This window comes from Chelatococcus sp. XZ-Ab1 (genome assembly GCF_029309855.1).
Lineage (GTDB): Bacteria > Pseudomonadota > Alphaproteobacteria > Rhizobiales > Beijerinckiaceae > Chelatococcus_A > Chelatococcus_A sambhunathii.
Genome location: NZ_JARKII010000003.1, coordinates 1 through 56,148 on the forward strand (window position 1 = coordinate 1; position 56,148 = coordinate 56,148).

Sequence of the window (56,148 nt, forward strand, 5' to 3'; positions counted from 1 at the left end):
TCTTCAACAAGATCAAACACTTCCGCCGTATCGCCACCCGCTTCGACAAGACGGCGGAAAACTTCCTCGCCGCCGTGAAGCTCGCGTCCATCCGCATCTGGCTACGCGGTTATGAGTCTACGGCCTAAGAGACCAATTGTTCTTGTTATGCAGAAGTCAGTACGACCCTTGCAACAGAGGCGTCCTTTTCTCCGTTAGCAGCCGCGGCCATATTCTATACTTTGCGCCCAAAGTACGGAGAGACATAAATGAACACGAAATATGCAATCATTAGCGCTATTCTTGCATTCGTCCCAAATGGAAGCGCCTACAGCAACAATGACGTCCCCATGTCGCAGATATCGGCAATTGTTGTCGATGGCCCCTATGAAATAACTAATGAAAAAGGAGTAATTGGATACGTCATAGCAAGAGAAGAAAAGTTAGTAATGTTTGCTCCATGCGACGGCAGGAGCTTCAAGCTAGATCCACAGAAACTGACTAAGACAGATGGAGATTGCCGTTCCAGCCCATCTCCCAAAGAAATCCCTCTAATAGTCGATTGCTCTTCGACGAATTATATACATAGTGCCCTTCTCGCAAAATTTAATGCAACCGGATATCCTGTCGGCACACTCATTTCGATTGATGAAAAACAGCATTCTATTCATGCAATAGAAAATAAAACCGAAGAAGCTACCATTAAGATTGCAGCTGTTCACAAAATTTCGACCTGCGGAACCTCCCTTGCAGGCTTCAACGCTAGGGGTCAGCCTGTCATTCAATTCATAAAAGCTTACATGCCCTTCACCGATCTAGAGAAGTAAATAGAAGCCGCTGACCCGTCCAATAGAAAAAGCCGCCGGCGGTGCCGGCGGCCTTCGACCATCTGGCACGAGAGTGGCCGGCGCGTCAGCGCGGCGCCATCACCATGATCATCTGGCGGCCTTCAAGTTGCGGCTCGCTCTCCACCTTGGCGATCTCGCTCATCTCTTCCTTGACGCGCACCAGCAGCTTATAGCCGAGATCCTGGTGCGCCATCTCGCGGCCGCGAAAACGCAGCGTCACCTTGACCTTGTCGCCCTCCTCGAAGAAGCGGCGCATGGCCTTCATCTTCACCTCGTAGTCGTGGGTGTCGATGCCCGGCCGGAGCTTGATTTCCTTGACCTCGACGGTCTTCTGGCGCTTGCGCGCCTCCGCGGCCTTCTTCTGCTCGAGAAACTTGTAGCGCCCGTAGTCGAGCAGCTTGCAGACCGGCGGTGTCGCGTTCGGAGCAATCTCGACGAGATCGAGCCCCACCTCCTCGGCGATCCTCAGCGCATCGAAGAACGACACGATGCCGCGATTCTGCCCGTTCTCGTCAATGAGCTGGACCTCACGGACACCACGGATGTCCCGGTTGGCGCGCGGCCCCTCCTTCTGGGGCATCGCCATTGCTCTCATAGGCCTGCGAATGGTTCGTAACTCCTCGTTCGGCGCCGTTGCGGATACATCCTGCGGCCTCGGGCAGCGCGATATGGCCCGACCTCTTCGGACCGATCCGCCGATGCCAAGCCGCGACGCTGCCGCGCCGGTACGCTCGTTCTGGCTGAAACGCGGACATTCTGCACAAAGGCAGGAAAAGTCAACAGATCAAGCGCGCCGCCGTGGGGCACGCGCCTCGATCAGGGCGGCATAGACGTCGAGCGTGTCGGAGACCATGCGCTCGAGCGAGAACATGTCCTCCACATGCGCCCGGGCCCTGAGGCGCAGTGCCTCGGCCTGGGTAGCGCCGAGCGACAGCACCTCGCCGAGAGCCGCCGCCAGCGCCGGCGCATCGCCCGCCGGCACGTGCCAGCCCGTACGCGCCCCGGCGTCGACCTGCGGCGGGGCGAGAACCGTCTCCGGCACCGCACCAAGGTCGCTCGTTACCACGGGCGTGCCCATGGCCTGCGCCTCCACGGCCACCCGGCCGAAGGCCTCCGGCTCGGTCGAGGGCACGGCAACGACGGAGGCCGCCAGCATGGCCGCCGGCATGTCGGCGCAATGGCCGACGCGACGCACAATGCCCTGCAGCCCGCGCTCGGCGATAAGGCCGTCAATCTCCCGCACATAGCCGTCGCGCCCCTGGGCGTCGCCCGCAAAGACGAACACGACATCGCGCAGGCCGCCGTCGGCGAGACGGCGCGCCGCCTCCACGAGTACCCGGTGTCCCTTCCAGCCCGTCAGCCGCGCGGCGAGCAACACGATGCGCTCGTGCGGCGCGACGTTCCACTGCCGGCGCAGCGCATCGACCCGGGCCGGTGACACGGCCGAAGGAGAGAAGACCGAGAGGTCGGTGCCGCGGTGGATCACGCGCAGCCGCTCACGGGCGAAGGGATGCATGGCGGAGATAAGCTCGGCCGTATAGCGCGAATTGGCGATGACGACGTCGCCGCGCGCCATCACCGAGTTGTAGGTGACCTTCACCTTGGAACGGCCGGAATAGCTGCCGTGATAGGTTGTGACGAAGGGAAGGCCGAGCGCTCGCGCCGCCGTCAGTGCCACCCAGGCCGGCGCGCGTGAGCGCGCATGCACCACCTCCACCCCCTCATCGAGGCAGATGCGCATCAGCTTGCGGGCGTTGACCAGCATGGCGAGCGGATTCTTGCTCGCGGCGGGAAAGGGTATCCAAACGCCGCCCTTGGCCTGTAGCTCGCCGACGAGCCGCCCGCCGGCGGTCGCCACCAGCGCCCGCGCGCCGACGGCGGCGAGGCCGGCCGCGACATCGACCGCCGTGCGCTCCGCCCCCCCGATCTCGAGCTCGGGAACGATCTGCAGCACCGTGCGCCCCGTCAGGGGGTGCTCGGTCGAAGTGGGAAAAGGTGCCGGCATGCCGGGTCGCGTCAAAACTGCCACCGGTGTATGAGGCCTCCGAAACGCTGAACTTGAGAACAGCCCCTGCGGAGTGTTTAGGATGAGCGCGCCCGAACCGCAATTTCTGAAGCGACAGGAAAATGGGGACGAGTACCGCCTTGCGCTGCGCAAGCGTGAAGGCGCGGCCCCCGCCGTCGTCTGGCTCGGCGGCTTCCGCTCCGACATGTTGGCGACCAAGGCCTCGGCCCTCGACGACTGGGCGGTGCGCACCGGCCATGCCTTCGTGCGCTTCGACTATGCCGGCCATGGCGAATCGGAGGGCGATTTCGAGAGAAGCTGCATCTCCACCTGGCTCGCCGACAGCCTCGCCGTGATCGAGGCCGAGGCCGGTGAAGCGCCGATCCTCGTCGGCTCCTCCATGGGCGGTTGGCTGGCGCTGCTCGCCACGCGCGCCTTGCGCGCGAAGAACTCGCCCGCCGCACCCGGCGGCCTCGTGCTGATCGCCCCCGCGGTCGATTTCACCGAGCGGCTGATGTGGGGCGAGATGCCGGAGGCGGTGCGGGACGAGATCATGCGCGAGGGCCGCTACCTGCAGCCCTCGCAATATTCACCCGAGCCCTATGCCATCACGCGCCGCCTGATCGAGGACGGGCGCAACCACCTGATGCTCGGCAGCGCCATCGCCACCGGCTGCCCGATCCACATCCTGCAGGGCATGCAGGACCCGGACGTGCCGTGGCAGCACGCGATGGAGCTCGTCGAGCATCTGCCGGGGGACGAGGCCGTCGTCACGCTGGTGAAGGACGGCGACCACCGCCTGTCGCGGCCGCAGGACCTCGACCTGCTCGTCGGCGCGGTGGAAAACCTCGCTGTCCAGAAGGTCAGTGGACGCTGACCGTCTCGAGGTCGTTTGCCCAGGCATTGGCGATGGCGGCGTCCTTCGAATCGGTCAGAAGGATGGGGGTGCCGTCGGCCGCCAGCAAGGCAAAGAGATCGAGACCGGGCTGAATGTCCGGCGCCTGCGGGAAGATCTCGCGCACCCGCTCGGAGCGGATGGCTCGCACATAGGCAACCTTGCCGCCACCAGCCTGCGCCAGCGCCGCGACATCGTGGACATCGCCGCGGAATTCGAAAGTATCGTTGTCGTTCATCGCACCCTCCTCATGAAGCGGTGTCGGTGTTCGGCCGCGGCTCACCCGCGCGCCTGGATGTCGATCTTGCGGATGATCCGCTCCGGTTCCGGCCTTGCGAGATCGACGGACAGAAGGCCGTTCGAGAGGTCTGCACTGAGCACCTCCATTCCATCAGCCAGCAGAAAGGTTCGCTGGAACTGCCGCGCGGCAATGCCGCGATGCAGGAAGTGGCGTGTCTTGTCGTCGCTCTGCCGCCCGCGGATGACGAGTTGGTTCTCCTCGACGGTGATCTCCAGCTGGTCCCGGGTAAAGCCGGCGACCGCGAGCGTGATTCGCAGCCGGTCCGGCTCGCTGTCGGTGCGCGGCAGCCGCTCGATGTTATACGGCGGATAGCCGTCCGACGTCGCCTTGGCGACGCGATCGAGCGCTCGTTCGATCTCGTCGAAGCCGAGCAGAAACGGGGAGGACAAGGACGGTACACGCGACATTGCGAAGCCCTCTCAGGCACTTCGGATCCTTGGACCCGCCTTGGGCGGCATCCTCGTTGCCAAGCATATGGCGTCCCTCCGCCGACGGGTCAAGAGCACGGCGCACGCGCCGCGGTCGTTGCCGCGCGGCTGAAGGCGAAGGAGGAGAGGACGTCCGCCGGCGGGACCGTCAGATGGCGCCCCGGCCCGGAAGCGGGCCACGGCGGCCGGATGCACCCATGCTGCTGCGCAACATACGCTATTTTTTGGAGGCTACACAGTGGAGAATGAGTTTGGTGGAGCCAGGCGGAATCGAACCGCCGACCTCTTGAATGCCATTCAAGCGCTCTCCCAACTGAGCTATGGCCCCATCCGAACCGGTGCGGCTTGGGTTCCGCACGGGGCCGCCGCGAGGGCGACGGCCGGGTCTATATCCTCAATGCGCCGTTGTATCAAGCCTCTTCATCGTCGTCGATGTCGCCGTCGATGAGATCGCTCACGTCGTCGTCCGAGGTTTCGTCTTCTTCCAGGAAAGTGTCGTCGTCGTCAATATCATCTTCGATATCGACATCGTCATCCACAGCCCCTTCCTTGGCCTTCTCGCCGGCAGCAACCTCGTCGAGGGAGACGATGTCCGCACCCGTCTCGAGCTCGGTTTCCTCGCCCTCCTCGGCCCGCGCTGTCTCCGCGCGGCCGCGCAGGGCCTGGACGACGAAGACCGTCCCGCACTTCGGGCAGACGATCGGATCCTTGTTGAGGTCGTAGAACTTGGCGCCGCAGCTCAGGCATTGGCGCTTCGTGCCGAGTTCCGGTTTCGCCACGGTGGTGCTCTCTTCCGGGGTTGAGGTTGAGCGCTCCCGTTAGTCATGTGTCCGCCGCCTGTCAAACCCTAATCGCAGTTTTTTCGGCGGGCGGCCCGGCGATTTCATCCGGCGAGGAAATGCGCTAGGGAGCGCATGCCGCCCTTTCAACTGGAACCGAGCGACCGTGTCTTCCCATTCCGCAACACCGCAACCGCTCATCGCCCGCCGCGGGGCCAGCCTCGCCGGCCGCCTGCGCGTGCCCGGCGACAAGTCCATCTCCCACCGCTCGCTGATCTTCGGCCTCCTGAGCGCCGGCGAGACGGCGATCAGCGGTCTTCTCGAGGGCGAGGACGTCCTGCGCACGGCGGATGCCGCCCGCGCGCTCGGCGCGGATGTCGAGCGTCTCGGCGAGGGGCGCTGGCGGGTTCGAGGCGTCGGCATCGGCGGGCTCTCGCGCCCGGCCGGCGTGCTCGACTTCGGCAATGCCGGCACCGGCTCTCGCCTGATGATGGGCGTCGTCGGCGGCCATCCGATCACCGCGACCTTCGACGGCGACGCCTCCCTGCGCAAGCGCCCCATGCGCCGCATCCTCGACCCGCTCGTGAAAATGGGCGCGCGAGTCGTGTCCGAGGCGGAGGGTGGGCGCTGTCCCATCACTTTGGAAGGTGCGCGCGAGACCGTGCCGATCGTCTATGAGACGCCTGTCGCCTCGGCACAGATCAAGTCGGCCGTGCTGCTCGCCGGCCTCAATGCGCCAGGCCGCACCACCGTCGTCGAGAACGAGGCCTCGCGCGACCACACCGAGCGCATGCTGCGCCACTTCGGCGCCGAGGTGAGCGTCGAGCCCCACGGCATCCACGGCCGGCGCATCACCGTCGTCGGCCACCCGGAGCTGACGGCGCGACCCGTCGTCGTGCCGGCCGATCCTTCCTCTGCCGCCTTCCCGCTGGTCGCCGCGCTGATCGTGCCGGGCTCGGACATCGTCCTCGAAGGCGTCATGATGAACCCGCTGCGCACTGGCCTCGTCACCACGCTCATGGAGATGGGCGCGGACATCGCCGTGCTCGACCGACGCGAGGAGGGCGGCGAGGATGTCGCGGACCTGCGCGTGCGCGCTGGCACCCTGAAGGGCATTGACGTCCCGGCCGAGCGCGCCCCGTCGATGATCGACGAGTATCCGATCCTCGCCGTCGCCGCCGCCTTCGCCGAGGGCGAGACGGTGATGCGCGGCCTGCACGAGCTGCGCGTCAAGGAATCGGACCGGCTCGAGGCCGTGCTGGCCGGCCTCCGCGCGGCCGGGGTCGATGCCGAGATCGCCGGTGACGACCTCATCGTGCGCGGCGGGCGTGTTCCGGGCGGCGGCACGGCTGCGACGCATCTCGACCACCGCATCGCCATGTCCTTCCTGGTGCTGGGCCTCGCCAGCGAGAAGCCGATGCAGGTCGATGACGGCACGATGATCGCGACGAGCTTCCCGACCTTCGTGCCGCTGATGCACGGCCTCGGCGCCGATATCGGCTGACGGGCGGGGGATGCCATGATCATCGCCATCGACGGCCCCGCCGCCTCCGGCAAGGGCACGCTCGGGCGCCGGCTCGCCGCTCACTTCGGCCTGCCGCATCTCGACACCGGTCTGCTCTATCGGGCCGTGGCGCAACGCCTTCTCGCAGCCGGGGAAACTCTGGACGATGTTGCGGCGGCAACGGCGGCGGCCCGGGAGCTCGACCTCGAACGTCTCGACGAGGGCGCCCTGCGCGGTCGCGCGATGGGCGAGGCCGCCTCCATCGTCGCCGCCATGCCGAGTGTGCGCGAGGCGCTCATTGCCCTGCAGCGCGCCTTCGCCGGCCAGCCCGGCGGGGCAGTGCTCGACGGCCGCGATATCGGCACCGTGATCTGCCCCGAGGCCGATGTGAAGCTCTTCGTCACGGCGAGCGCCGAGGAGCGGGCCCGTCGCCGCTGGCGCGAACTCGTCGCGCGCGGCGAGCCGGCCGACGAGGCCGCGATCCTCGAGGACATCCGCCGCCGCGACCGGCGTGACGCCGAGCGCCCCACGGCCCCCCTCGCGGTGGCGCCTGATGCGCACCAGCTCGACACCACCCGGCTCGATGCCGACGGCGCCTTCGCGGCGGCGCTTGGCATCGTCTCGGCCGTGGTGGCCTCGCGCACGAAATCGTGAGCCGGCCAGGGCGGGACGTTCCATCGTTTCGCCGGGAGTGGCACACTTGATGGTCCCCCTCGCCTACTGGGAGAGAGGAGACGCGAGATGGGCCATCCGGCAATTGGGACGCTGCCGTGGGGATCGTTGGCCGGGGCAGCACTCGCCGGCCTCATGATGCTGCCGGCAGGAGCGCTCGCGCAGGCAGGGCCGCAGGAGGTCGATGTCGCGCTCGTCATCGCCGTCGACATCTCCTATTCCATGGACGAGGACGAGCAGCGCCTGCAGCGCAAGGGCTATGTCGAGGCGTTGCGCTCGACGCCCGTGCTTGACGCCATCGCGCGCGGCCCCGTCGGCCGCATCGCCGCCACCTATGTCGAATGGGCGGGCTCGAACTCTCAGGACATCATCGTTCCTTGGCAGGTCATCGAGGGGCCCGAGAGCGCCGATGCCTTCGTGGAGCGCATCGCCGCCGCGCCCATCCGGCGCGCCTATCGCACCTCGATCTCCGGTGCCATCGACTTCGCCGCCAACCTCTTCGGCAGCAGCGGCGTCGCGGCCATGCGGCAGGTGATCGACATCTCCGGCGACGGGCCGAACAACCAGGGCCGGCCAGTGACCGACGCCCGCGACGAGGCGGTCGCCCGCAACATCACGATCAACGGCCTGCCGCTGCTCTACAAACGCTCGAGCTACATGGACATCGCCGATCTGGACGCCTACTACCGCGACTGCGTCATCGGCGGCCTCGGCGCGTTCATGGTGCCCGTGCGCGAGATCGAGCAGTTCCAGGACACCATCCGCAAGAAGCTCGTCATGGAGATCGCCGGCGTCAGCGGGCCTGCGCCGCAGGTCGAGCGCACGGCCGCGGAAAAGAAGGCCTCCTGCCTTGTCGGCGAATGGCGCTGGAACGAGCGCATGGGAAACTGATGCCGATGCCCTGTCGGATCCCGCCCCCGACGCCTGCGAGACGAGCGGGACGCGGGGGACGGCAAAAGCGCGATTGCACAAAGGTGGCCGCTTTCCTAAGACCGGGGAGCCTTCCTCCGGCCTCCAGCGAAAGCCGCCATGACTGAGACCACCGAGACACCCGCCGCCACCCCCACCATCGCCCTCGTCGCCCATGACGCGAAGAAGGCAGAGATGGCCGCCTTCGTCGAGGCGCATCGCAACGAACTCGCAGCCACGAGGCTCTATGCCACCGGCACGACCGGCGCGCGCGTCATGGAGCGCTGCCCGGAGCTCAGCGTGACGCGGCTGAAGAGCGGGCCGCTCGGCGGCGACCAGCAGATCGGCGCCATGATTGCCGAGGGTCGCATCGACATGCTCATCTTCTTCGTCGATCCGCTGTCGCCACATCCGCACGACGTCGACGTGAAGGCGTTGATGCGCCTTGCCCTCGTCTACGATATTCCCATGGCGCTTAACCCTGCCACCGCCGCCCGGCTGCTGCCCGTCGCGGCATCGGCCTGACGGCGCGGGGGCATCGCTAAGTGCCGCGCGGCTTGGCGCGCGTCGTCGGCGTGGCGCTGACCGGGTCCTCCGGCCAGGGATGTTTGGGATAGCGGCCGCGCAGGTCAGCTCGCACGCCGGCCCAGGACCCGCGCCAGAAGCCCGGCAGGTCGCGCGTAATCTGGATGGGCCGGTGCGCCGGCGACAGCAGTTCGAGGATGAGCGGCACGCGCCCGCCGGCGAGCGTCGGATGCCGGTCGAGCCCGAACAGTTCCTGCACCCGAAGGGCAATGGACGGTCCCTCCTCCCCGCCATAGTCGACGAGGATGCGCGAGCCTGTCGGTGCCTCGAAATGGGTCGGTGCCTCGGTATCGAGACGGCGCATCAGCTCCCAGGGCACGAGGCTGCGCAGCGCCGCGTCGAGATGGCCGGCGTCGATCCCGGACAGGCTGGTCAAGCCGACGATATGGCGGGCGAGCCAGCGCTCGGCAGTTTGCGCCAGGGCCTCGTCCGTGAGGTCTGGCCAAGGTTCGCCCTCGGCGCGGCGCAGGAAGGCAACACGCTCGCGCAGTTGCTGCTGGCCCTTCGTCCAGGGCAGGCAATCGATGCCGATGGCTGCGACGCCCCGCGCCAGCACGGCGGCGGAAGCCTCGTCCGCCGGCACGGCAAGCGGGTGCTGGGCGAGGACGAGGGCGCCGAGGCGGCGTAGCTTGCGGGCGCGCAGGGCCCGGGCGGCCCGATCGAACACCACCTCTTCCACATTCTCGATGTGATGGCCTGCGATAGCCTCGATGCCAGCTGGCGTGATCGGCGCCGCCAGCACGATGCGGGCGCTTGCGCCGCCGCCGGCGATCTCGGCCACGGCAAGGAAGGATTCGCGCGCCAGCCGGTCGGCCGAGTCGACGAAGGCGCCGCGGCCGTTGGCAAGCAGGAACTCACCCGCCTTGCCACGCGCGCGTGCGATGCGGTCCGGATAGGCTAGCGCGACGAGGACGCCGGGGTCATCGTTCGCCGCCGCGGCCGGCAGCCCGGCCGCAGCGGATTGCTGGGCCCAGCCGGCCGCCGTGCGGCGCATGTCGGCCGCCCGACGTGAACGGTCGGCCCGGAAGCGCTCCAGCCGCTCGACGAGATCCGTGCCGCTCCCACCGAGCCCGCGCTCGACGAGGATGGCGGCAATCTCCGCTGCAGTGCCGGCCGCGGTGCCGGCGGCGAGGACCATACGCGCGAGGCGCGGCGGTAGTGGCAGGTCGTGCAGGTGCCGGCCCGTCGGCGTGAGCCGCCCGCTACCGTCGAGCGCGTCGATCTCGACGAGGAGGCGCCGCGCCTCGGCAAGCGCGGGGGCGGGCGGCGCGTCGAGGAGGCGCAGCCGCATCGGGTCGCTGAGCCCCCAGGCCGCGCAGTCGAGCAGCAGCGGTGCAAGGTCGGCGGTCAGGATCTCGGGCCGTGCGAAAGGCTCGAGCGCGCCGTTGCCCGCCTCCTCCCACAGCCGGTAGCAGACGCCCGGCTCCGTCCTGCCGGCGCGGCCGCGCCGCTGGTCGGCCGAGGCGCGCGACACGCGCACCGTCTCGAGCCGCGTCAAGCCGATGTCGGGCTCGTAGCGCGGCACGCGCGCGAGACCGGAATCGATGACGACCCGGACACCGGCGATCGTCAGCGAGGTCTCGGCGACGGCGGTGGCCAGGACCACCTTGCGCCGCCCGGGCGGCGCAGACGCGATGGCCCGGTCCTGCGCGACACGATCAAGGGTGCCGTAGAGGGGCGCAATGTCGACGCTTGGGTCACGGATGCGCGCGCCTAGCATCTCCGCCACGCGGCGGATCTCGCCCTGGCCGGGCAGGAAGACGAGGAGCGAGCCGGCCTCGACACCGAGCGCTGCCACCACGGCATCGGCCACGTCTTCCTCGATGCGCCGGCCGGGCGTGCGGCCGAGATAGCGCGTCTCGACCGGAAAGGCGCGACCTTCGCTTTCGATCACCGGCGCATCGCCGAGGAGCGCGGCAACGCGCGCGCCATCGAGCGTCGCCGACATGACGAGGAGCCGCAGATTCGCGCTGAGGGCCTCCTGCGTCTCGATGGCGAGCGCGAGGCCGAGATCGGCATCGAGCGAGCGCTCGTGGAACTCGTCGAACAGGACCGCCGACACGCCCTCGAGCGCCGGATCGTCGAGGATCATGCGCGTGAACACGCCTTCGGTGACGACCTCGATGCGTGTCTTGCGCGAAACGCGCGTCTCCAGCCGGACCCGGAGGCCAACCGTCTCGCCGACCGTTTCGCCCAGAGTGGCCGCCATGCGAGCGGCCGCCGCGCGCGCTGCGAGACGCCGCGGCTCGAGCACGATGACACGCCCCGCACACCAGGCCTCGTTGCGCAGGACGAGCGGCACGCGCGTCGTCTTGCCGGCGCCGGGCGGTGCCACGAGGACCGCGGCATTGCGGGCCGCGAGCGCGGCACGCAGGGCCGGCAGCGCGTCATCCACTGGCAAGGGCTCGCGTAACGGTTGATGCGTCATGCCGTCCTTGATGGCGAAGAAGAAGGCTGCCCGCAAGCGAAGCCGCACGGCCCCATCCGGGATCGCCGCGGAAGAGGGTTTGCGTATCGTGAAGGAATGCAACGGCGGCGCAGGGCTTTGTTTACGCTCCAGGCGTAGTCTCGCTGCCCAGCCGCCATCAAAGCGACGACTGGAATGCCCTCGTTCAGTTACTTCCTTCCGTTCGTCGAGAGCGCATCGTTTCTCGTGCTGTCGGCCGTGCTGCTCGCGATTCTCGCGCCGCCGCTGGCGCGATGGCCCCTGGTCTGGCAGGTGGCCGTCGGCGTTGTCTTCGGTCTCGTCGCCATGGTGAGCATGTATCGGCCGGCTGTTCCGGTTCCGGGTTTGCTGTTCGACGCACGCAACGTCATGGTGACGCTCGCCGCTCCGGTCGGCGGCATCGCGAGCGCCGTGATCACCGCCGCGATGGCGATGGTGGTGCGCTGGGACGCGGGAGGAACCGGACTTGCCGCAGGGCTCATCGGCATCGGCACGAGTGCCGTGGCCGGATCGGCCTATCATCTGTTTCTGCGTCGCAAGCGACGCGCCCTGAATCATCGTGACATCCACGCCCTCGGGGCCATGGCAGGCATCCTGCCGCTGTTCAGCCTAGCTGCCCTTCCGTCCTGGGAAGCGACCCTCGCCGCACTGCAGACGATTGCCGTTCCGCATGTCGTCGTGAACTGGCTCGGCGTCGAGTTCACCGGCCTGCTCATTCTCTGGGATCGGGAACGGCGCTCGGCGGTGCACGCTCTCGGCGAGACCGAGCTGTTGCGGCGCGGCATCGTCGACAATGCGCCGGGGGTGCTCTTCCAGCGCGTGCTGCATCCGGACGGCCGCATCTCCTTCCCGTTCGTTTCCAAGGGAGCCATCGAGATATTCGGCATCGAGGCAGCCGAAATCATGAAAAGCGCCGACAGTCTGCACCGCCTCGTCCACCCGGAGGATCTCCCCGCATATCGCGAGGCGCTCGACCTCTCCGCCCGCGATGGCGTGCCGTGCAACGTGCAGATCCGCGTCATCCGCCCGGAGGACGGCCGCATCGTCTGGCTGCGCACCCAGGCGACACCACGCACGGGCAACAGGGGCGAGATCATCTGGGACGGCTTTGTCATCGACGTGACCGACCGTATCACCGCTGAGGAGCTGAAGGCGGAGAACGAGCGCTCGCGCCAGCGCACGCTGCGCGAACTCGCCGACCGTTTCGAGCACGGGGTCGGGCAGGCGCTGCGCCAGCTCTCGCGGGCTGCCGATGACATGCGGGCGGCCGCCGGCAACCTCGCCACCACGGCGCAGGGCACCAGCCGCAAGGCGACCGAGGTCGCCGCCGATGCCGAGGCGACCTCGGCGCACGTGCGCACCGTGGCCGGCGCGGCGGAGCAGATCCACGCCTCCATCGACGAGTTGACCCGCCAGTCCATGGTCACGGTCGGCAAGGCACGCGAGACCTCCGAACATGTCGCCATGACCCGCGCCGACGTCGACGGCCTTGTCGATGCGGTGCAGAAGATCGGCACCATCGTCGAGTTCATCGAGGACATCGCCAATCAGACGAACCTTCTCGCCCTTAACGCCACCATCGAGGCCGCACGCGCCGGCGCCGCCGGCCGCGGCTTTGCGGTGGTGGCGAGCGAGGTCAAGAGCCTCGCCGTGCAGACGAGCCGGGCAACCGCCGAGATCGCCGCCAATATCGAGACCATCCGCAGCGCCTCCGTGGCGGCCGTGCGGGCCGTGGCCTCCATGGACGGCACGGTGGCCGACATCGGTCAGGCCGTTTCCATCGTCGCCGATGTCGCCAAGGCCCAGTCCCGCGCCGCCGAGGAGATCGCCGTCAGCGCCCGCCAGGCGGCCACGAGCACCCAGGCTGTCTCGGGCAACATCGGCGACGTGCGACTCGACGCCCAGAGCGCCGGCGTCGCCGCCGAGCAGGTGCTGCAGGCAGCGACGGAACTCGACGAGCAGGCGCTCGCCCTCAACGAGGCCGTCGACGCCTTCGTGCGCCAGGTCCGCTCCGCTTAGGCTGTGTTGACAAAGTGCCTGATCCACAGGCGGATGGCGCCGATGATTGCGAAGCCGAGCTAACTGGCCGAGGCTTTGTCGTAACGGGTGGCGATCCGGCGGTCGTTCTTGAGGCGGTTGCGCAGAGCGTAGACGACGCTGTCGACCGGGAGCCGCGCGAGACGATTGCGCTTCATGGGGATGAGCGGCTCTGCCCCGCGTGCCCGCAGATCGTCGCGGATGGCATTGCTGTCGTAGCCGTTGTCGGCGATCAACACCTTCGCTTCCGGTCCAGGCTGATCGATCATCGGGCCGAAACCCTGGGCGTCGGACGCTTCGCCGGGTGCTGGTAGGCACGCACGACGGTGCTGTCTATCATCTGGACGCTGGCCTGACCCACGTCGCTCGTTGAGCGGGAACCCCCTTTGTCAACACAGCCTAGGGAAAGGGCGTCACTCCGTTGTTCAAATAATGGCGGTGAAGCCGCCTTCATCCAAGTGTCGCTGCCGGAAGACTCACCCGCGCTTTGCGGTCGCGAGAGCGGCCGAGAAAGCGTCGGCGAAGTCCGCCTTCTCATCGGCCGACAGGACGTTGCCCACGGAAACACTTTCGCCGCGCGACACGACTGTCAGGCGTTGCAAACCGAAATCCTCGTCACAGACGCGCTCGAGCCGGGTCCAGGCCGGATTGAATCGCCACTCGCGCCGGTCGCCGCGGTGGCCGACCTTGCGCAGGAGAAGCTCAATCCGGCTCAGGACGACTTCCTCGAAACTGCGGGCGCGGCTGAAGTTGACGCGGAAGGCGAGATAGATGGCGAGCAGGTCAAGGCCGAAGAAGCCTGCAACCGGCCAGGCGCCGGCGAGCATGAAGGGGACGCTGGAGACGAAGGTCGCGACGCACATCAGCGTCATGACCAGGCGGAAGGCGCTCTGCCCCAGCGAGCGGTGCGGCGTGATGAGCGCGCGGAACAGCGGTTCCGCCGCGGGATCGTTCACCGCGTCCGGACTCGGCGGGAGGAAGGGCTTGTCGCTCGTCATCACCGTCCATTATAGGACCGGCATGCGCGTGAAGCATCCTTCTTCTCCCGCCGGCGACACGGCGACTTCCCGACCCCGGCAGGCGGAGGCCGCTGGATCGGCCGGGGTGGTGCCGACCGGGAAGCTGCCGGCCCGTGCCGGCAGGGGCCGCAAGGGCCCAGTCGTGCCGGATGCCGCGACGGTCGCCGAGATCTTCAGACGCTTCCACGATGCCAACCCCGAGCCCAGGGGCGAGCTCGAATACGTCAATCCCTACACCTTGCTCGTCGCAGTCGTGCTGTCGGCCCAGGCGACGGACGCGGGCGTCAACAAGGCGACGCGCCCGCTCTTTGCCATCGCCGACACGCCGGCAAAGATGCTTGCTCTTGGCGAGGAGCCGCTGCGTGAGGCCATCAAGACCATCGGCCTCTACCGCAACAAGGCGAAAAACGTCATCGCCCTGTCGCGTCAGCTCATCGAGCGTTTCGGCGGCGAGGTGCCGCGCTCGCGTGAGGCGCTCGAGACCCTGCCGGGCGTCGGCCGCAAGACGGCGAACGTGGTCATGAACATCGCCTTCGGTGCGCCGACCATCGCCGTCGATACACATCTCTTCCGTGTCGCCAACCGCATCCCGCTCGCCCCGGGCAAAACTCCGCTCGCGGTTGAAATGGGTCTCGAGAAAGTCGTGCCCGAGCCCTATCGGCGCCACGCCCATCACTGGCTCATCCTGCACGGACGCTACGTCTGCAAGGCGCGCAAGCCGGATTGCAGCCGCTGCCTCATCAACGACCTGTGTCGCTACGAGGCCAAGACGATATGAGCCGAGACGGCATGACGGTGGCTCAACCGTAGACGAGGATGCCTGCCAGGCCGGCGGCGCCGATGACGATACGCCACCAGCCGAAGAGGGCGAACCCGTGCCGCGAGACGAAGTTGAGCAGTGAGCGCACTACGAAGAGGCCGGCGACAAAGGCCGAGACGAAGCCGATGACGATGAGGGCACCGTCGTTGAAGGAAAGGTTCTTGTAGTTCTTCAGGAGGTCGTAGGCAAAGGCCCCCGCCATGGTCGGCATGGCGAGGAAGAAGGAGAACTCCGCCGCCGAGCGCTTGTCGGCACCCATCAGCATGGCGCTGACGATGGTTGCACCCGAGCGCGACACGCCGGGGATCATGGCGAGGCACTGGCAGATTCCGATCTTGAGATACATCGGCAGCGGGTAGTGCATGGCATCCCGATGCTCGACTTTCAGTGCCAGGCCGTCCACGGCGAGCAGTATGATGCCGCCGAGGATGAGCGAGATGCAGACGATCGTCGGATCGAACAGCACCTCCTTGATGAAGCCGTGCAAGATGGCGCCGATGATGGCTGCCGGCAGGAACCCGATGAGGACGCCGAGGACGAAACGGCGCATGCCGGGGTCCGTCGGCAGGCCGCGGGCGACGGTGAGGAGCTTGCTGAAATAGACCGACAGGATGGCGAGGATGGCGCCGAGCTGGATCAGCACCTCGAAGGTCTTGCCATTCGATTCGAAGCCGATGAAATGGCCGACGAGCAGCAGGTGGCCCGTCGAGGACACCGGGATGAACTCCGTCAAGCCTTCGATGAGGCCGAGCACGAGTGCTTCGAGCGCGTCCGTGAAAGTCATGCGGCGATCCTGCGGCGGGCTGTGGGCGGGCTGTGAAGAGTTGCGAGAAGGGGCGGCGACGTCGTGTTCCGAGAAACGAATCGAGTTGTCTCGGCCCGGCAGCGGTTCTATACGGGGAATGGCCATCGTGCCAGCCGGTCTGCGCGCGCGGATATGCCGGAAGGTGACCGCTCCCGCCTTATTGCCGCCTGTCTGTCAGCATAGTCCGCGCGTATCATGGCGACCCTGCATCACTATCCCTTCTGTCCGCACTCCCGCTTCATACGGCTCATCTTCGGCGAGATCGGTGCCGAACTATCCCTGGTGGAGGAAAAGCCGTGGGAGCGGCGCACCGAATTCCTGGTGCTTAACCCCGCCGGGCTCGTCCCCGTGCTGGTGGAGGAACAGGGGCTCGTCGTGCCCGGTGCCTCCGTCATCGCCGAATATCTCGACGAGACGCGGAGCGGCGGGCTCGACGCGATGCGCCGCCTCCTGCCGCAGACGGTGGCCGACCGGGTCGAGGTGCGGCGCCTGATGGAGTGGTTCCACCAGAAGTTCTTCGAGGAGGTGTCGGGCTATCTCGTCACCGAGAAGATCTACAAGCGCTTCATGGGGGCCGACGCCGGCGGCGGACCGCCGGACATGAGCGCCATCCGTGCGGCGCGCAGCAATGTCCGCTATCATATGAAATACATCGGCTTCCTGGCGGCGAAGCGGAACTGGCTGGCGGGCGCGCAGCTCTCCTATGCGGACCTCGCGGCGGCGGCGCACTTGTCCTGCGCCGACTATCTGGGCGATGTGCCCTGGGACGAGGACGAAACGGCGAAGGCGTGGTACGCACGGGTAAAATCGCGGCCGTCCTTCCGGACGCTGCTGAACGACAGGGTGCCGGGCATGGCGCCGGCCGCCCACTACGCGGATCTCGATTTCTGACGGGCGAGGCGCTCAGACGCGCGATTGCCGCACGGGCCGCGGCCGAGGGCTTCGACGTCCTCAAGGTCACGCATCCGGCCGCCGTGCCGCAGCTGCCGGAGCGGCTTGGCGCGTGGCTCGCGGAAGGGTGCCAGGGCAGCATGGCGTGGATGGCAGACCGGGCAGACGAGCGGGCGGATCCCGCACGGCTCTGGCCTCAGGTGCGCTCCATCCTCCTGCTCGGCATGAACTACGGCCCTGCGGAGGATCCGCTGGCCAATCTCGCGCGGCCCGAGCGGGCGACCATCTCGGTCTATGCGCGCAACCGCGACTATCACGACATCATCAAGGGCAAGCTCAAGCAGGTGGCATCGCTCCTCGCCTCCGTGGGCAGCGCGGACGTCAAGGTCTTCGTCGACACCGCGCCGGTGATGGAGAAGCCGCTCGCGGAGGCGGCCGGTCTCGGCTGGCAGGGCAAGCACACGGTGCTCGTCTCGCGCACCTTCGGCAACTGGCTTTTCCTCGGTGCCATCTTCACCACGGCGGAGCTGCCGCCCGATGCGCCGGAAAAGGACCATTGCGGCTCGTGCCGGCGCTGCCTCGACATCTGCCCAACGGCGGCCTTCCCGGCGCCCTACGTGCTTGATGCACGACGCTGCATCTCCTACCTCACCATCGAGCACAGGGGGCCGATCCCGCGCGACCTGCGCGCCCTCATGGGCAATCGGGTCTTCGGCTGCGACGACTGCCTCGCCGTCTGCCCGTGGAACAAGTTCGCGCGGGAAGCGCGGGAGGCGCGCCTCGCCGCCCGGCCGGATCTAACGGCGCCGTCGCTTGCTGCGCTCGCACGGCTCGACGAGGCCGCCTTCCGGCAGCTCTTCGCCGGCTCGCCGATCAAGCGCACGGGGCGCGAACGCTTCATCCGCAACGTGCTTGTCGCCATCGGCAATTCCGGCTTGCCGGCACTCGCGGAGTCCGCCTTGCGTCTGCTCGACGAGCCGAGTGCCCTGATACGCGGCACGGCCGTATGGGCCTTGTCGCGGCTGTTGCCGGCGGATGACTTCGTGGCGCTGGCTGCGCTTCGCATGGACGGGGAAGAGGACATGACCGTGCGCGATGAATGGCGTTTGGCGCTCGCCGGGAGTGCAGGGGAGGGTCTGACGTGAACCTGTTCGTCTTCGGTCTCGGCTACAGCGCCAGCCACTTCATCGCCCGGTATCGCGAGCGCTTCGGCCGCGTCTCGGGGACGGTGCGCACCGCCGAGAAGGCGGCCACGGTCAATGCGGCACCGGGCGAGATCGAGGCCTTCGTCTTCGCAGGCGGGCACCTGCCGCAGGCGGCGGCCGCTGCACTGGCAGAAGCCGATGCGCTCATCGTCAGCATCGCGCCGGGGCCCGAGGGGGACGTGGTGCTGGCGGCCGGGCGCGAGGCCATTGCAGGGGCGCCGAGGCTCGGGTGGATCGCCTATCTGTCCACCGTCGGCGTCTATGGCGACCATGGTGGTGCCTGGGTGGATGAAAGCGCGCCGCTCAATGCCTCCATGGGGCGCACGCGCCAGCGCGTCCTTGCCGAAGAGGCATGGCTGGCGCTCGGCGGCAAGACCGGCAAGGCGGTGCAGATCTTCCGGCTCGCCGGCATCTATGGACCGGGGCGCAGCCCGCTTGCCAAGCTCCTGCGCGGCGAGGCGCAGCGCATCGTCAAGCCCGGCCAGGTCTTCAACCGCATCCATGTGGAGGACATCGCCGCCGCGCTCGCCGCCTCTCTCGCGCGGCCGTCGCCGGGGGCGATCTACAATGTCGCCGACGACGAACCGGCCCCGCCCCAGGACGTCGTCGCCTATGCGGCCGAACTCGCCGGCATCGCTCCGCCGCCGGAGGTTCCTTTCGCGGAGGCCAACCTGTCGCCGATGGCGCGCAGCTTCTATGCCGACAACCGCCGCGTCTGCAACCGCCGCCTGCGCGAGGAACTCGGCGTGTCGCTTGCCTACCCGACCTACCGTGAAGGGATTACCGCACTGGCGCAGGTGGAGCTTGCCGGGCGACCTTGAGACCCCGTCAGGCGGCGTGGCGGTTTGCGGCCGGGCCGAAGTGGTCGATATAACGCGGGTTGATGGCTTCGACGGGCAATACCACCAGCACGTCCGTGGTGCCGAACTGATGGTCGATCACGGCCCCCTCGCCGATGAAGGCGCCGAGGCGCAGGTAGCCCTTGACCAGCGGCGGCAGTGCATGCAGCGCGGCCTTGGGATCGACGGCCTCCTTGGGCAAGCGGTCCATGGCGACGCCGCGGCCGGCGAGCGCATGGGCTCGCCAGTTCTCGGGCGCGCGGGCGAAATGGTGCAGGAAGCTGAGCTGCAGGGCCATCTGGTCGGGATTGGTGCCTTCGAGGCTGGCGCAGCCCAGCATCACGTCGATGCGGTGGTGCAGCACGTAGGTCCAGATGCCGTGCCACAGCAGTTCGACGGTGCGCTTGTTGCGATAGGGCTTCAGCACGCAGGAACGGCCGAGCTCCAGGAAGCGCTTGCCGGGATTGGCGTCGATCAGCGGCTGGATGTCGAACTCGCCGGCCGTGTAGAAGCCCCAGTGCCGGTCGGCCACCTCCTGCCGGAGCAGGCGGTAGGTGCCGACCACCTGCGGCCTGGGGGTGCGGAAGGCCTTCTTCGGCACGTCGTAATCGAGCACGAGCAGGTGGTCGCAGATGGCGTCGTACTCGTCGATGTCGCGCCGCGACAGCATGGACGTCGCGTTCGGCAGCGCCGACATCTCCTCGTAGAAGACGCGGAAACGCAGCCGTTGCGCCTGCTTGATCTCCTTGCGGGTGCGGGCGAGGCGCACCTCGAGCGAGCCGAGGCGCCCGAGGATGGTCGGCAAACCGCCGGCATCGGCCGGGGCCGGCGCGCGGAACGGCAGGAGCGCATTCGCCGTCGCGGCCCCCCAGTTGCTGGGGCGCAGCATGTTCGTGAAACCGCGTGGCGCGACCCGGATGACGTCGGGCTGCGCGGCCCCTTGCGAGGTCTTCACCTGTGTCGGATCGTAAACCATGTGCCCCAGACCGTCTGCCCCGAAGGCGGCGTCGTCAGCCCGGCGCGCCGGTTTGCCGACGCAGCCAATCCGCCGCATATCTTAACGGAACCATAAGCCTCGGAAAGTTTTGTGACAACGACGAGATGGGGCGATGAGCTCAGGCCCGAGCCACGCCGGCAGTACCGGCGCCATCAACAAGTTCTTGAATCTTCTGACGTTCAAACGGTTTGGCAAGAAAGTCGTCGGCCCCGGCCGCCAGGGCCGCCGCGCGGTCCTCGGCGAAGGCGTTTGCCGTCAACATGACGATTCGCGCATGCACCGGGCGCGGATGGGCGGCCTCGGCAGCGCGGATGCGGCGCACCGCCTCGAGACCGTCCATTTCTGGCATGCGCGCGTCCATCAGCACGAGGTCGAACGGTTCCTCGTGGCCGGCAAGTACCCGCCGCACGGCCGCGACGGCCTTGACACCGTCACGCACCCAAAGCGTCTCGGCCCCCGCCGCTTCGAGGAGCTTGAGGGCGAGCAGCGCGTTGATCTCGTTGTCCTCGGCCAGGAGGACGCGCCGGCGGCGCGGCTCGTGTCCGCCCGGCGGCGGCAGGGCCTGGGCCTGCGCCGAATGGATCTGCTGCGGCGGCAGCGCAGTGGGCTCGTGCGCGATCTGTTGCATCAGGGACAGGGCGCGCACCGGTTTCACCAGATAGCCGTCGAAGCCGGCGGCAGCCGGCGGGCCGAACTCGCGCCGCTCGAAGGGCGAGAGGAGGACGAGGCTGCGCCGCACACCGGAACGCCGGGCGAGGGCGGCGAGGCGGCGCGCCGCCTCTTCGCCAAGTGCGCAGTCGGTGAGGACGACGTCATAGCTGCCGGCTGTCATCGCCGCGCTCGCGGCTTCTTCGCTTTCGCAGATCTCGGCGCTCGCCCCGGCCGCGGTGAGCCGACGGGCGATGAAGGGCGCCTCGAAGGGCGAGTGGGCGATGATGAGCACGCGCTTGCCGGAAAGATCGACCTGGGTCGGCGGCGGCAGCGCGGTGCGGCTGTCGCCGCCGACACTCGCGAGAGCGATGGTGAAGCGAAAGGTGGCGCCGCGGCCCTCCTCGCTCTCGACGGTGATGGTGCCGCCCATGCGCTCGACGATGTGCCGGCAGATGGCGAGGCCGAGGCCGGTGCCGCCATGGCGGCGGCTCGCCGTGTCGTCCACCTGCTCGAACTCGCGGAAGACGGCGTCCTGGCGGCTCTTGGGGATGCCGGGACCGGTGTCGGCGACGCTGAAGGCAATGAGTCCGTCGGACTCGACCTCGATGCTGACTCCGACGCCACCCTGGTCGGTGAACTTCACCGCATTGCCGGCGAGGTTCATCAGCACCTGGCGCAGGCGATCGCGGTCGCCCATGACGAGCGACGGTAGGTCGGGTGCAACGAAGCTCGCGATCTCGATACCCTTGCCCTGAGCCCGCGGGGCCAGAAGCTCGACGACGTTCTCGACAAGGCTGCGCAGGTCGAACGGCTCCTGCACGAGGGCGATCTTGCCGGCCTCGATCTTGGAGAAGTCGAGGATGTCGTCGATGAGCGACAGCAGCACCTCGCCGGAGGTCTTGACGGCGCGCACATAGGTCGCTTGCTCGGGATCGAGGCGCGTGTCGGCGAGCAGATCGGCCATGCCGAGAATGCCGTTGAGCGGCGTGCGCACCTCGTGGCTGACGGTGGCGAGGAAGCGGGACTTGGCCTCGCTCGCCGCCTCGGCGCGGTGGCGTGCGTCGAGCAGGTCGTGTTCGGCCGCGACGCGGCTCGTCACGTCGCGGCCGACGCGCTGACGCTCGGCGCCGCTGTCGCCGATGGCGAGGGTCTCAATCCACGAGATCCAGACGATGCCGCTGCCGAACTCGATGGCCTCGTCGAAGATGCGCGCACCTGTCGTCGACAGGCGTACGTCGCTGATCTCGCGCACCACCGGTTGCCAGTGGCTGCCGATGAGTTCCTCGCGCGCCCGGCCGGCGAGGCGGGCGAAGGCGTCGTTGCAGTAGATGATGCGCCCGTCCTGGGCGCGGCGCACGATGACGTCGCCCTGGGCTTCGACCAGGCTGCGATAATGCTCGCGGCTTTCGGACAGTTCCCACACCGAATCGTGCAGCGTCTCGATCTCCGCTTCGAGCCGGTCGATCTGGGAAAGAAGCGTCCGCCGACGCCGGGCGATGAGCCAAACCACGGTCGCGACAGCGATCAGCGCGGCAGCGCCGGTCACGAGGTCATGAGAGGTGGTCAGAAGGTCCATCCGGCAGATCAGCTCAGCTTTTCGTTGCTGCGCAAACTCCCATGGAGGCGTTGAGATTGCGTTGGCAGGCGTGCTGAATCGCCCGTTAAGCCGTTCAGGCTGGTACGGCGAGCCGTTCGAGCGTCGTGCGGTAGGACAGCGCTTCGGCGAGATGCAGGCGCCCGACCCGTTCCTCGCCGTCGAGATCGGCGAGGGTGCGCGCCACCTTCAGCACTCGGTGATAGCCGCGGGCTGTGAGGCGCATGGCGTCGGCCGCTTCGCGAATGAGGGCAAGGCCGGCATCGTCCGACCGCGCCACCTCCTCGAGCACTGGCACGGGGCAGCGGGCATTGGTGGTGACCTCGGCGAGGCCGAGCGCGGAATAGCGGGCGCTCTGCACGGCACGGGCGCGCGCGACACGCTGCGCCACCTCCGCCGAGCCCTCGGTCGGGGGCGGCAGGATGAGATCCGCCGCCGTGACGGCCGGCACCTCGATGACAAGGTCGATGCGGTCGATCAGCGGACCGGACAGCCGCGCCTGGTACTGCGCCATGCAGCGCTCGTTGGGCGAGCGCCGGCAGGCGAAGCCGGGCTCGGTGGCGCGGCCGCAGCGGCAGGGGTTCATGGCGGCGACGAGCTGGAAGCGGGCCGGGTAGCTGACACGGTGGTTGGCGCGTGAGATCAGCACCTCGCCGGTTTCCAGCGGCTGGCGCAGGCTGTCGAGCACCTGGGGCTGGAACTCAGGCAATTCGTCGAGGAAGAGCACGCCGTGGTGGGCGAGCGAGACCTCGCCGGGCCGGGCCCTGAGACCGCCGCCCACGAGCGCGGCCATGGAGGCGGAATGATGAGGTGCGCGAAAGGGCCGGCGGTCCGTCAGGGCGCCCTCGGCGAGGAGGCCGGCGACGGACTGGATCATCGACACTTCGAGCAGCTCGGCCGGGGCGAGGGGCGGCAGGATCGAGGGCAGGCGCTGCGCCAGCATCGACTTGCCGGCGCCTGGCGGGCCGTTCATGAGCAGGTTGTGGCCGCCGGCGGCGGCGATTTCCAACGCCCGCTTGGCGCTTTCCTGGCCCTTGATGTCCCTCAGGTCCGGCAGGTCGGCGCCGGGGCGCGTCACCGCCGGCGCGGGTCGGGCCATGACCTGCGTGCCCTTGAAGTGGTTGGCGAGCTGGACGAGGGAGCGCGGGGCGAGGATGTCGAGATCGCCGCTCGCCCAGGAGGCCTCTGGGCCACAGGCGGCCGGGCAGATGAGGCCGTGCCCGCGCGCATTGGCGGCGATGGCGGCCGGCAGCACACCGGCGACGGCCGTGACGGACGCATCGAGCGCGAGCTCGCCAAGCACTGTATAGCCGGCAAGGGCATCCGCAGGCACCGCGCCGATGGCGGCCATCACGGCAAGCGCGATGGGCAGGTCGTAGTGCGAGCCCTCCTTGGGCAGGTCCGCCGGGGCGAGATTGACGGTGATGCGCTTGGCCGGCAAAGCGAGCCCCGCCGCCATCAGGGCCGAGCGCACGCGCTCGCGGCTCTCGGCCACCGCCTTGTCGGGCAGGCCGACGATGGTGAAGGCCACATTACCCGGCGCGATCTGCACCTGCACGTCGACGGCGCGTGCCTCAATGCCCTCGAACGCGACCGTCGCAACCCTCGCCACCATGCTCTTTCCCCCGGCCCGGGCGCACCTTAGCGGCGATCGCCGGTCCGCTCAAGAACAGGAAGGGAACAAAAGCCGGCGCGATTGCGGCGGATATCCGCGTTCGGCGACGGCAGGGCAGGGTTGCAAAGACGTCGTGGGCCTCGCCGGCCGCAACGCGCTATGCCCTTGTCCGGCGGCTGCTGCGCGCCGTCGGGAATGAAGGTCCGGGACATGGAATTCGATGCCGCGCTCCTGGCGCTGCCGGTCAAGATGGTGCTCGTCGCCGCGATCGTTGTCTCGGGCTCGCTCGCGGCGCAGAAGGCGGGGCCCTTCGTCGGCGGCCTGATCGCGACGCTGCCGATCTCCGCCGGCCCGGCCTATGTCGTGCTCGCCATGGACCACGGCCCGGCCTTCATCGCCGAGAGCGCGGTCGGCAGCGTCAGCATCAACGCCGCCACGGTGATCTTCGCCATGACCTATGCGGTGCTCGCCCGGCGTGGCGCGGGCGGGCTCGGCAGCATCGCCGGGGCGATCGGCGTGTGGCTCCTCGCCGCCCTCGCCATCCGCACGATGACGCCGCCGCTGTGGTTCGGCCTGCTTGTCAATGCCGCGGCCCTTGCCGTGGGGGTGCCGCTGGCGCGGCGCTTCTCGCGGGTCGTGATTCCGGCCTCGGATGGTCCCCGTCCGGTCGACCTGATGCTGCGCGCGCTCGCCGTCGCGACGCTCGTCGGCGTTCTCAGCGTCGTCAGCTGGCATATCGGGGCGGTCGCCTCGGGCATTCTCGCCCTCTTCCCCATCGTCATCTCGAGTATTCTCGTTGTGACTCACCGGGCCATCGGCGGGCCGGCGGCCGGTGCCGTCGCGGCGAGCAGCGTCTACGGACTTGCCGGCTTCGCCGCCGCGCTGACGGCGGTGCACCTTGCCGCCGTGCCGCTCGGATCGACCGCTGCACTGCTGATCGGCCTCGCCATCTGCGTTGCCTGGAACGGCATGCTCTTCACGCTGCGGCTGAGGCGGCTGCGCCGGGTCGCGGCAGCGGCCTGACTAGTGACGGTCGCGTTCGGCCCGCAGAGCCTTGAGGCCGTAGAGCGCCTCGAGCGCCTCGCGGGGTGACATCTCGTCCGGATCGATGCCGTCGAGTGCTTCGCCAAGCGCGTCTTTCTGCGGTGCCGCGGCGGCAGGGCGCGGCGGCATCGCGGCGAAGAGCGGCAGGTCGTCGACGAGGGTGGCGACGGGCTTTTCCCGTTCGGTCTTCTCCAGCTCATCGAGGATGGCGCGGGCGCGAGCGATGACCGGGGGCGGCAGGCCGGCGAGCTTGGCCACCTGGATGCCGTAGGAGCGGTCGGCTGCACCGGGGACGACCTCGTGCAGGAAGACGACGTCGCCTTTCCATTCGCTTACCCGCACGGTCGCGTTCTCCACACGGGGCATACGTTCGGCAAGGGCGGTGAGCTCATGATAGTGGGTGGCAAACAGCGACCGGCAGCGGTTGACCTCGTGCAGGTGCTCGATCGCCGCCCAGGCGATGGACAGACCGTCGAAGGTCGCGGTGCCGCGGCCGATCTCGTCGAGGATGACGAGCGCACGCTCGCCCGCCTGGTTGAGGATGGCCGCGGTCTCGATCATCTCGACCATGAAGGTCGAGCGGCCGCGGGCGAGGTCGTCGGCGGCGCCGACGCGCGAGAACAGCTTGTCGACGATGCCGATATGGGCCCGCGCCGCCGGCACGAAGGCACCCATCTGGGCGAGCACGACGATGAGAGCGTTCTGGCGCAGGAAGGTCGACTTGCCGGCCATGTTGGGGCCGGTGACGAGGGTGATGCGGCCGGCCTTCTCGCCCTCGGGTGGCGAAAGCGCGCAGTCGTTGGCGACGAAGGTCTGGCCCGCGCGCTTCAGCGCCGCCTCGACCACCGGATGGCGCCCGGCGGCGATGGAGAAGGCGAGGCTGTCGTCGACGGTGGGGCGCGTCCAGCCGAGGTCGTCGGCAAGAAGCGCGAGCGCCGCCGTGACATCGACGACGGAGAGCGCCTCGGCAGCACGCTTGATGGCCTCGCCCGCCCCGATCACGGCATCGCCGAGCCGCTCGAAGACGGCAAGCTCGATGCCGAGCGCGCGTTCCGCCGCCGAGGCGATGCGGGCCTCAAGCTCGCCGAGCTCGGTCGTGGAGAAACGCATGGCCCCCGCCATGGTCTGGCGGTGCACAAAGGTCGCGTTGTGCGGCGGCTTGACGAGGTCCTCGCCGATGGCGGGTGGCACCTCGACGAAATAGCCGATGACATTGTTGTGTTTGACCTTCAGCGTCCGGCAGCCGGTCTCGTTGACGTAGCGGGCCTGCAGCGCGGCGATAAAGCGGCGCGAATCGACCTGCAGCACGCGCGCCTCGTCCAGCGCCCCGTCGTAGCCCTCGCGCACGAAGCCGCCGTCGCGCTTCAGGAGCGGCAGTTCATCGGCGAGGGCGGCGGAGAGGTTTTCGGCGAGGCCCGGCGCGACGCCACGCATCGCTTCGGCAGCGGCCGCCAATTCCGGAGGTGGGGCGGCGCTGGCGAGGAGGGACGCGACCGCTTCCGCCGCCGCGAGCCCGTCGCGCACGGCGGCGAGGTCGCGCGGGCCGCCGCGGCCGAGCGTCAGGCGCGACAGGGCACGGGCGATGTCGGGCACCGCGGAGAGAGCCTGGCGCAGGCGCTCGCGCAGCGGCCGTTCGCCGAGGAGGAAGGCCACGGCGTCGTGACGGGCGCGGATCGCGGCGACGCTCGTCAGCGGGCTCGCGAGACGCTCGGCGAGGAGACGCCCGCCGCCCGGCGTCACCGTGCGGTCGATGGTCGAAACGAGACTGCCGCTCCGTTCGCCCGAGAGGGTGCGCATCAGTTCGAGATTGGCGCGCGTCGCCGCATCGATGGAGAGCGTGCCGGAAACGTCCTCGCGTAGCGGAGGCGACAGCGCAGGGCGGGCGGCAAGCTGCGTGCGCTCGACATAGGCGAGGGCGGCGGCCGCGGCGGCGATCTCGGCGCGCGAGAAGGCGCCGAAGGCGTCGAGGCTGGCGACGCCGAAGAAATCCTTCAGCCGCCGCTCGGCGGAGGCCGGATCGAGCCCGTCGCGCGCCAGAGGCGTGACCGCGGCGCGCTGCTCGCGCCACAGGTCGCGCAGCGTCGGCTCGTCGTAGATCGTGTCCGGCACCACGATCTCGCGCGGGTCGAGCCGCGCGATTTCGGCGGACAGCCCGGCGGCGGCGGTCTCCGTCACGGTGAAGCGGCCGGTGGAGATGTCGATGGCGGCGAGGCCGTAGGCGTAGCTGTCCTCGCCGGTGCGGCGGCGGGCGAGCGCGACGAGGAGGTTGGCCTGCGCCGGGTCGAGCAGGCTGTCCTCGGTGATCGTGCCGGGCGTGACGAGGCGCACGACGCCGCGCTGCACGACGGACTTGCCGCCGCGCTTCCTCGCCTCGGCGGGGTCTTCCGTCTGCTCGCAGACCGCGACGCGGTGGCCGGCGGCGATGAGGCGCTGCAGGTAGTCCTCGGCGCGCTCCACCGGCACGCCGCACATGGGGATGTCCTCGCCGAGGTGCTTGCCGCGCTTGGTGAGCACGATGCCAAGGGTGCGCGAGGCGATCTCGGCATCCTCGAAGAAGAGCTCGTAGAAATCGCCCATCCGGTAGAAGAGGAGACAGTCCGCGTGCGCCGCCTTGATTTCCACATACTGCGCCATCATCGGCGTCATGCGCTGGGGCTCGGCCTCGGAGCGCGCGGCCTTGTGCGTGGCGGCAGGCGCGGCGGCGCTGCCGCCGGTCTCCTCCAGATCGTCCTTCGCAGCGCTGACTTCCCGGCTCATGGGCGGGGACGCTAGCAGAGCCTTACGGGCGTTTCATCCACCGTTGCATGGATGTTTTGCAGAAATCGTGGAGAACTTCGCTTGAGGGGGATCGCACGACTGCCGTAAGGTCTCGCCCCCGACAGGAAACGCCCGAGACAATAAGACGATGGATACCGCCAAGCGCCGCTCCCGCCCGACCTTCACCGACCAGGAAGCCCTCCAGTTCCATGCGCAGGGGCGGCCCGGCAAGCTGGAGGTGGTGCCCACCAAGCCGATGGCGACCCAGCGCGACCTCTCGCTCGCCTATTCGCCGGGCGTCGCCGTGCCGGTGAAGGCGATCCACGAGGATCCCAGCCTCGCCTACGACTACACGACCAAGGGCAATCTCGTCGCCGTCATCTCCAACGGTACCGCCATCCTCGGCCTCGGCAACCTCGGCGCGCTCGCCTCCAAGCCGGTGATGGAGGGCAAGTCCGTCCTCTTCAAGCGCTTCGCCGACGTCGATTCAATCGACCTCGAGGTCGACACCGAGGATCCAGACGCCTTCATCAACGCGGTGCGCTATCTCGGGCCCTCCTTCGGTGGCATCAATCTTGAGGACATCAAGGCGCCGGACTGCTTCATCATCGAGGAGCGCCTGCGCGAGCTGATGGACATCCCGGTCTTCCACGACGATCAGCACGGCACGGCCATCATCGCCGCGGCGGGGCTCATCAACGCGCTGCACCTGACCGGCCGGGACGTTAAGTCGACGCGGCTCGTGATCAATGGGGCCGGCTCCGCCGGCATCGCCTGCGCGGAACTCATCAAGGCCATGGGCTTCGCGCCCAACAATGTCATCCTGTGCGACACCAAGGGCGCCGTCTACAAGGGCCGCCAGGAGGGCATGAACCAGTGGAAGTCGGCCCATGCCGCCGAGACGAAGGCGCGCAGCCTCGCCGACGCGCTCGACGGCGCCGACGTCGTCTTCGGCCTTTCCGCCAAGGGGGCGCTGACGGCGGAGATGATCGCCTCCATGGCGCCGAACCCCATCATTTTCGCCATGGCGAACCCGGACCCGGAGATCCTGCCGGAGGAGGTCGCGGCCATTCGCGACGACGCCATCATGGCGACGGGCCGCTCGGACTATCCCAACCAGGTCAACAACGTTCTCGGTTTTCCCTACATCTTCCGCGGCGCGCTCGACGTGCAGGCGACGACCATCAACATGGAGATGAAGATTGCCGCGGCCCAGGCGCTCGCCGACCTCGCGCGCGAGGACGTGCCGGACGAGGTGGCGGCCGCCTACCAGGGCGCGCGCCCGCGCTTCGGGCGCGACTACATCATCCCCGTGCCGTTCGATCCGCGCCTCATCCATGTTGTGCCTTCCGCCGTCGCCCGAGCGGCGATGGACACGGGCGTGGCACGGCGACCGATTGTCGACATGCGCGGCTACAAGGCGCAGCTCTCGGCCCGGCGCGATCCGGTGGCGGGCACCCTTAACCGCATCTTCGAGCGCGTCAGGCGGTTTCCGAAGCGCGTGGTCTTCGCCGAAGGTGAGGAGGAGCAGGTCATCCGCGCTGCTGCGTCCTTCGTCAACCAGGGACTGGGCACGGCCATCCTCGTCGGACGCGAGGAGCGCGTCTACGAGACGGCGCGGCTTGCGGGCATCGACCTCGAGGCCAAGGACGGCATCGAGGTACACAACGCCCGCTTGTCGCATCGCAACGCCACCTATGCGCAGTTCCTCTACGACCGGCTGCAGCGCAAGGGCTATCTCTTCCGCGACTGCCAGCGCCTCATCAACCAGGACCGCAACCACTTCGCGGCCGCCATGGTGGCACTCGGCGACGCCGACGCGATGGTGACGGGCACGACGCGCAACTATTCCATCGCCCTCGAGGACGTGCGCCGCGTCATCGACGTGAAGCCGGGCCATCGGGTCATCGGCGTCTCCATCGTGCTGGCGCGCGGGCGCACCGTCCTCGTCGCCGACACGGCGATCACGGAGATGCCGGGCGCGAAGGATCTTGCGGAGATCGCGGTGGAGGCCGCGGGCGTCGCCCGCCGCCTCGGCTACGAGCCGCGGGTCGCCATGCTCGCCTTCTCCACCTTCGGCCATCCGACGGGCGAGCGCTCCGAGCGCGTGCAGGAGGCGGTGCGCATCCTCGACGGGCGGCGCTGCGACTTCGAGTACGACGGCGAAATGGCGGCGGATGTCGCGCTCAACCGCGACGTGATGAGCGTCTATCCCTTCTGCCGCCTGTCAGGGCCGGCGAACGTGCTCGTCATGCCGGCTTTCCACTCGGCCTCGATCTCGACGAAGATGCTGCAGGAACTCGGCGGCTCCACAGTCATCGGCCCGCTCATCGTCGGGCTCGACAAGCCGGTACAGATCGTACCGCTCGGCGCCAAGGACAGCGACATCGTCAACATGGCGGCGCTCGCAGCCTTCAACGTCGGCGGCTGAGGGGCAGGGGCGCCCTACAGGACGAGATCCCAGGTCTCGCCGACGAGATCCTGCCCGAGGCTCTCGGGCGGCTCGGAGGCGACGAGGCGGTCGTGGGGCGCAGCCCAGTGGCGGTCGTCGCCGCGGAGAGCGGGATTGGCGTCAGCGGAGCGGACTTGCCTCTAGGCTGTGTTGACAAAGAGAGGCCGAGCAGCTTTCGGGTGGCACGGGCCGGCGCGATGCCTATGCTTGCCGCCGGAGGATTTGCCGGACCATGCTGGACAGCGCGATCAAGACCCTGCCCGCCGTCGACGACCTGCCCGTCACGGAGGGTGCGGCTACGGCCGCCGGCGACTATGAGCGCGTGCGGCGCATCATCGCCTTCATCTCCGAGCGCTGGCGCAGCCAGCCCTCGCTCGACGACATGGCCGCCCATGCAGGCCTGACGACGACGCAGGTGCACAATCTCTTCCGGCGCTGGTGCGGCCTCTCCCCCAAGGCCTTCCTGCAGGCGATCACGCTCGACCACGCGCGGGCCCTGCTCGATGCCTCCGCAAGCGTACTCGAAACGGCCTACGAAGTGGGACTGTCGGGCCCTGGTCGCCTGCACGATCTCTTCGTCACCCACGAGGCGATGACGCCGGGTGCCTACAAGGCCGGCGGCGCGGGCCTCGTCATGTCCTACGGCTTCCACCCCTCGCCCTTCGGCGAGGCCATCCTCGTCGCCACGGACCGCGGCCTCGCCGGCCTTGGCTTCGTTGACGGGGGCGACCGCGAGGCCGCGCTCGCCGACATGCGCCGGCGCTGGCCTCGGGCGCATTACGTGGAAGACACCTCCGTGACCAGGCCGCTCGCCGCGCGCATCTTCGATCCCGCCATGTGGCGGGCCGACCGGCCGCTCAAGGTCGTCCTCATCGGCACGGACTTCGAGGTGCGCGTGTGGCGCACCCTGCTCAAGGTACCGCTCGGCCGCGCCACCACCTATTCGCAGGTTGCAGAGCACATCGGCAAGCCGAGCGCGGCTCGCGCCGTCGGCGCTGCCGTCGGCAAGAATCCCATCTCCTTCGTCGTACCATGCCACCGTGTGCTCGGCCGTTCGGGCGCCCTCACCGGCTATCACTGGGGCCTTACGCGCAAGCAGGCCATCCTCGGCTGGGAGGCCGGACGGGCAGGCGGCTGAAGCCGCCTCCCGTTCAGGGCAAGCCGCGGGCAGGTGCGGCCGCAAGCCTTGCGAAGCGCCACCCCCGCATCCATCTCATGGCAGAAGACACCGCCGCCGGGCGCATGTGACAGTCGCCTTGCCTGCCGCAGGGCCTGTCCTTATATACGCGCCCGACGTGCGGATTGTCGGTTAGGGGCGCAGCGCGACAGCCAAGGCCGCGATGTGCCTGAGTTTGGTTAGAGTCAAGCCATGGGCCGGATCGCTTCGGGATCCGGCACGGCGGTCTGCTTGAAAGTGAGGGATCACATCCATGGGTAAGGTTATCGGTATCGACCTCGGCACCACCAATTCTTGCGTCGCTGTGATGGAAGGCACGACGCCCAAGGTGATCGAGAACGCGGAAGGCGCCCGCACGACGCCCTCCATCGTCGCCTTCACCGACGACGGCGAGCGCCTCGTCGGCCAGCCGGCCAAACGCCAGGCGGTGACGAACCCCGAGCGCACCTTCTTCGCCATCAAGCGCCTCATCGGCCGCACCTTCGACGACCCGATGACGAAGAAGGACATGGGCCTTGTGCCCTACAAGATCGTCAGGGCGGGCAACGGCGACGCCTGGGTCACGGCCGACGGCAAGGAATATTCGCCGTCGCAGATCTCCGCCTTCACGCTGCAGAAGATGAAGGAGACGGCAGAAGCCTATCTCGGCCAGAAGGTCGAGCAGGCCGTCATCACTGTTCCGGCCTATTTCAACGACGCCCAGCGCCAGGCCACGAAGGACGCTGGCAAGATCGCCGGCCTCGAGGTGCTGCGCATCATCAACGAGCCGACAGCGGCCGCGCTTGCCTACGGCCTCGACAAGAAGTCGAACGGCACGATCGCTGTCTACGACCTCGGCGGCGGCACCTTCGACATCTCGATCCTGGAGATCGGCGACGGCGTCTTCGAGGTGAAGTCGACCAACGGCGACACCTTCCTCGGCGGTGAAGACTTCGATATGCGCCTCGTCGAGTATCTCGCCGACGAGTTCAAGAAGGAGCAGGGTATCGACCTGCGCAAGGACAAGCTCGCCCTGCAGCGCCTCAAGGAGGCCGCCGAAAAGGCGAAGATCGAGCTGTCCTCGGCGCAGCAGACCGAGATCAACCTGCCCTATATCACAGCCGATGCCTCCGGGCCGAAGCATCTGGCGCTGAAGCTGACGCGTGCCAAGTTCGAGGCGCTGGTCGATGATCTCATCCAGCGCACCATCGAGCCGTGCCGCAAGGCGCTGAAGGATGCGGGCCTCTCCGCCGGCGCCATCGACGAGGTTGTCCTCGTCGGCGGCATGACGCGCATGCCCAAGGTGCAGGAGGTCGTGAAGCAGTTCTTCGGCAAGGAGCCGCACAAGGGCGTCAATCCGGACGAGGTGGTGGCCATCGGCGCCGCCATCCAGGCCGGCGTGCTGCAGGGCGACGTCAAGGACGTGCTGCTCCTCGACGTGACCCCGCTGTCGCTCGGCATCGAGACGTTGGGCGGTGTTTTCACGCGCCTCATCGAGCGCAACACGACCATCCCCACCAAGAAGAGCCAGGTGTTCTCCACCGCCGAGGACAACCAGACGGCGGTCACCATCCGCGTCTTCCAGGGCGAGCGCGAGATGGCGGCCGACAATAAGCTGCTCGGCCAGTTCGACCTCGTCGGCCTGCCGCCGGCCCCGCGCGGCGTTCCGCAGGTGGAGGTGACCTTCGACATCGACGCCAACGGCATCGTCAACGTCTCGGCCAAGGACAAGGCGACCGGCAAGGAGCAGGCCATCCGCATCCAGGCCTCGGGTGGCCTGTCGGAGGCGGACATCGAGAAGATGGTGAAGGACGCCGAGGCCCACGCCGCCGAGGACAAGAAGCGGCGCGAGTTGGTCGAGGCGAGGAACCAGGGCGAGAGTCTCATCCACGCCACCGAGAAGTCGCTCAAGGAGCACGGCGACAAGGTGGGGGCTGCCGAGAAGGGCGCCATCGAGGATGCGATCGCCGCCCTCAAGACCGCGCTCGAGGGTGAGGATATCGCCGGCATCCAGGCCAAGACCAACGACCTGATGCAGGCCTCCATGAAGCTCGGCGAGGCCATCTACCAGGCCTCGCAAGGCGGTGAGGCCGGCGCTGAATCCGCCGATGGCGCAGGTCAGGCCAAGGACGACGTGATCGATGCCGACTTCCAGGAAGTCGACGACGACAAGAAGAAGAGCGCGTAACCCGCGCATAACGGGGCCCGGCGCTTGCGCCGGGTCCCCTCGTCATTGCATGTTGAATTCATCTCCCGCGCGCCGGCATGGCGTCCGCATGGAGAAGGCCCAGGGGATCGGCCCGGTTCGATCGTCGAGGACGAGGTCGCATGGCCAAGGCTGACTACTACGAAATACTCGGCGTTGAGCGCGGCGCTTCTGATGGCGAGCTCAAGAGCGCCTTTCGCAAGCTCGCCATGCGCTACCATCCCGACCGCAACCCTGGTGACCATGCCGCTGAAGCGCGCTTCAAGGAAATCAACGAGGCCTACGAGGCCCTGAAGGACCCGCAAAAACGCGCGGCCTATGACCGCTTCGGCCATGCCGCCTTCGAGCAGGGCGGCGGCATGAACGGCGCCCAAGGCTTCGGCGCTGACTTCGCCTCTTCCATGGCGGACATCTTCGACGACCTGTTCGGCGACTTCATGGGCCGCGCAGGCGCCCGCGGCCGCGGTAATGCCGGTGGCGGCCGCGAACGGGGCGCCGATATGCGCTACAACCTCGAGATCACGCTCGAGGACGCCTACAAGGGCAAGACCGCGACGATCACATTGCCGACCTCGATCGTCTGCGAAGCCTGCGACGGCTCCGGCGCCAAGCCCGGCTCGCAGCCGCGCCAATGCCCGACCTGCGGCGGTTACGGCCGCGTCCGCGCCTCCCAGGGCTTCTTCGCCATTGAGCGCACCTGCCCAGCCTGCCACGGCCGCGGCGAGATCATCGACGACCCGTGCGCCGCCTGTTCGGGCGCGGGGCGCGTGACGCGCGAGCGCACGCTCTCCGTCAACATCCCTCCGGGCGTCGAGGACGGCACGCGCATCCGCCTTGCCGGCGAAGGCGAGGCGGGCCTGCGCGGCGGACCGAGCGGCGATCTCTACATCTTCCTGTCGCTGAAGCCGCATCCCATCTACCAGCGCGACGGGGCGGACCTGTTCTGTCGTGTGCCGATCTCGATGGTCACGGCCGCGCTCGGCGGGGAATTCGACGTACCGACGGTCGACGGCGGCGAAGCCCGCGTGAAAGTGCCCGAGGGCACCCAGACCGGCAAGCAGTTCCGCCTCAGGGGCAAGGGCATGCCGGTGCTGCGCTCGCGCGATTTCGGCGATCTCTACATCCAGGTGGTGGTCGAGACGCCGCAGAAGCTCACCAAGCGCCAGCGCGAGCTGCTCATGGAGTTCGAGGAAGAATCCTCGCGTGAGACGCACCCGGAAAGCACCGGCTTCTTCTCGCGCGTCAAGGACTTCTTCGAAGGCTTCGGCGGCGGCGTCAGCGGCAATGCCTGACCGGCAAGGGGCTTGACCGCGCCGGCTGGCTGTTCCAGCTATTGTTCGTCCCGAAAGACCGGAAAGTGTCGATCCGTGATTGAGCTGCGCCGCCGCGAGGAAAAGCCCCCGCTCGAAGACGAAGCCCGCTTCCTCAAGTCCTGGGTCGAGCGCCCGCTCGTCACGGGTGCGGTGAGCCCCTCCGGGCGGATGCTCGCCCGCACCATGGCAAGCTATGTCGACCCGCATCTCGACGGCCCGGTCATCGAGCTCGGCCCGGGCACGGGACCTGTCACCGAGGCGATCATCCGCCGCGGCGTGGCGCCCGAGCGCCTCATCCTCGTCGAGTTCAATCCCGATTTCTGCAAGCTGCTCAGGCGCCGCTTCCCGGCGGCCACCGTCGTCGAGGGCGATGCCTACGGCCTGGCGGAAACCCTCGGCGATAGCGCCGCCCGTCCCGCCGCCGCCGTTGTCTCTAGCCTGCCGCTGTTCACGAAACCCCTGCCCATGCGGGTCGCGCTGCTGAACGACGCCTTCGACCTGATGCGGAGCGGGGCGCCCTTCGTTCAGTTCACCTACGCGGTGGTGCCGCCCATCCCGAAGGACGCCGCGCATTATTCTGTGACTGCCTCCAACCGCGTGTGGTGGAACCTGCCGCCGGCACGCGTATGGGTCTATCGCGCCCGTCGGGCGTAGCGCGTGGCCACGGCCTTCTACCTGACGCATCCTCAGGTCGCCATCGATCCTGGCGTGCCCGTGCCCGAGTGGGGCCTGTCAGACCGCGGCCGCGAGCGCGTACGCGACACCGCCGGCCTTGCCTGGACGCGCCGTATCGGCCGCATCGTCTCCTCCACCGAGCGCAAGGCCGTCGAGACCGCCACGATCCTTGCCGAGCACCTCGGCCTTGCCGTCGAGGTGCGCGAGGCCATGCACGAGAACGACCGCTCGGCCACCGGCTTCCTGCCGCCGCCGGAGTTCGAGGCGACGGCGAATCTCTTCTTCGCTCATCCGGACGAGAGCATCCGCGGCTGGGAACGGGCCCGCGACGCCCAGCGGCGCATCGTCACCGCCGTCGAAGGCGCGCTCAAGGGCGAGGACGGCAGCCGCGATGTCTGCTTCGTCGGCCATGGCGGCGTCGGCACGCTGCTCTACTGCCACCTCACGGGCGAGGCGATCACACGGCGCTTCGACCAGGCGCCGGGCGGCGGCAATCTCTTCGCCTTCCCGATATTCGCCTTCGACAGCGGGCCGCGGAAGGTGCTACACGGCTGGCGCCCCTTCGACCAGCCGCAAAGGATACGTCCATGCAGACGAACGCTCGCGATCGCCTGATCACCGCGCTCGACGTGCCGAACGCCGACGAGGCCCTGGCGCTCGTCGATAGGCTCGGCGATGCCGTCAGCTTCTACAAGATCGGCATGGAGCTCGTTTACGGCGGGGGTGGCCTCGCCGTCGCCGAGCGGCTCGTGAAGGCGGGCAAGAAGGTCTTCCTCGACCTCAAGCTGCACGACATCCCCAACACGGTCGAGCGTGCGACGGCCCAGGTGGCACGGCTCGGCGTGCATCTCCTCACCGTCCACGGCTATCCGCAGACGATGCGCGCCGCCCATGCCGGGCGTGCCGGCACGGGTCTGAAGCTCCTCGCCGTGACCGTGATGACCTCCTACGACGACGACGATCTCATCGCCGCCGGCTATGCTGAGGGCGTCGGGCCGACCGTGCGCCGCCGCGCCGATCAGGCGAAGGACATCGGCATCGACGGCCTCATCATCTCGCCGCACGAGGCGGCCGCCCTGCGTGCCGCCCTCGGCCCGTCCATGCTGCTCGTCACGCCGGGCGTGCGCCCGGCCGGCAGCGCCGTCGGCGACCAGAAGCGCGTGATGACGCCGGGCGAGGCGATCCGCGCCGGGGCCGACCACCTCGTCGTCGGCCGGCCGGTGACGGCCGCGAGCGATCCACGCGCAGCGGCCGAGGCGATCGTCGCCGAGATTTCCGCAAACCTGACCGCCTGAGGGAGGAGAGAGAATGGCAAAAGCCTATTGGATCGGCCGCGTCGACGTCGAGGACCCGGAGGCCTACAAGGCCTATGTCGCCGCCAACGGCGACGCCTTCCGCAAGTACGGGGCCCGCTTCCTCGTGCGCGGCGGCGCTTTCGAGGCCGTGGAAGGCGGCGCGCGCCAGCGCAATGTCGTCATAGAGTTCCCGGACCGGGAGGCCGCCGTCGCCTGCTGGCACTCGCCCGAGTACAAGGCCGCCAAGGCCAAGCGCGATGGCCATGCCATCGCCGACATCATCATCATCGAGGGCTATGACGGACCGCAGCCGTCCGACGGGTGAGCCCGGCGCGCCCGCCCCTTACCGCATAAGGCCGACGCAGGCGGCGGACCTTGCCCGCCTGCCGGACGTGGAGCGCTCGGCCGGCGAACGCTTCCGGGCGAGCGATCTTGCCTGGGTCGCCGGTGAGCCGCCCGCGCTGGTCGAGAGCCACGCCCGGCACCTCGGCTGGCACTGGGTCGCGGCCGATGCGGACGATGTGCCCGTCGCCTTCCTCTTCGCCCGGCCGTGCGGCGGCATGGTCCATATCGGCGAGATCTCGGTTGCCCTGCCGCACCAGGGGCGCGGCCTCGGCCGCGCGCTCATCGCCGCCGTCTGCGCCGAGGCGCGCCGGCAGGGTTTTGCCAAGGTCACGCTGACCACCTATCGCGACATTGCCTGGAACGGGCCCTATTACGCCTCGCTCGGCTTTCGCGAGATGGCGCCGGAGGAGCAGCCGCCTTCCTGCGCGAGCAATTGGCCGAGGAGGCGCGGCACGGCCATGATCCCGCCCGCCGCGCCGCCATGGTGCTGGCGCTCGCCTGAGGGTGGTGCGGGCGCGGTCCTTGCAGGCGCGGTCTTGGCGCAAGCCCCCCGCGCCGCTATACCACCGGCCACGGCCGGGCGCAGCGGCGCCGGCCAGCGCGGGAGAGACACCATGGCGGACATGCGGCTCGTCGTCGTCGGAGCAGCCGGACGCATGGGGCGCATGCTCGTCAAAACCGTGCACGAGACACCCGGCACGGCGCTTGCCGCCGCCGTCGAGCGCGAGGGCTCGCCCTTCCTCGGCAAGGACGCGGGCGATCTCGCCGGCACCGGCAGCCTCGGCATCCCGGTGACGAGCGACGTCGCGGCCGCCTTCGCCGAGGCCGACGGCGTCATCGACTTCACCGCCCCGGCCGCCACAGCCGCCTTCGCCCGCGCCGCGGCCGGGGCCGGCATCGTCCATGTCGTCGGCACAACCGGCTTGACGGATAGCGATCTTGCCGTGCTCGCCGAGGCCGGGCGCACGACGCGGATCGTCCAGTCCGGCAACATGAGCCTCGGCGTCAACCTGCTGACGGCGCTGGTGCGCCGCGTCGCGGCGACGCTCGGGCCGGAATTCGACATCGAGGTGCTGGAGATGCACCATCGCATGAAGGTGGACGCCCCCTCCGGCACGGCCCTCATGCTCGGCGAAGCTGCCGCGGAGGGCCGCGCGGTCGGCCTGCGCGAGCATGCCGTGCGGGTGCGCGACGGCCACACCGGCGCGCGCCGGGCCGGCGACATCGGCTTCGCCACCCTGCGCGGCGGCTCCGTCATCGGCGAGCACACCGTGGTCTTCGCCGGCGACGGCGAGCGCATCGAGCTCACCCACAAGGCCGACGACCGGGCGCTCTTCGCCCGCGGCGCCCTGCGCGCAGCGCTATGGGCGCGCGAGCGCCCGGCCGGCCTCTACACCATGTCCGACGTGCTCGGCATCGCCGCGCTGTAAGCCAACCCGATCCGGAGATACCAATGGAGCGTCTTCTCGTCCTCGTCCGCCACGGCCAGAGCGACTGGAACCTGAAAAATCTCTTCACCGGCTGGAAGGATCCGGGCCTCACCGAGCAGGGCGTGGCCGAGGCGAAGGCCGCCGGCAAGCGCCTCAAGGCGCTCGGCCTCACCTTCGACATCGCCTTCACCTCGGACCTGAGCCGCGCGCAGCACACCTGCGACCTCATCCTCAAGGAACTCGGCCAGGAGAACCTCGAGACCATCCGCGACCAGGCGCTCAACGAGCGCGACTACGGCGAGCTGTCGGGCCTCAACAAGGACGACGCGCGCAAGCGGTGGGGCGAGGAGCAGGTGCACGTCTGGCGCCGCTCCTATGACGTGCCGCCGCCCGGCGGCGAGAGCCTGAAGGACACGGCGGCCCGCGTGCTGCCCTATTACATCGGCGAGATCCTTCCGCGCGTGATGCGCGGCGAGAAGGTGCTCGTGGCCGCCCACGGCAACAGCCTGCGCGCCCTCGTGATGGTGCTCGACCGGCTGACACCCGAGACGATCCCGACGATGGAGCTCGCCACGGGCGAGCCGCTCGTCTATCGCCTCAAGGCGGACACGACGGTCGAATCGAAGGACGTGCTCAAGGGCTGAGGTTCGGCCACGAGGGCGATGACACAGGCGCTGGAACTGCGGCCGGGCGTCCTGCACTGGCCCGGCTATCTCGACCGTCCGGCGCAGGACGCGCTCGCCGCCGCCCTGCGCGAGGTGGCGCGCGAGGCGCCGTTCTACACCCCGCGCATGCCGCGCACCGGCAAGCCCTTCTCGGTGCGCATGACGAACTGCGGCCCGCTCGGCTGGGTCTCGGACGAGACAGGCTACCGCTATCAGCCGACCCATCCCGAGACCGGCAGGCCATGGCCCAGGATCCCCGCCGCCCTCATGGAGGCATGGCAGGCGCTTGCCGGCTATCCGCATCCGCCGGAGGCGTGCCTCGTCAACTTCTACGGCCCCGGCGCGCGCATGGGTCTGCACCAGGACAGGGACGAGGAGGATTTCGACGCGCCCGTCCTCTCCTTGTCGCTCGGCGACACCGCCCTGTTTCGCATCGGCGGCACCGGCCGGCGCGATCCCACGGTCTCGCTGCGCCTCGCCTCGGGCGACGCCTTGCTCTTCGGTGGGCCGGCGCGGCTCGCCTTTCACGGCATCGACAGGATCATGCCGGGCACTTCGACCTTGCTCCGCGAGCCGGGCCGGATCAATCTGACCCTGCGCCGCGTCACGCGGCCCTGACAAACCATCATCGGACGGCGGCACCGCCACGCTGCCCGCCTCGCAAGGAGAACGAGCGTATGGCATCCCTGCTGCCGCGTCTTGTCACGATGGCCCTCGTGGTGGTCGCGGGCCTGAGCGCCGCGCCCTCCGTGCGCGCCGCCGAGCCGCCCTTCCTTCCGGGCCTCAGCGTCGGGTTCGAGCCGCCACCATCGATGACGCCGGCCGGCCAGTTCTCCGGCTATGTCGACGAGAGGGCGGGCGCCAGCATCATCATCGTCGAAATGCCGGCCGAGGCCTATGCCGACATCGAAAAGGGCTTCAATGCCGACGCGCTCAAGGGCCAGGGCGTCACGGTGCGCAAGCGCGCGCCCTTCGCGCTCGGCAAAGGCCTCAAGGCCTTTCTCGTCGAGGGTACGCAGAAACAGGGCACCACCGTCTTCGATAAATGGATTCTGGTGGCGACCAACGGCAAGACCACCGCCCTCGTGACGGTGCAGGCGCCAGCGACGACCGCCGGCTATGACAGCGCAACCGTCGAGAAGAGCCTGAAGACGATCGCCTTCCGCGCGCCGCCGGGCGTCGACGAGCAACTCGCCTCCCTGCCCTTCCGCATGGGCGAACTCGCCGGCTTCCGCATCGTGCGCGTCGCCACCGGCAACAGTGTGCTGATGACGCAGGGCCCCAAGGACGTGGTGCGCGAGGCCGAGCAGCCGCTCGTCATCGTCTCCTCGGGCGAAGCGGCCATTCCCGGCACGCTGGAGCAGGACCGTTTCGCCAAGCAGGCCTTCTCCACGCTGCCCGGCATCGCCAATCTCGCCATCCAGCGCATCGAGGGCAAGGACGAGAACGGCGTGCCGATGCACGAGATCGTCGCCACCGCCGACGACGTGCGCACCAAGCAGCGCCTGTTCCTGATGCAGATCGTACGGTTCGAGCGCTCCAACTACCTGCGCCTCGTCGTCATGGCGCGCGAGAACCAGCGCGGCGATCTCGAGCAGCGCGCCCGCACCATCGCCGCCGGCCTGTCGGTCGGTTCGTAAGGCTCAGCCGACAGGCGTCATCCAGCCGACCGGCGCCCCCTGCGGATCGCGCACGATGGCGACGCGCCCGACATTGGGGACGTCGACCGCCGCGCGCATGATGCTGCCGCCGAGGGCGAGGGCCCGCGCGATCGCTGCATCGACGTCGGCCACGCTGATGAAGGAGAACCAGTAGGGCTCGCGGGCTTCCGGCAGGGCGCCGCAGGCAAGGCCCGTCACGTCGCCGGCGAAGGTCTCGCCGACCCTCGCGACGAAATAATCGCCGGCAGGAATGGCGAAGGGCGCGAAGCTCCAGCCGAGCTTCGCGGCATCGAAAGTCTTGATCGCCTCGACGTTGTCGGTGCCAGCTCGTTTCCTACGAAGGTGCCGGGCATCGTCTCCTCCGCCGGTGGTAACGCATCGTCCCTCCAAAGGCGGGACGACAACGTCTGCCGACGGAGGTGGCCAGGGAGGGGGTGCCCGCGCCCGGCTTACTGGAGCTTCGGCTCGCCACCCGGCGCGGTCGCGTCGTTATCCCCGTTGCCGGGCTTGGGGCCGCCCTTGGAGACGCCGACGAGGGCCGGCCGCAGCACACGCTCGCCGATCACGAAGCCCGCCTGCACCACCTGGACCACGGTGCCGTTGGGCACACTCGGGTCCGGCACCTCGAACATCGCCTGATGCAGGTTGGGGTCGAAGCGCTCACCCTGAGGGGAGAGCTTCCGCACACCGTGCCGCTCGAGCGTCTTGAGGAGGTCGCGCTCGGTCAGTTCAACGCCTTCGACGAAGGGCTTGACGGTGTCGCTGTCGCGCACCTCTGGCGGCACGCTCTCAAGTGCGCGCTGGATGTTGTCGGCGACCGTCAGCATGTCGCGGGCGAAGCTGGTCATGCCATAGGCGCGCGCGTCCGCCACCTCGCGCTCGGTGCGCCGGCGCAGATTCTCCATCTCGGCCAAGGTGCGCAGCAGCTTGTCCTTGAGGTCGTCGCGCTCGCTGACGAGGGCCTCGAGTGCCTCGCTCGCGGCCTGCGCCGCCTCCGGCGCCGCATTCTCAGGAGCATCGGCCGCGGCAAGGGTCTCGTCGACCGGCTCGGGTCGGGTCGGCTTCTGGGTCATGCTGTTCCGTTGCTGGCTTGAACGATATTGAGGCCGATATCAGCCCTCGTAGCGGAAAAATCAAGGACTTGCCTTCGTGCGCGCCGCTTCGCCGCGCCCGGGCGGATGGCCGTCGTCCTCCTTGCGCAGCGCCTCCATCAGCGTGCGCCTGATGGCCGCCTGGCGGCTGCCGCTGACGATCTTGGCCCCGGTGAGATCCGTCACGTAGAACACGTCCACGGCCTTCTCGCCGAAGGTGGCGATATGGGCTGAGCCGATGTTGAGGTTGAGCTTGCCGAGCGCCGTCGTGAGGTCGTAGAGCAGCCCCGGCCGGTCAAGGCAGGAGACCTCGATGACCGTGTGGCGCTGCGACAGCTTGTTGTCGAGCGCCACCTCCGGCGGCACGTGGAAGGCGCGCATGCGCTCGCGCCCCGACGAGGGCCGCCTCGAATCGACGAGATCGGCGATTCGCACCTCGCTCTTCAGCGCCCGCTCGATAGCGCGGGCGATGCGCTCGCCCCGGCGCAGTTCGTCCTCGTCCTCCACGAAAGCACGCGAGACGAAGATGGTGTCGAGCGCCAGCCCGTCGGTCGTCGTGAAGATCTGCGCATCCACAATGTTGCCGCCGGCCGAGGCGCAGGCGCCGGTGATGATGGCCAGGAGGCGCGGGTGATCCGGAGCGAGCACGGTCAGTTCCGTCACCCCGCGAAAGCCGTCGGTCTCGACAGCCGTCGCCGTCGTGTCGCCGCGCGCTTCCGCTGCAGCAAGGAAACGGGCGTGCTTCACGCGGCGCGGCAGTTCCACCTTGAGCCAGTAGGCAGGATAATGCCGTCCGGCATAAGCCTCGAAGGCCGCGTCCGTCCAGTCCGGCAGGGCCTCGCGCAGGGCGGCCTGGGCGCGCCGGACGCGCTCCGCCTGCCCGACGCCCGAGTGGCCGCCGGACAGCACGAGTTCCGTCTCGTAATAGAGCGTGCGCAGCAGCTCGCCCTTCCACCCGTTCCACACCCCCGGCCCCACCGCCTTGATGTCGCAGACGGTGAGGATGAGGAGCAGCTTGAGTCGTTCCATCGTCTGCACGAGGGCGGCGAAATCGGCGATGGTGCGCGGATCGGCCAGGTCGCGGCTCTGGGCGACCGTGGACATGACGAGATGGTTCTCGACGAGCCAGGCGAGGGTGTCGATCTCGCCCTCGTCGAGGCCAAAGCGCCTGCCGAGCCGCCGGGCGACGCGCGCCCCGGCGATGGAATGGTCCTCGTCCCGCCCCTTGGCGATGTCGTGCAGGAAGAGCGCCAAATAGAGCACGCGCCGGTGGCGGATGCCCCCGATGATGCTGTTCGCGAGCGGATGCTCGGCCTCGAGCCGCCCGGCCTCGATCTCGGCAAGGACGCCGACAGAGCGCAAAAGGTGCTCGTCCACCGTGTAGTGGTGGTACATGTTGAACTGCATCATCGCGACGATGCGGCCGAAATCCGGCACGAAGCGGCCGAGCACGCCGACCTCGTTCATGCGCCGCAACACGACCTCCGGCGCATTGCGCGAGGTCAGGATGTCGAGGAAGAGACGGTTCGCCTCCTGGTCCTCGCGCACCGCCCGGTCGATGAGCTTGAGCGAGCGGGTGGCGAGGCGGCTCGCGTCGGGGTGGATGGCGCGGTTGTGCCGGTCGGCCAGCCAGAACAGGCGGATGAGGTTGACCGGATCGCGCAGGAACACCTCCTCGTCGACCACGGTGATGCGGTTGTTCTCGATGGCGAAGCCCGCCACCTCGAGGGCGCTGCGCCGGGATCCGCGCAGGCGGCGCACGAAGCGGTCGAGCATGGCGCGCGGCTTCTCCTGCCGCGCCTCGAGGGCCGCGCAGACGATCGCCGTCAGGTCGCCGACGTCCTTGGCGACGAGGAAATAGCGCTTCATGAAGCGCTCGACCGCCGAGAGCCCGCCGTGGGCGCCGTAGCCGATGCGGGCGGCGATGAGGCGCTGCAGGTCGAAGGACAGGCGCTCCTCCGCCCGGCCAGTGGCGAAATGCATGTGGCAGCGCACCCGCCAGAGGAATTCCTCGCAGCGGTGGAACAGCTTGTATTCGGCCTGGGTGAACAGCCCCGCCTTGACGAGTTGGCGCTGGTCGCGCACGCGATAGACGTATTTGGCGATCCAGAACAGGGTGTTGAGGTCGCGCAGGCCGCCCTTGCCTTCCTTGACGTTGGGCTCGACGAGATAACGCGAGGCGCCGCGCTGGGAGATGCGCGCGTCGCGCTCGGCGAGCTTGGCCTCGACGAAGGCCTGGGCCGTGCCCTCGACGATCTCGGCATCGAACCGCGTGAGGAAGTCCTCGTAGAGCGCCTTCTCGCCGGTGAGATAGCGCGTCTCGAGCAGCGCGGTGCGGATCGTCATGTCCGCCCGCGCCTCGCGCAGGCAATCGTCCACCGAGCGCGTGGCGTGGCCCACCTTCAGCTTGAGGTCCCACAGGATGTAGAGCATCGCCTCGACGACGCTCTCGCTCCAGGCGGTCTTCTTATAAGGGAGGAGGAAGAGGAGATCGACGTCCGAGCCCGGCGCCATCGTGCCACGGCCGTAGCCGCCGGTGGCGACGACAGCGAGGCGCTCGCCGGTCGAGGGATTGTCCACCCGATAGAAATGGCGCACCACGACGCCGTAGACGGCCCGCACGACGCCGTCCATGAGCGCACAGAGCCGGCGGGCGCAGGCGAGCCCGTCCTGCTCGGCGAGGAGCTTCTCCTCCACCGCCGCCCGTCCCTTGACGAGCCCGGCCGAGAGGCAGGCGATGAGCTCGCGCCGCAGCCGGTCGCGATCCTGGCCGTGGCGCGCCTCCAGCGCCGCGACCTCGGCCGCGATGTCCTCCGATCCGTAGATGGGCCCCGTTCTGCGATCCATGCCCGATGGCTCCCCGCGTCGTCGTTCGCGCAATAGCACAGGCCGTGCCAAAGGGCATGGTCTGCGAGCGCCTTGACGCCCGCCGCCGCACGGCGCACACGGGAAGATACGCGCCCCCGACAACGACGGCGGCGCCCCGCCGACCGACGAGGACGATCCATGGACGCCCAGTCCCTCCGCGCCCTGCAGGCGCCGCTCAAGAACGCCTATCGCGAAAACGCCGACGCCGCCCTCGTCACCCTCAAGGCGCGCGGCGCTCTGGACGAGGCGAACATCGCCTGCAAGGTGGAGACCGGCCGCGCCCTTGCAGTGGCGGGCCTCCACCCGGCGACGGGCGGCACGGGCCTCGAGCTGTGCTCGGGCGACATGCTGCTGGAGGCCCTGGTGGCCTGCGCCGGCGTCACCCTCAAGGCGGTCGCGACCGCGCTCGAGATCCCGCTGCGCTCCGGCACGGTGGAGGCCGAGGGCGACCTCGATTTCCGCGGCACACTGGGCGTCGACAAGGAGGCGCCGGTCGGCTTCCGGGCCATCCGCTTGTCGTTCACGATTGATACCGATGCGCCGCAGGACAAGCTCGACCAGCTGATGAAGCTGACCGAGCGCTATTGCGTCGTCTACCAGACCTTGGCCAAGGGACCCGCCCTGGAGACCCGCCTGCAGCGGGCCTGAGCACTGGCCGACAGGCCCTCATGCGCTGGCGCGGACGCGGCTCAGGCACTCCGCCGCCGCTCGATCGCGTCCCACACCGACACGGCGAGGTCGGGCCCGCCGAGGCGCTTGATGGCGCGGATGCCGGTGGGTGACGTGACGTTGATCTCGGTGAGCAGGCCGTCGATCACGTCGATGCCGACGAGCACGAGGCCCCGCTCCCTGAGGGCTGGGCCAATCGTCTCGCAAATCTCGCGCTCGCGCGCCGTCAGATCCGTCGGCTTCGCCGCCCCGCCCCTCACCATGTTGGAGCGGATGTCGTTCTCCGCCGGCACGCGGTTGACGGCGCCGGCCGCCTCGCCGTCGACGAGGATGATGCGCTTGTCGCCATCCTTCACCTGCGGCAGGAAGCGCTGGATGACCCATGGCTCGCGGAAGGTCGCCGCGAAGAGGTCGTAGAGCGAGCCGAAATTCGGGTCGTCGCGCGCCACGCGCAGCACGGCCGCCCCGCCATGGCCGTAGAGCGGCTTCATGACGATCTCGCCCATCTCGCGGCGGAAGGCCTCGATGTCGTCCCTGTCGCGCGTGATCAGCGTCGGCGGCATCAGGTGCGGGAATTCGGTGACGAAGAGCTTTTCCGGCGCGTTGCGCACATGGGCGGGATCGTTGATCACCAGCGTCCGGGGATGCAGGCGCTCCAGCATGTGCGTGGTCGTGATATAGGCAAGATCGAACGGCGGATCCTGCCTGAGGAGGATGACGTCGATGCGAGAGAGGTCGATGCGCTCCGGCTCGCCGAGGCTCGCGTGTTCTCCGGCCACGTCACGCACGCGCACCGGATGGGCCTTCGCGGTGATCATGCCGTCGCGCATCGAGAGGGTGTCGGGGGTGTAGTAGAGCAGGTCGTGCCCGCGCGCCTGCGCCTCCAGCATCAGGGCAAACGTCGTGTCGCCGGCGATGTTGATGCGCTCGATAGGGTCCATCTGCACGGCAACGGTGAGGCCCATGGTCGGTGTCCTTTCTCGAAACCATCCCTATATGGCGTGGCCCCGATCCATGCGCGAGGGCGCGGCTGAAGGCAAGCGCCCGCGCGAACGGCCGTTCAATCGATGGCGAGGGACAGGACCGCCGGCAGGTGCCGCGGCAGGCTGCGCGGGGCGAGGAAGACGGCGTCGCAGCGCAGCGTCAGCCCCGCCGCCCAGGGGTTGCGCGCCAGCCAGTGCCGCACGCAGCGGGCCATGCGCGCCGCCTTCTGCGCCGAGATGGCCCCGCGCGCATCGTCGAGCCGGGCGCGGGCCTTGACCTCGACGAAGGCGACGGTGTCGCCGCGGCGGGCGATGAGGTCAATCTCGCCGCCGGCGGCGGCATAGCGCCGGGCGACGATACGGTAGCCCTTGAGGGTGAGGACGAGCGCGGCCAGCACCTCGGCACGCAGCCCGGCCCGCTGCGCGCGGGCCTGTCGGCTCGGCTGGCGATCGCGGGCCGCCGCGCTCACGTGTCCGCCTCGCCGAGCCGGAGCGCGCGCTGGTAGACCTCGCGTTTCGGCAGGCCCGTGGCGCCGGCGACGAGGGCCACCGCATCCCTGAGCGAATGGCCCGAGAGCGCCTCCTTGAGCATGTGCTCGACGTCAGCCTCGCTGTGGCGCTCCGCATCGACCGACTTGGGCCCGATCAGGACCACGATCTCGCCCTTCGGCGGTGCCTCGGCCCCATATTCGACCGCCAGCGCGGCAAGGGAGCCGCGCCGTACCGTCTCGTAGAGCTTGGTCAGTTCGCGCGCCACCGCCGCCGGCCGCTCGCCGAGGACCGCCGCCGCGTCAGCCAGCATCTCGGCGAGGCGCCGGGGCGATTCGAAGAACACCAGCGTGCCGGGAATGGCGCCGATCTCGGCCAGCCGCGCGCGCCTTGCGGCGCTTTTGGCCGGCAGGAAGCCCTCGAAGAAGAAACGGTCCGTCGGCAGGCCCGAGACGACGAGCGCTGTCAGCACGGCCGACGGACCGGGCACGGTGGTGACGGAGATGCCTTCGGCCAGCACCGCCTCGACCAGCTTGTAGCCGGGATCCGACACGAGCGGCGTGCCGGCATCGGACACGAGCGCGAGCGCTTCGCCAGCCTTCAGCCGGGCGAGGACGCGCGGGCGCATCTGCGCCGCATTGTGCTCGTGATAGGCGAGGAGCGGCGTCGTGATGCCGTAGTGGGCGAGCAGCGTCTTCGTCACCCGCGTGTCCTCGGCGAGGATCGCATCGGCCGCCGCGAGCGTGCCGAGCGCCCGGAAGGAAATGTCCTTCAGATTGCCGATGGGCGTCGCGACGAGATGCAGCCCCGGCGCGAGCGGCTCGGCCTCGGCCGCGAGGCCGAAGGCGGTGAAGCGCGCCACGGGCCGCCCGGTGGCGTCACCCCGGCCTGCTGCATCCCGCCCCGCGATGTCCCTGATTCTGCTCGTCATGACCGTCCCTGCCGCCGCGACCCTGGCATGCCGCGCCCCTGTTCACGAGAATTTTGCCACGCGCCTTTCGCCTTCCATAGCAGACGCCGCCTCGCTCTGGGCAGATCATGCGCGCCGGCGGCCGGAAGGGGAGCGTTTACTTTTGGTTGCGATCCTTGCGCGACTTGCGAAGAATGCCGGCTCATTCGGCCCGCTGCCGGCCGCACCCCAGCCGAGAGGTGTTCAGGAGTCTGCCGTGACGCGCTTCCTTGCCCGCAATCTTGCCCGCCCGGACGCGGCTCCCTCGCTCTGGCGTCGCCTCAAGCAGGCAGCGCTGGTCCTGGCGACGGGCGCGCTCGTCGCCTCGTGCAGCGGCGGCCTGTCGAACATGACGGGCACGGACGGCGTAGCGCCCGAGTCCGCCGCGCCCAGCGTGCCGGGCACCACTATCGGCACCGGCAACGTCAAGGTGGCGCTGCTCCTGCCCTTGTCGGCCGGCGGCCAGGCCGGGGCGGCCGCCATCTCCCTGCGCAATGCCGCCGAGCTCGCCATGAGCGAGTTTAGCGAGCCGGACATCCAGATCCTCGTCAAGGACGATCGCGGCACGGCCGACGGGGCGCGCGCCGCAGCCCAAGCGGCCATCTCCGAGGGCGCCGAGCTCATCCTCGGGCCGCTCTTTGCGGATGCGGTGCGCGCCGCTGGACAGGTCGCCCGTGGCGCCGGCCGGCCGGTGATCGCTTTCTCGACCGATGCCGGCGCTGCCGCGCCGGGCGTCTATCTCCTGAGCTTCATGCCCGAATCGGAGGTGGAGCGCGTGGTCGCCTATGCTGCGCGCCAGGGGCAGCGGTCCTTCGCCGCGCTCATCCCCAATACGGCCTATGGCCGCGTCGCCCAGGCCGCCTTCCAGACCGCGGTGGCCCGCAACGGCGGGCGCATCGTCGCCATGGAGACCTTCGACCGCGCCAGTGCCGCGGCCCAGGCAGCGAAGATCGCGGCGGTTGCGGGCGGCGCCTCGCCGCAGGTCAATGCCGTCTTCATCCCGGACAGCGGCGATTCGCTCATCGCCGTCGCCCAGGCACTGCAGGGCGCCGGCGTCGACCCGCAGAAGGTGCGCATGCTCGGCACCGGCGTGTGGAACGAGGCGCGCGTCTTCTCCCAGGCCGGCCTGCAGGGCGGCTGGTTCGCCGCGCCCGAGACGGCCGGCTTCAATGCCTTCGCCCAGCGCTACCGCGCCAAGTACGGCAGCGACCCCACGCGCATCGCCACGCTCGGCTATGATGCCGTCTCGCTCGCCGCTGCGCTCGTGCGCACACAGGGTCAGCAGCGCTTCAGCGAGCCGGTGCTGACCAATGCCTCCGGCTTCGCCGGGGCGGACGGCGTCTTCCGCTTCAACCCGAACGGCACCAATGAGCGCGGTCTCGCCGTGCTCGAAATCCGCAACGGGACGGCGGTCTCGGTCTCCCCGGCGCCCCGCCAGCTCGGCGCCGGCGGCTGATCCTTCAGGCCGCGAGGTCGGCCACCAGCGCGTCGAGAACGGGAAAGCCCGCCTCCGACACGCGCAGCCGGCCCGCCGCATCGCGCGTGATGAGCCCGTCGGCGATCAGCGCGTCGAGCCGGCCCGCATCGAGCGGCCGACCGGCGAGCGCGGCAAAGCGCGCCGGATCGATGCCCTCCACAAGGCGCAGGCCCATCAGCAGAAATTCATCTCCTTGCGCTTCCTCCGAGAGCGTCTCGCGACTCTCGACGCCGTGGCCGTCGCGCTCCACCGCCGACAGCCATTCCTCCGGTCCGCGAATCGTCGCCGTCGCGACGCGCCCCTTATCCGTCACAAGGCGCCCGTGCGCTCCCGGCCCGATGCCGGCATATTCGCCGTAGCGCCAGTAGACGAGGTTGTGCCGGCACTCGGCGCCCGGACGGGCATGGTTGGAAATCTCGTAAGCCGGCAGACCGCGCCGGGCGCAGACCTCCTGCGTCACGTCATAGAGCGCGCGCCCGGTCTCGCTGTCCGGCACCGTGAGCTTGCCGGCATTGAACAGCCGCTCGAACCAGGTGCCCGGCTCGATGGTGAGCTGGTAGAGCGACAGGTGCTCGACGGCATAGCCGATGGCCTCCTCAAGCTCGGCCGCCCATTCGGCCGGCGTCTGGTGCGGGCGGGCATAGATGAGGTCGTAGGAATAGCGCTCGAACGTGTCGGCCGCGATGCGCACGGCGGCGAGCGCCTCGGCCGCGGTGTGCATGCGCCCAAGGCGGCGCAGGTCCCTGTCGTTGAGCGCCTGCACGCCGAGCGACACCCGGTTGACGCCGGCGTCGCGATAGCCGCGGAAGCGCTCGGCCTCGACGCTCGTCGGGTTTGCCTCCAACGAGATCTCGGCGCCCGGCGCGACCGACCAGTGCTTCGCCACCGCATCGAGGATGGCCCCGACCGTCGCCGGCCGCATGAGCGAGGGCGTTCCTCCGCCGAAGAAGATGCTCGTCACCTCGCGCGGGCCGGTCAGCGCGGCATTGTGGGCGATCTCGCGCTCGAAGGCGGCGATGAAGCGCGGCTCGTCGACCTGCGCGTGCCTCACATGGCTGTTGAAGTCGCAATAGGGGCACTTCGAGGCGCAGAACGGCCAGTGCAGATAGACGCCGAAGCCGGCATCGGCGGTGGGATGGGTCAAGGCTCGTCCTGCCGCGTTGATCGATGATGATCGTTTATATGCATTCGCGCGCATTCAAGGGAGCGCACCGCAGTTCCCCTCGCCCGCTTGTGGCGGGAGGGGCTTTGGCTGGGGCACCTGCACCGCGAATGCCCGCAGCCCGGTCGGCGATCCGCCCCAAACCCCGGTCCTCCCCACGACCTTGTGGGGGAGGGAGGAGCAGCAGGCGCTGCCGCCCTTTCGTTTCGCCTACCCGGCCCCCGTGTCCTTTCGAAGGCAGGCCGCCGCCAGCCTCGAGAAGGCGCGCGCCCGGTGCGACAGGCCCTCGCCGTGGCCCCAGCCGTGCTTCTCGTCGCTTGCCATCTCGCCGAAGGTGCGTTCGTGCCCGTCCGGCTGGAACATCGGGTCGTAGCCGAATCCCCGGTCTCCACGCGGTGGCCACACCAGCGTGCCGAAGACGCGGCCCTCGAACAGTTCCTCGTGCCCGTCCGGCCAGGCGACCACGAGGGCGGAGACGAAATGCGCCCGCCGCTCCTCGGCGCTCGTCGCCCCGCGGCGGGCGAGTTCCTCCTCCACGCGCCGCATGGCATGAGCGAAATCCTTGCCCGACCCGGCCCAGCGGGCGGAGAAGATGCCCGGGGCACCGTCGAGCGCGGCAACGCAGATGCCGGAATCGTCGGCGAGCGCGGGCAGGTCCGCAGCCTTCGCCGCCGCATGCGCCTTCAGTGCCGCATTCTCGGCGAAGGTCATGCCGGTCTCCTCCGGCTCGGGCAGGTTGAGGTCGCCGGCCGAGACAGCCGAGACGCCGAAGGGCGCCATGAGCTCCTGCATCTCCCTGAGTTTGCCCGCATTATGCGTGGCGATGACGATCCTGCCTTCGAGCCTGCGCGCCATGGTCTCACCCCGCTCACATCACGGCCATCTTCTGCAGGTCGACGAGCTTGGCCGTGCCCGCTCGCGCAAGCTCGACGAGGGTCATCAGTTCCTCCACCGAGAAGGGTTTGCCCTCCGCCGTGCCCTGCACCTCGACGAGCCCGCCCGAGCCGGTAATGACAAAATTGGCATCGGTCTCGGCCGCTGAATCCTCGGCATAGTCGAGATCGAGCACCGGCGTGCCTGCAAAGATGCCGCAGGAGACGGCGGCGACATGGTCCTTCAGGGCCTCCCCCTGCACCATCGAGCGCGCCTTCATCCAGGCGAGGCAATCGTGCAGCGCGACCCACGCCCCGGTGATGGCCGCCGTGCGCGTGCCGCCGTCCGCCTGCAGGACGTCGCAATCGATGACGATTTGCCGTTCGCCTATAGCGGAAAGATCGACCACGGCGCGCAGCGAGCGGCCGATGAGGCGCTGGATCTCGTGCGTGCGGCCGGAGGGGCGGCCGCTCGTGACCTCGCGGCGCGTGCGCTCCAGCGTGGCGCGCGGCAGCATCGAATACTCGGCCGTCACCCAGCCGCGGCCGGTGCCGCGCAGCCATGGCGGCCCCCGCTCCTCGAGCGAGGCGGTGCACAGGACATGCGTGTCTCCGAACTTCACGAGACAGGAGCCTTCGGCATAGCGCGCCACCGCCCGCTCCAGCGAAACCTTGCGCAGTTCGTCCGGCGCACGCTTGGATGGCCTCATCGCTTCTCTCCTCCGGCCCTCGGCCGCTCGTCCATGGTTTGCGATGCTTCTAAGCGGCTTTGGCGGGCGTGGGAACAGCCTTTCGTGCACGGTGGCGAGCCGGACCCGCCGGCTCGGGCCGCGGCTGGGCCGCGCCTCTCCCCCCTGTCCCCGGGGGCTTGCCCCGCCTTTCCGCGAGGTCCACACTGGCTGCTTCCGCCCCGCGTCCTGCGCCCCCTTCCGCGGCGCTTGGCGGGGCACGATCCGGCACGGGGCGGACTGGCCGGAATGAGCGCCGCGGCGGCCGAGGGCCGCCGGGAGGAGCGCCATGACAACCTATATCGTGCTCGCCAACTGGACGGACCAGGGCATCCGCAACATCAAGGAATCGCCGAGCCGGCTCGATGCGGCCAAGAAGGCGCTGACCGACATGTCCGGCGCCATGCGCGCGTTCTACCTGTGCATGGGCGACTGCGACATGGTGCTCGTCATCGAGGCGCCCGACGATGCGGTCGCCGCCCGCTTCGCCCTCCAGGTCGGCCAGCTCGGCAATGTCCGCACGCGCACGCTGAAGGCCTTCCCCGAAGCGGCCTATCGCGAGATCATCGCCTCCCTGGCCTGAGAGCTGCCGCGCCTTGCCGCCATCGAGGGCAGGCCGCCGCTCCAGCCGCTGCGACACGAGGCGCTGTCTGATCAGCGACCGCCGGTCACACGCACGAAGGCCCCGGTGACATAGGAGGCCGCATCCGACAGGAGGAAGAGGATGGTGCGCGCCACCTCCTCCGCCGAGCCGGTGCGGCCCATCGGGATGAGCGGCGTGAGCCGCGCCAGCCGCTCGGGTGCGTTGGAGCTCCGGGCGTGGATGTCGGTCTCGATGAGGCCGGGCTGCACGGCATTGACGCGGATGTTCTCGCCCGCGAGCTCCTTCGACAGGCCGATGGTCAGCGCATCGATGGCTCCCTTGGAAGCCGCATACCAGACATATTCGTTCGGACCACCGAGCAGCGAGGCAGCCGATGAGACGTTGACGATTGAACCGCCACGCCCGCCATGCTTCGGCGACAGGCGCCGGATCGCCTCCTGCGCCGCGAAGATGGCCCCGGTCACGTTGACGTCGATGCAGGCGCGGATCGTCTCGCTCGACGCGGCATCGAGGCGGCTGACCTGCCCGGTGATGCCGGCGTTGTTGACGAAATGGGTGAGGCGTCCGAGCCTGTCGTCGATCTCGGCGAAGAGCCGGCGGATGTCCTCTTCCTCGCCCATGTCCGCCTTGAAGGCCTCGGCGCGCACGCCCTTGGCGCGGCATTCGGCGACAAGCGTCTCGGCCGCTGTGGCATCGCTGACATAATTGACAGCGACGTGATAGCCCTCGGCGGCGGCAAGCCGGCAGGTTGCGGCGCCGATGCCGCGGCTGCCGCCCGTGACGAGAAGAATGCGATCCATGGGGTCCCTCCGGTCGTGTTTCGGGATCTTGCCCTTGTCCGTCATGGGAGCGCGGCGGGCCCACTCGCGTCAATGGCCGCCGCATCGGAGCCGCCATGCCCGGAACGGGAGGGTCACAGCCATGGACAGGAGGCGGCGGACGCGGCACAACGGCACCGCCGCATCGGGCGGCACCCGGTGGGTTGGAGCCTGACACGCGATGCCCGAACTGCCCGAGGTCGAGACGGTGAGACGAGGCCTCGAGCCGGCGATGGTCGGCGCCAGCATCACGGCCGTCGACCAGCGCCGGCCGGATCTGCGCTTACCCCTTCCGGAGCGTTTTGCCGAGCGGCTGCAGGGCCGCGAGATCGTCGCGCTCGGCCGGCGCGCCAAATATCTGATGGCGGACCTTTCCGGCGGCGACATTCTCGTCATGCATCTCGGCATGACCGGCCGCTTCATCGTCGAGGAGGCGGGCGGCGCACTGCGCGAGCCCGGCGACTTCTACCAGGAGGCCGGCCGCAACGCCGCCCACGATCATGTCGTGTTCCAGCTCTCCAATGGCGCCCGCATCACCTACAACGATGCCCGCCGCTTCGGCTTCATGACGCTCGTGCCCCGCAGCGAGCTCGATGCCCATCCGCTCTTTCGCCGCCTGGGAGTCGAGCCGCTGGGCAATGCCCTCGACGGTGCGCTCGTCGCCCGCCTCTTTGCGGGGCGGAAGACGCCGCTCAAGGCGGCGCTGATGGACCAGCGCCTCATCGCCGGCCTCGGCAATATATATGTATGCGAGGCGCTGCACCGGGCCGGCCTGTCGCCGCTGCGCGCCGCCGGCACGCTCATGACGAAGGCCGGCCGGCCGACGGCGGCGGCCGGCCGGCTCGCGTCGGCGATCCGCGACGTGCTGAGCGAAGCCGTCGCCGCCGGCGGCTCGACGCTGCGTGACTACATGAAAACGGATGGCTCGCTCGGCTATTTCCAGCACGCCTTCCGCGTCTACGACCGCGAGCATGCGCCCTGCCTGACCCCCGGCTGCCGCGGCACCGTCGCGCGGCTCGTCCAGTCCGGCCGCTCCACCTTCTGGTGCAGCCAGTGCCAGCGGTGAGCGCATGAGAAGGCGGCGGCGGCTTTGCGCGAATGCATATGGACGCGGGCATCCACCTTCGGGTAGCCGTTCAGCAACCCCATTGGAGGACTTCGCCCATGGCCTATGAAACCATCCTCGTGGAGACGCGCGGCAAGGTCGGCCTTGTCACGCTCAACCGTCCTGAGGCTCTCAACGCCCTCAACTCGCAGCTCATCGGAGAGCTCAACACGGCGCTCGACGGCTTCGAGAAGGATGCGGGCATCGGCGCGATCGTCATCACCGGCTCGCAGAAGGCCTTCGCGGCCGGCGCCGACATCAAGGAGATGCAGAACCTCTCCTATCCTGAGACCTATCTCGAGGATTTCATCACGAACTGGGACCGCGTGGCCAGCCGGCGCAAGCCGATCATCGCCGCCGTCGCCGGCTTCGCCCTCGGCGGCGGCTGCGAGCTTGCCATGATGTGCGACATCATCATCGCCGCCGACACGGCGAAGTTCGGGCAGCCGGAGATCAAGCTCGGCGTCATGCCGGGCGCCGGCGGCACCCAGCGCTTGACGCGCATCATCGGCAAGGCCAAGGCGATGGAGCTGTGCCTGACCGGCCGCATGATGGGCGCCGAGGAGGCGGAACGCTCCGGTCTCGTGGCGCGCATCGTTCCGGCGGCGGATCTTCTGGATGACGCGCTGAAGACGGCGGCGACCATTGCCGACATGTCGCTGCCCATCGTTATGATGACGAAGGAGAGCGTCAACCGCGCCTACGAGACGACGCTTTCCGAGGGCATCCGCTTTGAGCGCCGCCTCTTCCATGCGATGTTCGCCACCGGGGACCAGAAGGAAGGCATGGCCGCTTTCGTGGACAAGCGCAAGGCGGACTTCAAGAACCGCTGACCGGTCTCTATAGAGGAGGCGCATGTCCGATCCGGCAGGGGAGGCCGGTCATCCATGGCCGGTCTCGAACTCGACATCGTCGCCCTGCTTGCGGTCGTGGCGGTCGCCGCCGGCTTCGTCGACGCCATCGCCGGCGGCGGCGGCATGATCACGGTGCCGGCCCTGATGCTGGCGGGACTCGACCCTGTCACCGCCGTCGCCACCAACAAGCTGCAAGGCACCTTCGGGGTGGCGGTCGCCACCCATCGCTTCGCCCGCGCGGGGATGATCGACTGGCACGGAGCCGCGCCCTTCGCGGTTGTCGCGGGCATCGCCGCGGTCATTGGGGCCCTCGCCGTCAAGGTGCTGCCGGTCGCGCTCGTGGCCGCCGCGATGCCGATCCTCCTCATGGCCATCGCCGTCTATTTCGCCGTCTCGCGCAAGGTGCGCGACGAGGATGCGCGCGCCCGCATCGGCCGTCTCGCCTTCACCTTCGCCGTCGTGGCCCCTGTCGGTTTCTACGATGGGCTGCTCGGACCCGGCGCAGGCTCCTTCTACATGCTGGGCTTCGTCACGCTGCTCGGCTTCGGCGTGGTACGGGCAACGGCCCATACCAAGCTGCTCAATTTCGCGAGCAATCTCGGCGGGCTCATGCTCTTCGCCGCGACCGGGGCCGTCCTGTGGCCGCTCGGCCTCGC

Annotated in this window: 52 protein-coding genes, 1 tRNA gene and 3 pseudogenes (1 of these 56 only partly in view); 32 read left to right on the forward strand and 24 right to left on the reverse strand. The window is 68.9% G+C overall.

The window, feature by feature from the left end:
• Together P2T65_RS05905 and P2T65_RS05910 are read left to right on the forward strand one after the other, a co-directional pair.
• A pseudogene (locus P2T65_RS05905) lies at positions 1-128 on the forward strand (IS5/IS1182 family transposase); the annotation flags it as partial.
• Between the two features lie 120 nt (positions 129-248).
• A complete protein-coding gene (locus P2T65_RS05910; protein WP_276199403.1) occupies positions 249-806 on the forward strand; it encodes a hypothetical protein in 558 nt (185 codons plus the stop codon).
• Positions 807-891: 85 nt separating this feature from the next.
• Here the strand turns inward: P2T65_RS05910 and infC are convergent, their stop codons facing one another.
• Together infC and P2T65_RS05920 are read right to left on the reverse strand one after the other, a co-directional pair.
• Positions 892-1,413 carry a translation initiation factor IF-3 gene (gene infC, locus P2T65_RS05915; protein WP_245280619.1) on the reverse strand — a complete coding sequence of 174 codons (522 nt, stop codon included), beginning with the start codon at positions 1,411-1,413 and terminating at the stop codon, positions 892-894.
• A gap of 198 nt (positions 1,414-1,611) precedes the next feature.
• Positions 1,612-2,832 carry a glycosyltransferase family 4 protein gene (locus P2T65_RS05920; protein ID WP_198300649.1) on the reverse strand — a complete coding sequence of 407 codons (1,221 nt, stop codon included), beginning with the start codon at positions 2,830-2,832 and terminating at the stop codon, positions 1,612-1,614.
• 82 nt (positions 2,833-2,914) lie between these two features.
• Between P2T65_RS05920 and P2T65_RS05925 the strand changes: the two genes are divergently transcribed.
• Entirely contained in the window at positions 2,915-3,709 is a 795-nt protein-coding gene (locus P2T65_RS05925; protein ID WP_055460730.1) for an alpha/beta hydrolase, read from the forward strand.
• Here the strand turns inward: P2T65_RS05925 and P2T65_RS05930 are convergent.
• From P2T65_RS05930 to P2T65_RS05945, 4 genes are all read right to left on the reverse strand, one after another.
• A complete protein-coding gene (locus P2T65_RS05930) occupies positions 3,696-3,965 on the reverse strand; it encodes a DUF1150 domain-containing protein (protein ID WP_055460731.1) in 270 nt (89 codons plus the stop codon). The two genes, P2T65_RS05925 and P2T65_RS05930, sit on opposite strands and share 14 nt — an antisense overlap.
• Positions 3,966-4,006: 41 nt before the next feature.
• On the reverse strand, positions 4,007-4,435 hold the full coding sequence (locus P2T65_RS05935; protein WP_026015432.1) for an Hsp20 family protein: 429 nt from the start codon (positions 4,433-4,435) through the stop codon (positions 4,007-4,009).
• 273 nt (positions 4,436-4,708) lie between these two features.
• A tRNA-Ala gene (locus P2T65_RS05940) sits at positions 4,709-4,784 on the reverse strand.
• Between the two features lie 82 nt (positions 4,785-4,866).
• The gene (locus P2T65_RS05945; RefSeq protein WP_055460732.1) at positions 4,867-5,235 is read right to left on the reverse strand and encodes a TIGR02300 family protein; all 369 of its coding nucleotides are present in this window, start codon (positions 5,233-5,235) and stop codon (positions 4,867-4,869) included.
• Positions 5,236-5,401: 166 nt separating this feature from the next.
• On the opposite strand from P2T65_RS05945, the gene aroA reads away from it, so the two are divergent.
• The 4 genes from aroA (at position 5,402) to P2T65_RS05965 (ending at position 8,845) form a co-directional block, all read left to right on the forward strand.
• Entirely contained in the window at positions 5,402-6,739 is a 1,338-nt protein-coding gene (gene aroA, locus P2T65_RS05950) for a 3-phosphoshikimate 1-carboxyvinyltransferase (RefSeq protein WP_063189722.1), read from the forward strand.
• Between the two features lie 15 nt (positions 6,740-6,754).
• Complete coding sequence (gene cmk, locus P2T65_RS05955) at positions 6,755-7,393, forward strand: (d)CMP kinase (RefSeq protein ID WP_055460734.1); 639 nt, start codon at positions 6,755-6,757, stop codon at positions 7,391-7,393.
• Between the two features lie 87 nt (positions 7,394-7,480).
• Positions 7,481-8,302: a DUF1194 domain-containing protein gene (locus P2T65_RS05960; RefSeq protein ID WP_055460735.1), complete on the forward strand. Its 822-nt coding sequence runs from the start codon at positions 7,481-7,483 to the stop codon at positions 8,300-8,302.
• Between the two features lie 138 nt (positions 8,303-8,440).
• Positions 8,441-8,845, forward strand: a complete 405-nt coding sequence (locus tag P2T65_RS05965; RefSeq protein ID WP_055460736.1) for a methylglyoxal synthase — start codon at positions 8,441-8,443, stop codon at positions 8,843-8,845.
• A 16-nt stretch (positions 8,846-8,861) separates the two neighbouring features.
• Here P2T65_RS05965 and hrpB read toward each other — a convergent pair whose 3' ends face one another.
• Positions 8,862-11,333: an ATP-dependent helicase HrpB gene (hrpB, locus tag P2T65_RS05970; RefSeq protein WP_276199532.1), complete on the reverse strand. Its 2,472-nt coding sequence runs from the start codon at positions 11,331-11,333 to the stop codon at positions 8,862-8,864.
• A gap of 174 nt (positions 11,334-11,507) precedes the next feature.
• Between hrpB and P2T65_RS05975 the strand changes: the two genes are divergently transcribed.
• Entirely contained in the window at positions 11,508-13,370 is a 1,863-nt protein-coding gene (locus tag P2T65_RS05975) for a methyl-accepting chemotaxis protein (RefSeq protein ID WP_055460737.1), read from the forward strand.
• Between the two features lie 59 nt (positions 13,371-13,429).
• Here P2T65_RS05975 and P2T65_RS05980 read toward each other — a convergent pair.
• A pseudogene (locus P2T65_RS05980) lies at positions 13,430-13,684 on the reverse strand (transposase); the annotation flags it as partial.
• A gap of 180 nt (positions 13,685-13,864) precedes the next feature.
• Entirely contained in the window at positions 13,865-14,386 is a 522-nt protein-coding gene (locus P2T65_RS05985; protein ID WP_276199404.1) for a DUF2244 domain-containing protein, read from the reverse strand.
• Between P2T65_RS05985 and nth the strand changes: the two genes are divergently transcribed.
• A complete protein-coding gene (gene nth, locus P2T65_RS05990) occupies positions 14,373-15,185 on the forward strand; it encodes an endonuclease III (protein WP_245280620.1) in 813 nt (270 codons plus the stop codon). The two genes, P2T65_RS05985 and nth, sit on opposite strands and share 14 nt — an antisense overlap.
• Before the next feature lie 22 nt (positions 15,186-15,207).
• Here nth and P2T65_RS05995 read toward each other — a convergent pair whose 3' ends face one another.
• Positions 15,208-16,011, reverse strand: coding sequence for an undecaprenyl-diphosphate phosphatase (locus tag P2T65_RS05995; RefSeq protein ID WP_063189714.1), 804 nt, complete (start codon positions 16,009-16,011; stop codon positions 15,208-15,210).
• 216 nt (positions 16,012-16,227) lie between these two features.
• Between P2T65_RS05995 and P2T65_RS06000 the strand changes: the two genes are divergently transcribed.
• From P2T65_RS06000 to P2T65_RS06010, 3 genes are read left to right on the forward strand one after another with little or no spacing between them, the layout of a single operon-like run.
• Positions 16,228-16,923: a glutathione S-transferase family protein gene (locus tag P2T65_RS06000; protein ID WP_055460790.1), complete on the forward strand. Its 696-nt coding sequence runs from the start codon at positions 16,228-16,230 to the stop codon at positions 16,921-16,923.
• Between the two features lie 23 nt (positions 16,924-16,946).
• Positions 16,947-18,068: a tRNA epoxyqueuosine(34) reductase QueG gene (gene queG / locus P2T65_RS06005; protein ID WP_276199533.1), complete on the forward strand. Its 1,122-nt coding sequence runs from the start codon at positions 16,947-16,949 to the stop codon at positions 18,066-18,068.
• Positions 18,065-18,949, forward strand: a complete 885-nt coding sequence (locus P2T65_RS06010) for an SDR family oxidoreductase (protein ID WP_276199405.1) — start codon at positions 18,065-18,067, stop codon at positions 18,947-18,949. Before queG ends, P2T65_RS06010 begins: the two co-directional genes overlap by 4 nt.
• A 7-nt stretch (positions 18,950-18,956) precedes the next feature.
• Here the strand turns inward: P2T65_RS06010 and P2T65_RS06015 are convergent, their stop codons facing one another.
• From P2T65_RS06015 to P2T65_RS06025, 3 genes are all read right to left on the reverse strand, one after another.
• Positions 18,957-19,943 carry a GNAT family N-acetyltransferase gene (locus P2T65_RS06015; protein ID WP_276199406.1) on the reverse strand — a complete coding sequence of 329 codons (987 nt, stop codon included), beginning with the start codon at positions 19,941-19,943 and terminating at the stop codon, positions 18,957-18,959.
• Between the two features lie 139 nt (positions 19,944-20,082).
• The gene (locus P2T65_RS06020) at positions 20,083-22,191 is read right to left on the reverse strand and encodes an ATP-binding protein (protein WP_276199407.1); all 2,109 of its coding nucleotides are present in this window, start codon (positions 22,189-22,191) and stop codon (positions 20,083-20,085) included.
• Between the two features lie 94 nt (positions 22,192-22,285).
• Positions 22,286-23,824, reverse strand: coding sequence for a YifB family Mg chelatase-like AAA ATPase (locus P2T65_RS06025; RefSeq protein WP_276199408.1), 1,539 nt, complete (start codon positions 23,822-23,824; stop codon positions 22,286-22,288).
• Positions 23,825-24,034: 210 nt separating this feature from the next.
• Here P2T65_RS06025 and P2T65_RS06030 point away from each other — a divergent pair, with 210 nt between their 5' ends.
• Positions 24,035-24,847, forward strand: a complete 813-nt coding sequence (locus P2T65_RS06030) for a hypothetical protein (RefSeq protein WP_276199409.1) — start codon at positions 24,035-24,037, stop codon at positions 24,845-24,847.
• On the opposite strand, the gene mutS is transcribed toward P2T65_RS06030, so the two are convergent.
• Positions 24,848-27,514, reverse strand: a complete 2,667-nt coding sequence (mutS, locus tag P2T65_RS06035; protein WP_245282662.1) for a DNA mismatch repair protein MutS — start codon at positions 27,512-27,514, stop codon at positions 24,848-24,850.
• A gap of 259 nt (positions 27,515-27,773) precedes the next feature.
• Here mutS and P2T65_RS06040 point away from each other — a divergent pair, with 259 nt between their 5' ends.
• The 13 genes and pseudogenes from P2T65_RS06040 (at position 27,774) to P2T65_RS06100 (ending at position 40,802) form a co-directional block, all read left to right on the forward strand.
• Complete coding sequence (locus P2T65_RS06040) at positions 27,774-30,056, forward strand: NADP-dependent malic enzyme (protein ID WP_063189704.1); 2,283 nt, start codon at positions 27,774-27,776, stop codon at positions 30,054-30,056.
• 253 nt (positions 30,057-30,309) lie between these two features.
• Positions 30,310-31,215, forward strand: a complete 906-nt coding sequence (locus P2T65_RS06045) for a bifunctional helix-turn-helix domain-containing protein/methylated-DNA--[protein]-cysteine S-methyltransferase (protein WP_055460748.1) — start codon at positions 30,310-30,312, stop codon at positions 31,213-31,215.
• Between the two features lie 292 nt (positions 31,216-31,507).
• Positions 31,508-33,421, forward strand: coding sequence for a molecular chaperone DnaK (gene dnaK / locus P2T65_RS06050; protein WP_055460749.1), 1,914 nt, complete (start codon positions 31,508-31,510; stop codon positions 33,419-33,421).
• Positions 33,422-33,561: 140 nt separating this feature from the next.
• The gene (gene dnaJ / locus P2T65_RS06055) at positions 33,562-34,731 is read left to right on the forward strand and encodes a molecular chaperone DnaJ (RefSeq protein ID WP_063189702.1); all 1,170 of its coding nucleotides are present in this window, start codon (positions 33,562-33,564) and stop codon (positions 34,729-34,731) included.
• Between the two features lie 75 nt (positions 34,732-34,806).
• Complete coding sequence (locus tag P2T65_RS06060) at positions 34,807-35,406, forward strand: phospholipid methyltransferase (protein WP_055460751.1); 600 nt, start codon at positions 34,807-34,809, stop codon at positions 35,404-35,406.
• A gap of 3 nt (positions 35,407-35,409) precedes the next feature.
• On the forward strand, positions 35,410-36,042 hold the full coding sequence (locus tag P2T65_RS06065) for a histidine phosphatase family protein (RefSeq protein ID WP_276199410.1): 633 nt from the start codon (positions 35,410-35,412) through the stop codon (positions 36,040-36,042).
• Complete coding sequence (gene pyrF / locus P2T65_RS06070; RefSeq protein ID WP_276199411.1) at positions 36,015-36,722, forward strand: orotidine-5'-phosphate decarboxylase; 708 nt, start codon at positions 36,015-36,017, stop codon at positions 36,720-36,722. Before P2T65_RS06065 ends, pyrF begins: the two co-directional genes overlap by 28 nt.
• 13 nt (positions 36,723-36,735) lie before the next feature.
• Positions 36,736-37,047 (forward strand): DUF1330 domain-containing protein, encoded by a 312-nt coding sequence (locus tag P2T65_RS06075; protein WP_019403854.1) that lies wholly within the window; start codon positions 36,736-36,738, stop codon positions 37,045-37,047.
• Positions 37,019-37,465: pseudogene (locus P2T65_RS06080) on the forward strand (GNAT family N-acetyltransferase); the annotation flags it as partial. The gene P2T65_RS06075 and the pseudogene P2T65_RS06080, both read left to right, overlap by 29 nt.
• 225 nt (positions 37,466-37,690) lie before the next feature.
• Positions 37,691-38,497 carry a 4-hydroxy-tetrahydrodipicolinate reductase gene (gene dapB / locus P2T65_RS06085; protein ID WP_276199534.1) on the forward strand — a complete coding sequence of 269 codons (807 nt, stop codon included), beginning with the start codon at positions 37,691-37,693 and terminating at the stop codon, positions 38,495-38,497.
• A gap of 23 nt (positions 38,498-38,520) precedes the next feature.
• The gene (locus P2T65_RS06090; protein WP_055460755.1) at positions 38,521-39,141 is read left to right on the forward strand and encodes a 2,3-bisphosphoglycerate-dependent phosphoglycerate mutase; all 621 of its coding nucleotides are present in this window, start codon (positions 38,521-38,523) and stop codon (positions 39,139-39,141) included.
• An 18-nt stretch (positions 39,142-39,159) separates the two neighbouring features.
• Positions 39,160-39,780, forward strand: a complete 621-nt coding sequence (locus tag P2T65_RS06095; protein WP_276199412.1) for an alpha-ketoglutarate-dependent dioxygenase AlkB — start codon at positions 39,160-39,162, stop codon at positions 39,778-39,780.
• Positions 39,781-39,839: 59 nt separating this feature from the next.
• Positions 39,840-40,802 (forward strand): hypothetical protein, encoded by a 963-nt coding sequence (locus tag P2T65_RS06100; protein ID WP_055460757.1) that lies wholly within the window; start codon positions 39,840-39,842, stop codon positions 40,800-40,802.
• Between the two features lie 3 nt (positions 40,803-40,805).
• Here P2T65_RS06100 and P2T65_RS06105 read toward each other — a convergent pair whose 3' ends face one another.
• Genes P2T65_RS06105 through P2T65_RS06115 form a run of 3 tightly spaced genes read right to left on the reverse strand, consistent with a single transcriptional unit; the run spans position 40,806 to position 44,761 of the window.
• Positions 40,806-41,213, reverse strand: a complete 408-nt coding sequence (locus P2T65_RS06105; RefSeq protein ID WP_276199413.1) for a VOC family protein — start codon at positions 41,211-41,213, stop codon at positions 40,806-40,808.
• 59 nt (positions 41,214-41,272) lie between these two features.
• The gene (gene grpE / locus P2T65_RS06110; RefSeq protein ID WP_063189692.1) at positions 41,273-41,896 is read right to left on the reverse strand and encodes a nucleotide exchange factor GrpE; all 624 of its coding nucleotides are present in this window, start codon (positions 41,894-41,896) and stop codon (positions 41,273-41,275) included.
• Between the two features lie 60 nt (positions 41,897-41,956).
• Positions 41,957-44,761: a [protein-PII] uridylyltransferase gene (locus tag P2T65_RS06115; protein ID WP_276199414.1), complete on the reverse strand. Its 2,805-nt coding sequence runs from the start codon at positions 44,759-44,761 to the stop codon at positions 41,957-41,959.
• Positions 44,762-44,920: 159 nt separating this feature from the next.
• On the opposite strand from P2T65_RS06115, the gene P2T65_RS06120 reads away from it, so the two are divergent.
• Entirely contained in the window at positions 44,921-45,430 is a 510-nt protein-coding gene (locus tag P2T65_RS06120) for an OsmC family protein (protein ID WP_055460760.1), read from the forward strand.
• A gap of 41 nt (positions 45,431-45,471) precedes the next feature.
• Here P2T65_RS06120 and gshB read toward each other — a convergent pair whose 3' ends face one another.
• The 3 genes from gshB to rsmI all read right to left on the reverse strand — a co-directional run bounded on the left by gshB (position 45,472) and on the right by rsmI (position 47,854).
• On the reverse strand, positions 45,472-46,416 hold the full coding sequence (gshB, locus tag P2T65_RS06125; protein ID WP_276199415.1) for a glutathione synthase: 945 nt from the start codon (positions 46,414-46,416) through the stop codon (positions 45,472-45,474).
• Positions 46,417-46,511: 95 nt separating this feature from the next.
• Positions 46,512-46,904, reverse strand: coding sequence for a YraN family protein (locus P2T65_RS06130; protein WP_055460762.1), 393 nt, complete (start codon positions 46,902-46,904; stop codon positions 46,512-46,514).
• Complete coding sequence (rsmI, locus tag P2T65_RS06135) at positions 46,901-47,854, reverse strand: 16S rRNA (cytidine(1402)-2'-O)-methyltransferase (RefSeq protein WP_072249581.1); 954 nt, start codon at positions 47,852-47,854, stop codon at positions 46,901-46,903. The genes P2T65_RS06130 and rsmI overlap by 4 nt, the downstream gene beginning before the upstream one ends.
• Positions 47,855-48,089: 235 nt before the next feature.
• Between rsmI and P2T65_RS06140 the strand changes: the two genes are divergently transcribed.
• On the forward strand, positions 48,090-49,328 hold the full coding sequence (locus P2T65_RS06140) for a penicillin-binding protein activator (RefSeq protein ID WP_276199416.1): 1,239 nt from the start codon (positions 48,090-48,092) through the stop codon (positions 49,326-49,328).
• Between the two features lie 4 nt (positions 49,329-49,332).
• Here P2T65_RS06140 and hemW read toward each other — a convergent pair whose 3' ends face one another.
• From hemW to rph, 3 genes are all read right to left on the reverse strand, one after another.
• Positions 49,333-50,547, reverse strand: a complete 1,215-nt coding sequence (hemW, locus tag P2T65_RS06145) for a radical SAM family heme chaperone HemW (protein ID WP_276199417.1) — start codon at positions 50,545-50,547, stop codon at positions 49,333-49,335.
• Between the two features lie 174 nt (positions 50,548-50,721).
• Positions 50,722-51,366 carry an RdgB/HAM1 family non-canonical purine NTP pyrophosphatase gene (rdgB, locus tag P2T65_RS06150; RefSeq protein WP_055460765.1) on the reverse strand — a complete coding sequence of 215 codons (645 nt, stop codon included), beginning with the start codon at positions 51,364-51,366 and terminating at the stop codon, positions 50,722-50,724.
• Positions 51,367-51,379: 13 nt separating this feature from the next.
• Positions 51,380-52,093 (reverse strand): ribonuclease PH, encoded by a 714-nt coding sequence (rph, locus tag P2T65_RS06155; RefSeq protein WP_055460766.1) that lies wholly within the window; start codon positions 52,091-52,093, stop codon positions 51,380-51,382.
• 307 nt (positions 52,094-52,400) lie between these two features.
• Between rph and P2T65_RS06160 the strand changes: the two genes are divergently transcribed.
• Positions 52,401-52,694, forward strand: coding sequence for a GYD domain-containing protein (locus P2T65_RS06160; RefSeq protein ID WP_055460767.1), 294 nt, complete (start codon positions 52,401-52,403; stop codon positions 52,692-52,694).
• A gap of 71 nt (positions 52,695-52,765) precedes the next feature.
• On the opposite strand, the gene P2T65_RS06165 is transcribed toward P2T65_RS06160, so the two are convergent.
• A complete protein-coding gene (locus P2T65_RS06165) occupies positions 52,766-53,515 on the reverse strand; it encodes an SDR family oxidoreductase (protein WP_063189682.1) in 750 nt (249 codons plus the stop codon).
• 199 nt (positions 53,516-53,714) lie between these two features.
• On the opposite strand from P2T65_RS06165, the gene mutM reads away from it, so the two are divergent.
• The 3 genes from mutM to P2T65_RS06180 all read left to right on the forward strand — a co-directional run.
• Positions 53,715-54,599: a bifunctional DNA-formamidopyrimidine glycosylase/DNA-(apurinic or apyrimidinic site) lyase gene (gene mutM, locus P2T65_RS06170; protein ID WP_276199418.1), complete on the forward strand. Its 885-nt coding sequence runs from the start codon at positions 53,715-53,717 to the stop codon at positions 54,597-54,599.
• Between the two features lie 98 nt (positions 54,600-54,697).
• Entirely contained in the window at positions 54,698-55,471 is a 774-nt protein-coding gene (locus P2T65_RS06175) for an enoyl-CoA hydratase (RefSeq protein ID WP_055460770.1), read from the forward strand.
• Between the two features lie 54 nt (positions 55,472-55,525).
• Positions 55,526-56,148: the 5' portion of a TSUP family transporter gene (locus P2T65_RS06180; RefSeq protein ID WP_055460771.1), read on the forward strand. The gene runs 172 nt beyond the window's last position; 623 of the gene's 795 nt are visible here — the first part of the coding sequence; it begins with the start codon at positions 55,526-55,528; its stop codon lies off the right edge, out of view.

Bases quoted from the DNA above. Each gene is read 5' to 3' on its own strand.
- hemW (WP_276199417.1), bottom strand. From the start codon at position 50,547: ATGCGCGCGAATGCATATAAACGATCATCATCGATCAACGCGGCAGGA.
- P2T65_RS05960 (WP_055460735.1), top strand. From the start codon at position 7,481: ATGGGCCATCCGGCAATTGGGACGCTGCCGTGGGGATCGTTGGCCGGG.
- P2T65_RS05910 (WP_276199403.1), top strand. From the start codon at position 249: ATGAACACGAAATATGCAATCATTAGCGCTATTCTTGCATTCGTCCCA.
- cmk (WP_055460734.1), top strand. From the start codon at position 6,755: ATGATCATCGCCATCGACGGCCCCGCCGCCTCCGGCAAGGGCACGCTC.
- mutS (WP_245282662.1), bottom strand. From the start codon at position 27,514: ATGACGCCGATGATGGCGCAGTATGTGGAAATCAAGGCGGCGCACGCG.
- dapB (WP_276199534.1), top strand. From the start codon at position 37,691: ATGCGGCTCGTCGTCGTCGGAGCAGCCGGACGCATGGGGCGCATGCTC.
- hrpB (WP_276199532.1), bottom strand. From the start codon at position 11,333: ATGACGCATCAACCGTTACGCGAGCCCTTGCCAGTGGATGACGCGCTG.
- P2T65_RS06095 (WP_276199412.1), top strand. From the start codon at position 39,160: ATGACACAGGCGCTGGAACTGCGGCCGGGCGTCCTGCACTGGCCCGGC.
- P2T65_RS06160 (WP_055460767.1), top strand. From the start codon at position 52,401: ATGACAACCTATATCGTGCTCGCCAACTGGACGGACCAGGGCATCCGC.
- infC (WP_245280619.1), bottom strand. From the start codon at position 1,413: ATGGCGATGCCCCAGAAGGAGGGGCCGCGCGCCAACCGGGACATCCGT.
- P2T65_RS05920 (WP_198300649.1), bottom strand. From the start codon at position 2,832: ATGCCGGCACCTTTTCCCACTTCGACCGAGCACCCCCTGACGGGGCGC.
- P2T65_RS05985 (WP_276199404.1), bottom strand. From the start codon at position 14,386: ATGACGAGCGACAAGCCCTTCCTCCCGCCGAGTCCGGACGCGGTGAAC.
- P2T65_RS06120 (WP_055460760.1), top strand. From the start codon at position 44,921: ATGGACGCCCAGTCCCTCCGCGCCCTGCAGGCGCCGCTCAAGAACGCC.
- P2T65_RS06020 (WP_276199407.1), bottom strand. From the start codon at position 22,191: ATGGACCTTCTGACCACCTCTCATGACCTCGTGACCGGCGCTGCCGCG.
- P2T65_RS06015 (WP_276199406.1), bottom strand. From the start codon at position 19,943: ATGGTTTACGATCCGACACAGGTGAAGACCTCGCAAGGGGCCGCGCAG.
- P2T65_RS06030 (WP_276199409.1), top strand. From the start codon at position 24,035: ATGGAATTCGATGCCGCGCTCCTGGCGCTGCCGGTCAAGATGGTGCTC.
- rph (WP_055460766.1), bottom strand. From the start codon at position 52,093: ATGAGGCCATCCAAGCGTGCGCCGGACGAACTGCGCAAGGTTTCGCTG.
- P2T65_RS06090 (WP_055460755.1), top strand. From the start codon at position 38,521: ATGGAGCGTCTTCTCGTCCTCGTCCGCCACGGCCAGAGCGACTGGAAC.
- P2T65_RS06025 (WP_276199408.1), bottom strand. From the start codon at position 23,824: ATGGTGGCGAGGGTTGCGACGGTCGCGTTCGAGGGCATTGAGGCACGC.
- P2T65_RS06175 (WP_055460770.1), top strand. From the start codon at position 54,698: ATGGCCTATGAAACCATCCTCGTGGAGACGCGCGGCAAGGTCGGCCTT.
- P2T65_RS05925 (WP_055460730.1), top strand. From the start codon at position 2,915: ATGAGCGCGCCCGAACCGCAATTTCTGAAGCGACAGGAAAATGGGGAC.
- P2T65_RS05995 (WP_063189714.1), bottom strand. From the start codon at position 16,011: ATGACTTTCACGGACGCGCTCGAAGCACTCGTGCTCGGCCTCATCGAA.
- dnaJ (WP_063189702.1), top strand. From the start codon at position 33,562: ATGGCCAAGGCTGACTACTACGAAATACTCGGCGTTGAGCGCGGCGCT.
- P2T65_RS05965 (WP_055460736.1), top strand. From the start codon at position 8,441: ATGACTGAGACCACCGAGACACCCGCCGCCACCCCCACCATCGCCCTC.
- P2T65_RS06075 (WP_019403854.1), top strand. From the start codon at position 36,736: ATGGCAAAAGCCTATTGGATCGGCCGCGTCGACGTCGAGGACCCGGAG.
- mutM (WP_276199418.1), top strand. From the start codon at position 53,715: ATGCCCGAACTGCCCGAGGTCGAGACGGTGAGACGAGGCCTCGAGCCG.
- pyrF (WP_276199411.1), top strand. From the start codon at position 36,015: ATGCAGACGAACGCTCGCGATCGCCTGATCACCGCGCTCGACGTGCCG.
- P2T65_RS06000 (WP_055460790.1), top strand. From the start codon at position 16,228: ATGGCGACCCTGCATCACTATCCCTTCTGTCCGCACTCCCGCTTCATA.
- P2T65_RS06040 (WP_063189704.1), top strand. From the start codon at position 27,774: ATGGATACCGCCAAGCGCCGCTCCCGCCCGACCTTCACCGACCAGGAA.
- P2T65_RS06100 (WP_055460757.1), top strand. From the start codon at position 39,840: ATGGCATCCCTGCTGCCGCGTCTTGTCACGATGGCCCTCGTGGTGGTC.
- rdgB (WP_055460765.1), bottom strand. From the start codon at position 51,366: ATGGCGCGCAGGCTCGAAGGCAGGATCGTCATCGCCACGCATAATGCG.
- P2T65_RS06115 (WP_276199414.1), bottom strand. From the start codon at position 44,761: ATGGATCGCAGAACGGGGCCCATCTACGGATCGGAGGACATCGCGGCC.
- grpE (WP_063189692.1), bottom strand. From the start codon at position 41,896: ATGACCCAGAAGCCGACCCGACCCGAGCCGGTCGACGAGACCCTTGCC.
- gshB (WP_276199415.1), bottom strand. From the start codon at position 46,416: ATGGGCCTCACCGTTGCCGTGCAGATGGACCCTATCGAGCGCATCAAC.
- rsmI (WP_072249581.1), bottom strand. From the start codon at position 47,854: ATGACGAGCAGAATCAGGGACATCGCGGGGCGGGATGCAGCAGGCCGG.
- P2T65_RS05930 (WP_055460731.1), bottom strand. From the start codon at position 3,965: ATGAACGACAACGATACTTTCGAATTCCGCGGCGATGTCCACGATGTC.
- dnaK (WP_055460749.1), top strand. From the start codon at position 31,508: ATGGGTAAGGTTATCGGTATCGACCTCGGCACCACCAATTCTTGCGTC.
- P2T65_RS05935 (WP_026015432.1), bottom strand. From the start codon at position 4,435: ATGTCGCGTGTACCGTCCTTGTCCTCCCCGTTTCTGCTCGGCTTCGAC.
- P2T65_RS06165 (WP_063189682.1), bottom strand. From the start codon at position 53,515: ATGGATCGCATTCTTCTCGTCACGGGCGGCAGCCGCGGCATCGGCGCC.
- P2T65_RS06045 (WP_055460748.1), top strand. From the start codon at position 30,310: ATGCTGGACAGCGCGATCAAGACCCTGCCCGCCGTCGACGACCTGCCC.
- P2T65_RS05975 (WP_055460737.1), top strand. From the start codon at position 11,508: ATGCCCTCGTTCAGTTACTTCCTTCCGTTCGTCGAGAGCGCATCGTTT.